Below are 57,671 nucleotides of genomic sequence, written 5' to 3'. Positions count from 1 at the left end.
AGCATTTCTGTCACTGCACGAGCGACACCCATGACACTGCTCCAAAGTAATATGGCAGCGATCCCAGCAAGCGTAAATTTGTGTGTTTGAATCATATCGATTTTCTTATATAAAAAAGCCGAGCATCTCGCTCGGCTTTATGGTGTTTCTACGAGCGTTTGTTAGAGGATTTCCCAACTGTGTGTCATTTCCACACCTTGGCCTAACATCAAACAAACTGAGCAGTACTTCTCTAAAGAATCAGCGGCAACTTGTGCAACGACTTCAGGATTTAGGTTATCGCCAGAGACTTCAAAGTGAATGTTAACTTGAGTAAAAATACGTGGCGCTGTCTCACGACGCTCAGTTGTTAGTTTGGCCGTACAAGCTGTCACCGCTTGACCCGCTTCTTTCAATCCATCGACTACGTCCACGGAGCTACAACCACCTGCAGCCATCAGAACCATTTCCATTGGGCTTGGCGCAGTCGCACCACCGTTACCATCCATTACAACAGAGTGACCTGATTGAGATTGACCTAAAAACTTAAACTCTTCGACCCATTTAACTTCTGCTTGCATCTGATTTCTCTACCTTTCTTGGGTCTATTGACCTAATTCATGTTAAACCTATATCGTGATTAAACTGCAACCACCACTCGAATAGCAAGCAGTATTAACACCACACCGGAAAGTTGGTCAATCAATTGAGCTCTCGAGCGTATTTTATCTATGATTTTTGGGCTAGAAAGTAAAAAGGTAATTAAGGTATACCATAAACCGTCCACAATCAGTGGGGTCGCAACAATCAATGCCTTGGCTGAATGACTATCACCGACGGCAACAAACTGACTGAACAAAGCGATAAAAAACAGCGCTATTTTCGGGCTAAGTAATGAAATCAACAGCCCCTCTTTTGCCGATTGAAACAGAGAGGTCTGCTCACCTGACTCTAACTTCGCTGCAACACCGCCTTTTGAGCGAATGGCGTTATAACCCAAATAAGCAAGATAAGCGGCACCTGCGTAACTAATGGCTTTAAACAGAAATGGCGATTGCTGCAGAACAACGGCCAAGCCAATCAGCGTAACAAAGGCATAAACCCCAATACCAAAAGCATGAGCCCAAGCGGTGACCAAACCATTTAAACGCCCGCCCGCCAAACTATGTTTAGCCACAATCGCCAAACTTGGACCCGGTGACATGGCACCTAGTAAGCAGATGGTAAAAAGCGAGAACCACACCGTGATAGTCATTGTGTATTCCAATTCAAGAAATTATGAGGAAAGAGTAAAACAGCCCAAGCATGATTAGAAATCGAAGTTAATGATAGCGACTATGATTCTAAATCATACCTATTGAATAACGACTGGTTTTCATCACTGAGAGTAGATTTTCTCGCATCCATTGATGCGCTTTATCCAAATCGTATTTGGGGTGCCACATCAACCAGTAGAGGTGAGATTGAACTTCAAAAGGTAAATTCTGATAAGTCAGGTTGAAATCACTCGATAAGTTTCTCGCGATGTGTTCAGGCACAATCATCAAATAATCGCTAGACTGTAGCGCGTTTATTGCCGCAGAGAAGAACGGGACTTTAAGTGCAATCCTACGTTGAAAGCCTAGCTGGCGAAGCGCAATATCAGCATGACTGTCTTTATCTCCCCCGCCTGTAACTTTAAGGTGCGGGTATTTCACTAAGCTCTCACAACTCAAAAAGCTCTTAGAAGCCAACGGGTGCTGCTGGCGCATTAAGCAAACGGGTTTGTCCTCACCGATTTTAACACTACTAAGGTGTTTCGGCGGCTCAGGTAACATACTCGACGCCAAATGAATTCCCAGTTCATTGATCTGAGGTAGAAAATTTGGCTGCCAAAGTCGAAACGCAATATCGACTTTAGGCGCTTGATCCACCGTTTTGGACACCACTTCAGGCAAGATGTATTGCGCGACATAATCACTTGACGCAATAACAAACTCTTGTTGCCAAGTTTTTGGGTCAAACGGCTTATCACTTAACAAAGCATCAAACTCACCCAACAATTCAGTTAACTTACTTTGCATCGACAAGGCTTTAGGTGTTGGCAACAGCTGATTACCATCACGCACCAATAGCGGGTCTGCACATAACTCTCGAAGTTGAGCTAACTGACGACTCACCGCCGACTGAGTTAAATGCAATCGCTCCGCCGCCCGGCTTACATGGCATTCATCTAACAAGACATGTAATGAGCGAAGCAGGTTTAAGTTAATGTTTTCCAGTGCCATAGTTTTATTTATCGTATCAGTAGCTCGTGTTGAAAAACTCTGTAAGCACGGTATGAGTCATCAGATGCCTCAGCTCAGGAATGGTTTGTAGCTCATCCCGAATTTGATTCAGCTTTTGCATGCTTGGCGCTTCTACAAACAACATCATGTCTGTTTCTCCACTGATCGCATGACACCACTTAACACCATCAATTTTATAGATGCGCTGCGCATACGTTTCGCAATACTGAGTGGTTGACGACATATCAAACTTTAAGGCGAGATACGCTTGAACGACCGCCTGGGAATCTTCCTGTGCCACCTGAGCATGGTAGCCAAGAATCACTTTGTCATTCTCCAGCTTTTGTATTCGGGCAGTCACTGCCGAGCGTGACAAATTGACATGACGGGCGATATCACTGACTGATGCTCTTGCGTTTTGCTTAAGTATTTCTACGATTTGAAGGTCAAATTTATCCATATTCCTATTTTTCATCACCCAACTTATCCTGTTGATTACAGGTAATGTGACACAAATAGGTTCCTCATTAAAGTTATCAATTTGACTATTTCGTCGAAAAATTCCGTCAAAGTGACGTTTATCTACGACGAATTGATGGCTGCCTCATCGAGCGCAATTCATTAAGCTGTAATGGTTGTCTAAGGGAGGAGAAGTCATGAGCGAGTTAAAAAAAGAAATCACCTTAATATCAGGGATCGGGCAACTGTCCACGACTCTGCTCGGAACAGGCCTATTTATGGTACCCGCAATCGTCGCTGGTATTGCAGGTCATTTTTCACTATGGGCATGGGTGATTTTGTTTATCGCAATTTGTCCTGTTGCTCTCACCTTTGCTCAACTGGGTAAGCGCTACCCAAATGCTGGAGGAACGGCTTACTTTGTTCGTAAAGCTTTCGATAAGCGTTTGGAAAAGAGCGTTGCATGGTTATTTGTTAGCGTCATTCCTGTAGGCGTTCCCGCTGCGGTTGCTTTAGCGGCGGGCTTTTTACAACAACTATTACCAGAGTCTCTTAATTCGTCAATGCTCGCACAAATATTGACAGTTGGGCTGCTGGTCATGGTAAACCTTGCCGGCACAAAATCTTCTGGTCGGCTACAAACTGTCATCGCTCTCAGCATCTTTTCCCTCGTGGCCGCATTTTGGTGGCAAGGTGATGTGCAAAGCAATGATATCCACATGCCAGCAGTCACCTCAGAGTCCATCTGGAGTATCGGCGCTGCATTAGGGGTGATGTTCTGGTGCTTTGTCGGTATTGAAGCCTTTGCTCACATGGGCGAAGAGTTTAAAAACCCTCAGCGCGATTTCCCAATAGCCATCTTGATCGGCTGTTTTATTGCAGGTGCAACCTACTGGGCTTGCTCTGTCGTTATCCTGAAGTTCGAAGCCTATGGCGCACCGAGTTTTGACAGTGCTTCTATTCCTTGGTTGTCAGAACAACTGTTCGGCAGTCAATTCAAACTTCTCATTAGCGGCTTGGGTTTTGCCGCCTGTTTCGCGAGCGTTAACTTATACACTCAGAGCCTGTCACGTATGGTTTGGGCTCAAGCGAGAGAATATCGCCCGAACAGCGCACTAGCTCGAGTTTCCATTAAAGGCGTGCCTGCCAACGCGACAATTGCTGTAGGGTTGGTGCTGCTTGTCTCTTGCATTGGCGGCGAGTTATCTGGCCTCGATCTCGAGTTCTTTTTGAAGCTGGCTAATGGCATATTTGTTCTGGTCTATTTACTGGCGATGTTAGCGGCTTATAAACTCTTGATTGGGTTTGGCAAACATTTGGCCGCCGTATCTCTAATTTTGTGTACCGCAGTATTCGTCTGTCTCGGCTGGTCTATGCTTTATGCAGTCACCGTCTTTGCCTTGCTCAGCTTTCCGTGGGAAAAGTTTCGTGGCATAAAGCAGCCAAGCCCTGAATAAAACTTACACCTCATTGAGACATTAACGAGTCAAATATCTCAGCGATCTTGCAGATATTTGGCTCGATCTTTTCCAGTTCCACGTTTCCAAAGCCCAATACGACACTTCCCCATCCACGCTGATTTTGAGACTCATAAGTCTCTGGGTTATTTTCGTAGTAATTCATTGCACGCATTACGATACCACTTTGCAGGGCCTTTTCGACCCACTGGTCTTCATCCACACGCCCTTGCCACTTAAGCGTAATGTGCAGACCCGCTGGTTGGCTGATCACTTCGACCCTATCAGCAAAATGCTCACATATTGCCTCCGTCATCCGCTGGTGCTTTTGCTTATAGAGACGGCGCATTTTTCTAATGTGGCGTAATAAATCCCCCTCACGAATAAAGTCGGTCAAAGCTTCTTGCGTGTGCGTTGGCGAATCTCCACTGGTCGCGTCCTTAATGGCCAAACAAGACTCAAGCAAAGTTTCTGGTACCACCAAATACCCCAAGCGTAGGCCGTTGAACATCACTTTACTGAAAGAGCCTACGTAGATAACTTGCTGATCAAAGCCAATCTCATTCGCCAGTCCTTGTAAGCTGGTATACGGTCGATGTGCAAACTGAAATTCACTGTCATAATCATCTTCAATAATCCAACGCTTGTTCTCTGCTGCCCACTCGATTAAGTTCAATCGTTGCTCAGTCGTCAGCGTAGTCCCCATTGGATATTGGTTACTTGGTGTTATATACATCGCCTTAGCATTGCTGTTCATCGCCTGCTGAAGATCAATACCAAACTTTTCTCTCACAGTTAAAGGAGCGAACTTAAATCCTTGTAGATTGATGATTTTGCTCATTTGCGCATAACCAGGCTGCTCCATCAAGACAGTGTCATCACGAGTCAAGATAGCATTCAATGCAATAAACAAGGCTTGCTGCGCACCTGAAGTAATGATGATCCGCTGTGGTGAACAGCTTACGCTCCTGCTTGATGCTAGATACCCCGCCAAAGCACTTCTTAATGCCATACTTCCCTGGACATTTTGGTTCCCCAGTAGCGATGTCCGCCCCATATGCCTAAGTAACATGCGCTGCCACTTTTCCATAGGAAATTGAGCAAGATCTGGCACTCCGGGAGCAAAACTCTTATTTAGATGAAATGCAGAGGTTTCAACTGGGTCAGAGTCGAAACGGTCTTCTAAGGTAAGATTAGACGAGCTTAGATAATGCTCGGGAAGCTCCACCGAAACATAGAAACCAGAACCTTGTCGACTTTCTAAGTACCCTTCAGTAACGAGCTGTTCATAGGCCCCAATAACGGTGTTGCGGCTAAGTGACAGTTCACTCGCCAACTTTCTTGTCGAGGGCAACTTACCACCCAGCGGCCATAAACCGGCGACGATTTTCCCTCGAATAGCATGAAAGAGTTGCTCTTGAAGCGTACCTTTATTGTTGCTCAAAGATAAATCGCCTATATCTATCGGCGTCATAACTGGATCCATCCATGGTTTAAAACTGGCTCTAAATAAAGTACCAGTTTGAGGTTAGATTGTAATCACACGCAATGACAAGAATGGAAGCTGATTCATGCTATCAACGACAAAAAGAACCCAAGTAAAAAAAGCAGCGCACAAAGCGGTGATTGAGCAAGAAAAACTGCATCAGATCATCGATGAAAGCCTGATTGCCCACATCGCCATTAGTAGCGACAGTGGCCCGACTGTTATTCCGATGTTGGCATGGCGAGTCGACAATGATGTGTTTATCCATGGTGCGAACAATAGCCGATTAATGAGAAGCCTAAAGCAAGGGAAACAAACTTGTCTCACTTTCACACTGTTTGACGGATGGGTTCTTGCGAGAAGTGCATTTCACCATAGCGCCCATTATCGTTCTGCAGTCGTATTTGGACGTTTTGAGGCGGTAGAAGACAACACCGAGAAAGACCAATTGCTCAATCATTTTATTGAGCAAATCGCTCCGGGGCGCACAGATCATATCCGCTTGAGTAATCAAAAAGAACTCAGTGCCACCATGTTATTGAAAATGCCGTTAACAGAAGCGTCCGTGAAAATCAGTAATTTTGGCGTCAATGATGACCAAGCGGATCTAGATCTTCCGGTTTGGGCTGGCGTTCTTCCTTATCGAACCGTTGTGGGGCCACTTGAACCCGTCGAAGCTTCAACGCACTTGGCTGAACCCGACTATACCTCTGCCTACGGAGAACGATGGCATAACCGCTAACTACCCACCATATCAAAAAGCATCTTGAAAATGGTGGACATACTGTTTTGGTGTCAACCCCCGATGCTTTTTGAACATTCGATTAAAACTGGCGCAGTTCTGATACCCTAGCCGCTGCGCCACCTCTTCTACGGATACACCTTTACTAAAAAGGTTCGCCGCCGAGTTGGTCAACACATAACCCATGACAGTAGTAAAGTTCATGCCAAACGCGTGTAACTTGCGTTGAAATTGCTGTGTCGACAACCCCAATAAACCTGATACCCGCTCTAAAGTTGGTAGCCCATAATGGCAGCTATAGTTGATCACTTCATAGATCACTTTCACTTCATCATCCGGTTCAGGCATATTTAAAAAGTCATCTAAGTCGGAGAAATTCATGGCTAATCGGTGCTGAGTAAACCGATTTTTTTGATGGGTGGCAAGTCGAAGTTGAGAATGAAACCACACCTCTGTTTTCGAGTGACTCCACTCAACTTCACAGCCAAAATACGCTTCATATTTCGCTACGTTTTTTCGCGAACCAGACAGCATGACACGTAATGGGACAAATTCTTCACCAAGATAAGTCCGCAGTACTTTAGTCATAAAGATCGCTATGCGAGCACTATCATGCACTTTGCACTGAGCTTCAATAAAAGGGTTGTGATAGATCCACTTCAATATCGAACCACTTTGAGCCCCAGATAAATACGCACCTGACTGTAACGCACTTAAGCCATGGTTGATTCGGCGAAAGGTAGAGGCAAGATCGTAACCAGAAAACAGCCATCGAGATATGGCGCCCAACTTATCCAGTTCGATCTCTTTGCAAATATCTAAGATGACGTCGGGGTTACCTGACTGCGATTCCAGAGTTTCATACCATCGGTTGATCTCAGATAATGGCAGCAGAGTCATTGGGTGCTCTAATGCGCTCTCGGGAATATGCAGTGCATTGTCGGCAATCTGATATCGACGTTTGGCCAAATTATGAACCTGTCGAATCCCTAGCGCTCGCATAAATCTCACGTCACTCATACCAATCACATCAAAATCAAAATAAATTCGATTCAATCTGTCACAAAAGAATGAATTATTCAAATCTTGATCACAATCAGCGCTCTTACCCAGTTTGGAGAGCTAAATGAGCCTACTAAGTGTACCTTTTGTTGGTACTGGCGCTGATACCGCCTTACATGTCGTTGCTGCCGTCGTTTTGATTGCGACCGTTGGCGCCGCCGTTTACGGTTTTTGGAAATTCCACGAATTACCGATCAACAAAGCACACAGCAAAGATCATCATCAAATTGGGCTCATTACCGCGCTGACATGGATAGGCTTCATCTGGCATTGGGTTTGGGTGCTCGCGGTTATCCTAGCTTTCGTAGACATGGAAAAAGCCATTATCAATTTACGCGACACGTGGCGACATGCACCAAAGCACAATGACCAAGCGGAGGATGCATAATGTTAGAAGGATTGGCTGTCTGGGCGCTGTTCATTTACCTGCTTCGCTTAGTGGGAATGCCCTGGAATAAGTTTACTCAAGGTTTTGCTTACTTAGGTGGTACATCTTGGCTGTTATTTGTTTGGGTTGGACTGATCAACTTTACGCCGATGGATCTATCAGGAGGCTCGGTTGTTCAATCACCCCATATCCAGTTGCGTCCTGATTCAGCTAACGTGACGGGAAAAGTGGACGCAATATACATTGAACCGAATCAAGAATTAACGAAAGGTCAGCTGGTCTACGAAATAGATCCGACTCAGTATCAAATCGCATACAACCAAGCAAAAGTCGCTGAAGAAGCCGCTCAAATCGCGATGGATGTGGCGAAAGAAGATATTGCTATCGCAAAAGCGACCTATGAATCCATGACGCAAGATCTTAAAACTACTGAAAGCCAACTGGCGATGGCAAAAGTAGATTTCGATCTACAAGTCAAAATGTTAAAGCGCTATAAAGAACAAAATCGAGTCGTCAAAAACACCATTACTGATAGCGACATCGACAAACAAGAAACCGCCGTTGCGAAAGCCAAACACAACATCACTACGATTGAGTCGCAACTTAAAACCAAGCAGGTCAATACTGATAAAGCGAAACTGGCGATCAGCAAGTCGACATTAGCGATGAAAAGTAAACTCGCAGAATGGAAGACATCTCAAGAGCAGTTAGCGAAAGCGCAATGGGATCTTGATAGCACTAAAGTCTACGCGCCAACAGATGGTTTCGTGACCAATTTTATTCTGCGTGAAGGCCAACGCGTTTCGGTGATGCCAAGATTGCAGATGTACACAGAAGAAAAGTACGTATTAATGCGAGTGAATCACCAAGCCATTCGAAATGTAAAACCGGGCCAAGCCGCTGAGTTTGCTTCTTCTGTGTATCCGGGAAAAATCTTCACGGCAGAAGTCGAGGGTATTGTAGAGGCGACAGGGGAATCTCAAAGCAACTTACTTGGCCTTGATCAATCAGTTCGTCAAACCACTGGGCAAAACTTGAACAATAAACACCACTTCGTGCGATTAAAGATTGATGAGCCTGAAGGTTACGATATTCCTGTTGGCTCCGTTGGATTGGCGTGGGTAAGCGGAGAAAAACCAATCAGCTTTATGGCCTTTTTGGACGTGATTCGAGGCATTATCATTCGTATGAAGTCACAGTTATACTTTTTCTATTCTATCTAATCCCCTAAGAGCCCAGTTTTACTGGGCTTTTTGCACGTTTTTTACCTTCTCGCTCTGCGGCTTTCTGCTAATATAACGCTCTTAAGGAATTAAAACCGTACCACTACGGAGCATTTAGATGAGCGAATTTCAAGACTTATCGCATCAGATTGAAAAAATCGCCCAAGCCGAAGATGAGCAGCAAAACTCGATCCTAAACGAGCAAATCGAAGAGGGCCTAGAACCAGGCTCTATTGCTTTGATTCTCGAAGCCTTCCCAATTGATGAACGTGTCAAACTCTGGCGAGGTTTACCTCTTGAGCTTCATATTGATGTGTTAACGGAAGCTCGTTCGGAAGTTCGTCACTCGATCATCAATGAGCTATCAGAAACAGAGTTAAAACTCACGCTAGCCAAACTTGATAACCTTTCTCTGATTGAATGGGCAGACTCCCTGCCTGAAGAGATCATCAATGAAGCTCTTCAACTCATAGAGAAAGATGAGCTGGAACTTTATGATCAAGCGAAAGAGTACGAAGATGACGAACTCGGCCGTTGGGCTGAACGTAAAGTGATTACCCTGCCGTTTAATATCTCGGTAGAAAAAGCCAAGATTCTAATGGAGCGCTACAGCTACGACGCGCCCCAACAGATTTATTTGATCAACAAGCGCAAACAGTTTCGCGGCATCGTCAGTTATATTGACTTGCTCCGCTCTGTACCAAAAGAACGCTTAAAAAATCTCGCCATTGAAAACGTTGTCACCCTCAATTCAAAACTGAGCTTGGCAGAAAGCATCGAAGCGCTAGAACACTCCTCCCTCTCTGCTTTACCTGTTACGGATGAAGACGACATGTTAGTAGGTGAGGTCGATTGGCAATTCGCTCTTAGCAACCAGCGTGAAATCTACGAAACTCGACTCATGGCCGGTACCGGTATGGACGAAGGTGATGATCTATTTGCACCTATTGTCAAAAGCTCGCAGAAGCGCGGCGTTTGGCTTGGTATCAACTTGATGACAGCCATCCTTGCCTCTGTAACGATTGGTATGTTTGAAGATGTTATCGCTCAAGTGGTGGCATTGGCGGTTTTGATGCCGATCGTCGCCTCGATGGGGGGGATTGCGGGTAGCCAAACATTAACACTAATGATCCGTGCAATGGCACTCAACCAAATTACCCCAGGTAACCGCTGGGCATTATTGAAAAACGAAATCGGCATCGGTTCCATTAATGGTTTGCTCTGGGCATTGATCATTGGTGTGCTTGCAGGGTTATGGTTTCAATCGACCATTTTGGGTGCGACCATTGCTCTGGCGATCATCGTCAATATTGTCACTGCGGCGCTTTTTGGGGTGATTATCCCAATTATGCTCGATAAGCTTAAACTCGATCCTGCACTTGCTGGTTCAGTAATTTTAACCACGGTAACCGATGTGGTTGGTTTTTTTGCCTTTTTAGGCACCGCAAGTTTAGTCATGCTGTGATGATTTGTTTTTAAATATATCATTAGCAAATGTATGGAGATTTGCGTTTTGCATTTTCATTTTGCAAAAATCAGAGAGCAACGAAGCGGATTTCCACCATTTATAAGGCAATCAGGCGCTATAAAAGTTGGCACATATACTGCAATACTTAAAGTGACCCTTCTTAAGCCGAGGGTCACCTAGCCAACTGACGTTGTTAGTGAACCATTTTGTTCACACTTATATCGGCCAACCTCCTACTTGAGGTTGGCTTTTTCTTTTTCTTGCCTACCTCTCATTCTCATCCTTAGATACTACTCTTTACCTGTAGAATTAGCGTCCAACTTATTGCATAAATCCACACAATAAACCCTGAATTATCTACGCTTAACTCTAAAAAGAAACCTAACCCATCAAAAATACAAGTTATCTAGCTTAGGCTCATAACTCAAATAGCCCTTAATAAGCACCTTTCCACAAGGTAACGTTTGCCTAATAAAATAGGCCTATTCGAACACGGCTCATTTTTACAGTATGGAATTAATGAGATGGTATTTAGCCTAGCGAGTTATCAAGGGCAAAAAATCAAGCTTTTCGCCAATATATGAGTGAATAACAAAAACAAACCTTAACAGGGTTAAAACACAAGCCATTGAAATATATTAATATTAATCACAATCATTTTTGTAAAACGTTTAAATAACAACTTTATCATTGACACCGTGATTTAGATCACCATAATACCGGCCGTTTACCCGAAATTCACTCACAATTTGTATTGGCAATCTATTTGCGGAGGTTATATATGGCTGCGGACAATAACTACAGTCTGGGACCCGTGCCGACAACGGCAAGGAAAGGCGTCGCTTCATTAACGATGGTTATGTTAGGGCTCACTTTCTTCTCTGCAAGTATGTGGACTGGCGGCTCCCTTGGTACTGGTCTCTCATTCAATGATTTCCTCTTCGCTGTTCTTATTGGTAACCTCATCCTCGGTATCTACACCTCCTTCCTCGGTTACATTGGCGCTTCTACTGGTCTCTCTACTCACCTTCTTGCTCGTTTCTCTTTTGGTACTAAAGGCTCTTGGCTTCCCTCTGCTTTATTAGGTGGAACTCAGGTAGGTTGGTTTGGTGTTGGCGTCGCAATGTTCGCCATCCCAGTCCAGAAAGCGACAGGTATTGATACCAACACACTTATTATCGTTTCTGGCCTGCTAATGACTGCAACGGTTTACTTCGGCATCAAAGCGTTAATGATTCTTTCTGCAATTGCAGTTCCCGCGATTGCCATTCTCGGTAGTTATTCGGTATCGATGGCAGTTGACAGTATTGGCGGCTTCGAGCAACTACAACTCATTAAGCCAGAAACGCCAATGGACTTCTCAGTTGCACTCGCAATGGTAGTAGGTTCGTTTGTCAGTGCCGGTACACTCACGGCTGACTTTGTTCGCTTTGGTAAGAAACCAGCAAGCGCCGTATTGGTGACGATGGTGGCGTTCTTTATTGGCAACTCTTTAATGTTTATCTTTGGCGCAGCAGGCGCTGCGGCAACGGGCCACGCAGATATCTCTGACGTAATGATTGCACAAGGTCTTCTACTCCCTGCTATCATCGTGCTTGGCTTGAATATCTGGACAACCAACGAAAACGCGCTTTACGCATCTGGCCTTGGCTTCTCTAACATCACGGGTCGCTCAAGCACCGCAATGTCTATCGTGAACGGTATTATCGGTACCATCTTCGCACTATGGCTATACAATAACTTCGTCGGCTGGCTAACTTTCCTTTCTACGGCGATTCCACCCATTGGCGGAGTTATCATTGCAGACTTTTTACTAAATCGTAAACGCTACCAAAGCTTTGAAAAAGCTGAATTCCAAACGGTTAATTGGGCAGGTATCATTGCCGTCGCCATTGGTGTTGCTGCTGGTAAATTCATCCCAGGTGTTGTACCTCTAAACGCGGTACTAGGCGGCGCACTAAGCTATGTTGTACTTAACTCACTACTAAACAAACAAGCGCTGAAGTCACAAGCAGCGTAAGGAAGCATCATGACAACGCTATTGATCAAAAACGCGACACTTCGCAATCAAGAAGGATTAAAACAAATCTTGATTGAAGACGGTCAATTTAAGCAAATTCTCGACAACGATGCGGATGTTACTTACCAAGGTAACATTCTTGATGCAGAGGGTGGCCTTGCGGTTGCGCCTTTCTGCGAGCCTCATATCCACTTAGATACAACTCAAACGGCCGGAGAACCAAACTGGAACATCTCAGGTACATTATTTGAAGGTATTGAGCGTTGGGCTGAGCGCAAAGAGATGCTTTCTATCGAGGATGTAAAAACTCGCGCTAAACAAACTCTAAAATGGCAAATCGCAAACGGCATCCAGCACGTTCGTACTCACGTTGATGTTTCTGATCCGACACTGATCGCACTTAAAGCAATGATCGAAGTGCGCGAAGAGATGAAAGAGTGGGTCGATATCCAGATCGTCGCATTCCCTCAAGAAGGCATCCTTTCTTACCCGAACGGTAAAGAATTGCTAGAAGAAGCAGCGAAGCTTGGCGCAGATGTTATCGGTGCAATCCCTCACTTTGAATTCACTCGTGAATACGGTGTGGAATCTCTGCATTATGTGTTCGAACTCGCACGTAAATACGATCGCCTCATCGATGTTCACTGTGATGAAATCGATGATGAGCAATCTCGCTTTGTTGAAACATTGGCGGCACTCGCGCACAAGTACGAAATGGGCCATAAGGTAACGGCTAGCCACACGACAGCAATGGGGTCTTACAACGGAGCATACGCATCTCGCTTATTCCGTCTATTAAGAATGTCCGGCATTAACTTTGTGGCAAACCCACTGGTGAACATCCACCTACAGGGCCGTTTTGACGACTACCCGAAACGTCGTGGTATGACACGCGTTAAAGAGATGCTTAACGCGGGTATCAATGTTTGTTTTGGTCACGATGACGTTTTCGACCCTTGGTACCCACTAGGCACGGCAAACATGTTGCAAGTTCTTCACATGGGTCTACATGTAAGCCAAGTGATGGGTTATGACCAGATCAACAACGGTCTAGACCTAATCAGTGATAACTCAGCGCGTACACTGAATATTCAAGAGAAGCACGGTATTGAAGAAGGTAAACCTGGCAGCTTGCTAATTTTACCTGCAGATAATGGGTTCGATGCACTGCGTCGCCAAGTACCTGTACGTTACTCTATTCGTCACGGTAAGGTAATTGCAGAAACTCACCCGGCTACCACACAGATCCACTTAGGTGAGCAAGAAGAAGTAACGTTTAAGCGTTAATCGACGCGTCGTAAACAAACTCAAAGGGAAGCATCAGCTTCCCTTTTTTTATTTTCGTAATATTTTCTTTAGGCAAAAGAAAACCCCACTAAGCTTTCGCCTAGTGGGGTATAGTCTTACTCGCAGCAATCCGGCTACTAATAGGTGCTCCCTGCATCTATTCCTTGATAGTACGCTGAATCCTTCAGCACTTTCCGTATCATCGCCATCCTAGCGGTGTCCTTGACTCTATCATCCTGATAGCAATTGCCTTAATCCATTAAGCGTCCATTGTCTTTCCTTGTGTAACCATCCTAGTTACTAGCGTCCAGCCAATGTCCTTCGCTTTCCTTGCCAATTATTCATCCTGAATAATCGAATCTTCATCCTGAAGATGACCTATCCTTGGGTCTTTCCTGTTCCGTGTCTGCTTCCTGCTGACAACTTAAGATTATGCGATTGGTGATTTTCCACAACGCTATTTTAAGTTATTTTCGCAAAAACAAAACGAACAAAAATCACTCAAGCACTTAATAATCAACAAGATAAGATAAGGAAAGACAAATTTCTTAGCCTATTTCCCTCTGTAAGCTCACGCCCTTGTGAGAGATCTCGCACAAGGTCAGTAGCATTTGTTCCCTTTGCCAATAATGAGGTGGGAAAATCAAGGTGATCTAGATCACTTAAAATAGTGACTCCTCAAGTAAATACTCGTCGGAACAGCGGTTTTTACTGGACTAACAGCACTTAAATTAGGATATTATGAGTAGATCTCTATCACATTTAACTTGCTAACTGCCTAGAGGCGGTTTTTGGCTCTCAGAGGAAACAATCGATGATATCTAAATGGGCGCAACGCTTTTACCAAATGGCTGAACTTGTTGGCTCTTGGAGTAAAGATCCTTCCACACAAGTTGGTGCCGTCATCACCAAACAAAACAGAATTGTTTCTGTAGGATTTAACGGCTATCCACACGGTATATCCGACAGTGCGATGACCGATGATAGAGAGATGAAGTACCTAAAAACCCTACACGCTGAAGAAAATGCCATTCTATTTGCAAAACGAGATCTCGACTCGTGTGAAATATGGGTAACGCATTTTCCTTGCCCAAACTGTGCAGCAAAGATTATTCAAACAGGGATTTCTGCGGTTCACTGTCCTGAGCAAACCGAAGATTTTCTCTCTCGCTGGGGCGATAAAATAAAAGTAAGCCAAGACATGTTTCTTCAAGCTGGAGTCAAAGTAAACTGGCTACCACTAGAAGACCTAAAAAGCGACGTGTAAACGTTCAAAAATATCAAATAGCTGCTTTGACTTATATGGTTTTGGGAGATACGCGTCCATACCTACATCGAAGCAGCTTTGAATCTCTTCGGGTAACACACTTGCCGTTAACGCAATAATCGGCATTGGTGTATTTCCGTTTTTCTCTTCCCATTCACGTATCCGTTTTGTTGCCGTCAAACCGTCCATAATTGGCATCATACAATCCATCAATATTGCGCTATACACCTCTCCACTTTCAATTAAATTCACGGCCTCCAGTCCATTACTAGCAATCGTAAAATCTATACCGACTTTGCTAAGAAAAAAACTCGCTATTTTTTGGTTCATCAAGTTATCTTCGACGATAAGAACACGGTTCACAGACCCAACGTCTACTTTAGGTTCACTATTCTCACGGTGCGCTATCTTAAATCGTGAACCTTGCTGGCACTGACTAAGTACACTTTCAAAGCGCTTTCCTAATATCGGCAAAGTCACTTGAGATGTCAGCAGAGCATCTAATTCTGAAACGATATACAAATGGTGTTGCATACCAATAATGTCAGCAGACGGGAATTTCGCTCTGATTTGAGATAGATCCTGCCTAGAACTCGCGTCTCGCTCCAAGCAATAGATAATCAGTTCGTACTCATCATTTAAATCTGCGGCTTGAGCGCAATTATCTCGACACGTCACATTCAAGCCGAGACGCTCACATTCATTTTGTGCGAGAGTGGCATGCACAGCGCGATTAGAAATGAACAGCGTCTTAAGTGTAAATTGTTTAACAACGGGTTGGTCACTTGGGGTTTCTAAGGGAATCACGACCGTGAATACACTACCTTGTCCAACTCTCGAATCCACATCGATTCTGCCATTCATCAAGTCAACTAGCTGGCTACAAATTGTTAACCCTAAGCCTGTGCCACCAAAACGCCTCGTGATGGTGCCATCTTCTTGAGTAAAAGGTTTGAAAATATCCACTAACTTATCTTGTGCAATCCCAACGCCTGTGTCTCTTACCTCAAAGCAGATAGAGCCTTCAGAGAGTATAAGCACTCGAAGCGTAACAACACCCTGCTGACTGAATTTGATAGCATTACTCAATAAATTCATTAAGACCTGCTTTAAACGAAATTCGTCAGCTTCAATGAAAACAGGGACCACGTCAGAAAACTCAATCTGAAGGGTTACTTCTTGTTTTAATGCCTGTGCATTCACCATATTCATGGTATCGAATATCACTTCCCGCAAATTGGTTGTGTGTTTTGACAATGCCAAGTTGCCTGACTCAATCTTCGATAGATCAAGAATATCGTTAATTAAGACCAACAATGCATGAGAAGAAGCATCGACATCATTCAGAATCTCTTTTTGACTTGAGCTCAGATGGCTATCCGACAATATCTCAGTCATCCCTATAATGCCATTAAGTGGCGTACGAATTTCATGTGACATATTGGCCAAAAATATACTCTTCGCTTGGTTAGCGGCTTCCGCGTTATCTTTCGCTTCAACGAGCTTTTGTTCATACGCCTTTTGCTTTTTAATCGTAAAATTCAATTCATGCGCAAATGCCGCAAATTCATCACGCCCGTCAATAGGGATTTGCTCTACTTGATGGGTATCGCGCATATTCGACATCACATTAAGAATCCGCGATAATTTGGTGTTAATTCGAAATAGCGTGCTCGCTCCCCAAGCAAACATAACAATGAGAACAGTCACACCAGTTGCACCGATTAACCAAATAGAACGTTGGTCTGCTTCCATTTCTTCTGCCAGCTCTAGTTGAAGCTGCTGAGAGAAAGTGAGTAACTGCTTCTCGACTAATTGGTTTCTAAGTTCAACGACACTAACAGACTGTTTTAGCTCTTCTGGAGTAAAACGGTTGTATAAGATCTGCTCTTTGACGTACGAACCTTTTTGAAAATTGCGACTCGTAAAAATCGCCAACAACTTTTCAACTTGCGTAGTATCTGCGCCTAAGCTGATGAACTTGTCTAAATAGTACTGCTGCCTTTCGCTAACCCGAAAGTACTCGGCCGCATATTCTTTATACGGCCACCCCTCAACTTGAATCTCCTGCACTAACCAAGCTTCTCGCTCCATCCAGAAATGAAGCCAACTTAAATCACTAATGATTAAGTCCAGCCTATGCACATCATCACTTGTGGCTTGGGATTCAAGAGAAATGACATCAGCATATAAATCGTAAAGAACGGTATAAAAAAGTCGCCCGAGCTCAATGGTCTCTTGAGGGCTCGATGGTTTCAATTCAGGAAGAAGCTGAGCCAATTCCTCCAAATAACTGGCGGTTGAGTCTGGTAGTCGGTGAGGTGCTTGTTTCTGCTCTTGAGCCTGATTACTGTGCATTGCACTAAGTATGCTTCGAGATAGCGCAGCAGAGGTTTTGCTGTCTTGACCATTCAGTTGCTTGCTTAGCGCCTGGTAACTATGTTGAGAAAACTCAGTCATTAAATTAATGAATTTGTTTTTTTCACCAATAAGTACGTAGCTGTGAAGTCTGCCCTGAATCTGGCTTACTAAGTTGGCACTTAATAAAATGATGACTAAGGTTGGTATTAAACACAGTATCAATAGGCGACTTTTTATCGACATTCTTGTCAAAAGCATTTGATCTCAATCCTTGAATCAAATTTTAGTTCTAAAAGATTAAGTGTAGATGATTATTAAAAACAGACCATAAATAACAAATCGAAATATCAACGTCTCAAGTTAGAACTATAAGGAAATGGCTTCTAGTGAGTTTGCAAGGTAAACAAAAAAATGTAAATCCAGTCACTCATTACATCAATAAGAATTACAGTAATGAGAAATAGCCACATCTCGTTGCGGGATTTTATCTGCACGAAAGCACTACTGGTTTCAATCACAATTGTGTTGCTTTGCTACGCAAATAGAAGCTATGCGGATGAGTTCATGGTGATTACGTTCAATAATCAGCTTGAAACATTACGTACCCACCAAGTGAAAATGCTCTATAGAGGCAGGTTATCTCACATTAATGGGACTCCAACCCGTCTTATGGACTTACCAAAAACCTCACATTACAGAGATGATTTTTACAGAACTTTACTGAATAAGAGCCCAAGCCAAATGAGTGCTATATGGGCCAAACAGTCTTTTTCTGGTAAAGCACTTGCTCCATTTGAAATTGAAAACGAGAGCGAGAAAGCGATCATCCATTGGCTTAAACACAATAAGAATGGTGTGGCCTATGTGCCAAGCCATCTCGTTCCAGAGGATGCTTATGTCATCTATCATATTCAAGAATAGTCAGCTATATAGTCTCATTCTCGTACTGTTTTTTGTTTCAGTACCTCAGATGAGTGCCGCACAAATCCAGCTAACTGACGACTTACGGCTAAGTGGTTTTGGGACGTTTAGTGCTACGAAGAGTGATAACTCAACACCCATTCTATTTAACCGAGAAATCGACGATGAATGGTGCTTTGATTGTGATACGACGCTCGGCGTTCAGCTCGACTGGCAAATGAGTACCAACTTTAGGGGGGCCGTTCAAGTTCTCAAACGTCCACAAGATACGTTTTCTAGCCCAGAAGTGGAGCGCGCATATTTAGAGTATTCCTATGAGAATCTACGTTTAAAAGCGGGACGCCTAAGGGTGCCGCTTTATATCATGTCTGAGTATTACTATGTATCCAGCGCTTACCCTTGGCTGCGCTTGCCTCCAGAGATTTACAGTAACAACTTAGGTATTACCCATTACGATGGAGTCACTGTAGATTGGGATGTGTTAATCAATGACAGTGTTCAGTTGACGGTTTCACCATATATTACTATTCCCGAAGAAGAAGAATTCGAACTGTATGGCGCCGAATTCAGCTTAGACACTGACTACGCTTTTGGTATATCCAGTGAGCTCTATTTCGACGATAACTTGTTGCACTTTGCTTACTCTAAAGTAAAAACTGTGCAAAAGGGGCTCCCTATGGGAAACATTACTTACGATTTGAATTTGTTCTCCGCGGGCATGAGCTACTACCTCTGGCAAAGTCTACGCGTTCAAGCGGAGGCTTTGTTGGAGAAAAGTATCTACGCGAATTGGTACGCAGGTCTAGATTATCAGATTGGTCAATTCACCCCTTATATTCAATACGGCCAAGCGCGCAAAACGAAAGATAGTCAAAGTTATCTAGTTGGAGTTAGATGTGATCTAACCCGCCAAGTCAATGTATCGCTGGAGTGGCAACGCTTCACTGGTGATAAAAAAATAATAAGTGGTCAGTTCACAGAGCTGCAAAATCCACTTAACGGCTTTAGTTCTAAAGTCGACCTGATCTCTGTTGGTTTGTCGTATACGTTTTAAGTTGAATTACATATGTAAATCACATTCTAATACGTTTAGGTGATCATCACTTACATAAATTATGTAGCACGAGTATTTTTACTCGCGAATTAACTGAGCTTTTTATTTTTTGTCAATAGACATTACCGACGACTTAAATCAACAACTCGCCCTATAAAAGCACCCATTCCCAGCCATTATTGCTGCAATTATTTTTACTAGCAGAATAAGATGTTAGGCATTACAATCCTGCCGCATAAAAATTACAAAAATAATACATTGCTAATTTCTCTCTACCTGCTCCCCCTACAAGCAAAGTAGAGTCAGTCCCCAAAACGTGAAAGGTCCAAACGAAACATGAGTCCAGAGAAACATCTATTAGATTGGCAAATCAGCCAAACGATTGCGGAATCAATTTCTCCTCTACTAGGTCAGCTTTACCGTGAAAAAGGCGTAGAAGTCCTACTTTTTGGTAAAACTCTAGTTAACGCGGCAACCATTGATATCATAAAGACTCATCGTCTTGCTCGCCGTTATACCGGCACTCCTCTCACCCCTGAACAAACTCTTCCTCTAATCAAAGCTTTGTCAGACATGGAGTTGTCCCCATGTCGCGTTGACATCGGTCAACTGGCTCACCAATTCTGGCAAGGCCGCGATGATTCACACGGCGTAAAAGACTTCCTTCACACTTCTTTGATGGGTGCGATGGATGGAAAAAGCGTTACTGAACCTCGTGACGTCGTTTTGTATGGCTTCGGTCGTATCGGTCGCCTACTTACACGCCTATTGATTGAGAAAAATGGCCCAGGTTACCCACTACGTTTACGCGCTGTTGTCGTCCGAGGTGGTAAAAAAGGTGATCTAGAGAAACGCGCGAGTCTGCTTCGCCGCGACTCAGTTCATGGCCAATTCAACGGCAGTATCATCGTTGATGAAGAGCGTAAAGCCATCATTGCAAACGGTAACTACATTCAGTTTATTTACGCTAATAAGCCTGAAGAAGTGGATTACACTTCTTTTGGAATTAACAATGCGTTGGTCGTTGATAACACTGGCGTATGGCGTGATGCAGAAGGTCTGAGCCAACACCTAGACTGTAAAGGTGCGGAGAAAGTGTTGCTTACTGCCCCGGGCAAAGGTGACATCAAAAATGTGGTGTTCGGGGTTAACGACAACGTTATTTTACCTGAAGATCAGATCGTTTCTGCGGCAAGCTGTACAACCAATGCGATTACGCCAGTACTGAAAGCAATGAACGATAAGTACGGTATCACCTCTGGTCATATCGAGACTGTTCACTCTTTCACTAACGACCAAAACTTGATTGATAACTTCCACTCAGGTGAACGTCGTGGCCGTAGTGCTTCACTAAACATGGTACTAACCGAAACAGGAGCAGCGAAAGCCGTTGCGAAAGCGCTACCTGAACTTGCTGGTAAGCTAACAGGCAACGCTATTCGAGTTCCGACACCAAACGTGTCTATGGCGGTTGCGAACCTTAACCTTGAGAAAGGCACTGACAAGGAAGAGCTTAACGCTTACCTACGTGAGATGGCGCTAACCTCAGAACTATCTGGCCAAATTGACTACACCGAATCAACAGAAATCGTATCGACTGACCTCGTTGGCTCTCGCTTCGCAGGTGTTGTAGATGGCGCAGCTACGATTGCTCAAGACAGTCGCTGTGTTCTTTACATCTGGTACGACAACGAGTTTGGCTACAGCTGCCAAGTAGTTCACTGTATGGAACAGATGATGGGCGTTCGCTACAAAACCTACCCAGTAAAATAACCTAGCCAACATCGACTAGATATCGCTCTCAGTGTTCGCTGGGAGCAAATCTCCACAACACTATAACGAATAATAATCCCCCGTATTTGCCACTCTCATTGGATGAGAGTGGCTTTTTTGATCCTTGTTCATGTTTCATTCATTTACCTTGCAGTATTGTGAACCTATCAATTAAGAGGTAAGCATTATGAATAGAGTTGTTTCTGGTATCTTGGCGCTGTTTATTGGTTTCTTTACCCTAATATTTAGTCTTATTGTGGCAGTTCCACTAATGATTGTGGCACTGATCACTGGTAAGAAAATTGAAAAAGCGATCAAAATGAATCGCAATGCCTTTACTCAAGCAAACCAAAAATCTGTGCTTGAAGGGGAATATGAAGAAATCTCTAAATAGTCAGGAATCCATCGTATATATGAAGCGAAAAACCGTCGCATTCGTTTTTTACATAGCTGCAGCAACTACCGCAGCACTGGTTGGGTGTTCATCTTCAGAGACAGACCCGGCTTATGATAAAGCTCAAGCATTGCCTAACTATACACAGCAAAGCTTTGATGCCTATGTCAATGAAACAAAACAATGGCTAACTGAAAATCGATTATTTATCACAGACGACAAATCATCAGAGCTTGCGCAGATTCTACCGAGAGAATACCGCCCCACAACACCGAATGGCCAAGGCGTATTGCTTGTTCACGGCCTAGGGGACTCACCTTACTCATTTTCGGATATCGCCCAGCACTTAGCTGACAACGGCTATTTAGTACGGACGATTCTATTACCTGGCCATGCGAGCAAAGTTGGGGATCTACAATTACCAGAACTTTCTGATTGGCAAGGTGTTGTTAAGCATCATATTGCCCTATTGAAACAAGACTCGCAGTCCGTTTGGCTAGGTGGATATTCGACAGGTGCAAACTTAGTGACATCAGAAGCTATCAATGACCCATCAATCGAAGGGCTTCTTCTGTTTTCCCCAGCACTTCAGCCGGGTTCTAGCACGGTTCAATTCGCTGAACTCGCCAGCCACTTTATCACTTGGGCCGATCAAGACCCTGAAGATAACCCACTGCGTTACAACTCTTTGCCTATGAGTGCTGCAGCGGTTTACTATCAAACGTCTTCGGTCGTCAGGGAACAACTTGAAGCCGCTAACTACAGTAAACCTGTCTTTATGTTGTTAAGTGAAGGCGACAAAGTCATCAACACGCAGTTTGCAATAGACACGTTCAGCCAAAAAATGTCGAACCCCAATAGCCATATAGTTTGGCAGGGAGAGCGTGATCTCCTAGAGCCTCGCTCAACACGTTTTAGCATGGACATTCCAGAGCAACGAATATCAAACGGTTCACACATGGGGCTTCTTTTTTCACCAACTAACCCAAATTACGGTATTGGTGGCGACAATTTAATTTGTAGCAACGGCCAGCCTAATGAAGAAGCCGGCGCATGTGAAGCTGGCAAAGAAATTTGGTATTCGGCGTGGGGGTACGTAGAACCGGGAAAGGTTCATGCTCGATTAACTTACAATCCCTACTTCGAACAAAGCATGACGATTATGGACCAAGTTATGGCCTCCAAAGCCGGTTCTTAGCATCTACCTCATACAAACTACAACGCTCCTTATTGAGCGTTTATTATTTCTTAACTCCCCTACTCACTCGCCAAGCCGTCATTCTAGACCTCACTCAAATAACTTTTTCGGTCTAAACTCGAATAGATGTTGCAGATAATTAACAGCTTTGTTATTTAAGATAATAAGCAATAACTATAATTGCCTCTAACACGAAAGGACTGACAGATGAGTAATGGTAAACGCGACACTACCCTGCGTTTTTTAGCTGAGCCCGGAGATGTAAACTTTGGGGGGAAAGTTCACGGTGGTGCCGTGATGAAATGGATCGATTTAGCGGCCTATGCCAATGCCGCAGCATGGAGTGGTAAGTACTGTATTACCGCTTATGCAGGTGGTATACGTTTTGTTCAACCAATTCATGTTGGCAATTTGGTTGAAGTTAGTGCCAAGGTTATCTACACAGGTCGAAGCTCAATGCATATAGCAATAGACGTACAAGCAAGTGACCCTAAAGAGCTTAAAAACCGCTTAACGACTCACTGTATTGTCATCATGGTTGCGGTAGATGAGCATGGCAAGCCCACCAGCGTCCCTGAATGGATTCCAGAAACAGCAGAAGACATTGAACTACGTGATTCTGCGATTCGCTTAATGAATATGCGCAAACAAATTGGCGAAGAGATGGAAGCGCACGTTAAGTACCTCAAGTAAACAGCTTCTCAGCCTAGAGGTATCCGCCTCTAGGTGTTCCCCCCTCTCAACTAGCACGCCTTTAGCCTGATATTCACACTTTTTGGTCAGCTTTCAGTTAAGCCTCACTATTGTCATTTTTCCTTAATCTTTGTTTGCTTAAATTCGCTAGCGAATGATTAGCTTCAAAGGACTCTGTGAGTGTGAGCCAAGTAACTCTTAATGCAAATACATTAACCAATACTAAAGCTGTTGAGTATCAATGGGTCAGGACGCTGTATGTGGAAGGTTATCAAGACCAAGAGATCAATAACTATATTCAAGCGTGTTTTGGTGGTGATGCAACGTTTGCTGACCTATTCCGAAAGGTAGCTCTGTCACAGGAGAGTGTTTACGTGTTACTGCGCTACGCAGGGTGCGCTCCATCCAATCGAGAGTTTTAGCAGGCACCGCAGACAACGAGCAAGTTTGGCAATGTAACAAGGATTTTGTTGCATATACATTTCTATACTGCATCGCATCCCGTCAGCAAGCAGATATCTTTCCGTGTCTTAATTCTTATACTTGCAACGGTTTCTTAGGCATAAAAAAACCCGGGACAAACCGGGTTTTGGTTACAAAAACTGTTAGTAGTTTTTAGTAAGGAATCTAGCTAACAGCCAGCTATGCGTAACGCCAGAGTTGCACTCTTCTTAACTGTCGGCGGCCAAACCAATAATGTTAAGTTGAGAAACAAAATGGGCGACCATGCGGTCGCCCTTATCGTTCTTATTAACCTTTCACCCCGCCAGATGTCAATCCTCCGACTAACCAGCGCTGTGCAAGCAAGAATACGATGGTAATTGGTAGTGCAGACAAAACTGCTGCTGCTGCAAAATCACCCCAAAGATAATTCTGAGGGTATAGATACTGCTGCATACCAACCGCTAATGTATATGAGTTTACATCAGAAAGTAGTAAAGATGCTACTGGAACTTCACCCACGACACCAATGAACGAAAGAATGAATACCACTGCAAGGATAGGCACTGATAATGGTAGCAGTACTAATCTGAACGCTTGCCAAGGTGTTGCGCCATCCAACGCCGCCGCTTCTTCAAGCGAATTATCAATGGTTTCAAAGTAGCCTTTAATCGTCCAAACGTGCAGCGCGATACCACCTAAGTAAGAGAAGATCAGGCCACCGTGAGTGTTCAAACCAAGGAATGGAATGTACTGACCTAACTTATCAAACAAGGCATATAGTGCTACTAGCGCTAATACTGCTGGGAACATTTGGAAAATCATCATCGCTTTCAGGATGGTGTCTTTGCCTCTAAAGCGCATACGAGCAAACGCATAAGCAGAGGTTGTCGATAGCGCCACGATAAGAATCGAGGTAATACCCGCCACTTTCACTGAGTTCCACAGCCAAGTCAGCACTGGGAATGGTGGTGGTGTAACAGAACCATCTGCATTCGTCACCGAAAAGCCTAATGCTAGCTTCCAGTGCTCCAATGATGGATTTTCAGGAATTAGACTACCTGTTGCGAAGTTACCTTCACGGAACGAAATCGCCACAATCATCAGAAGTGGGAAGATAATCGCTGACAAAAAGATCCACAGCGCAACGTGTGTCGCCCATACACGGTATTTAAGTGATTTACCTTGTACCATTGCCATAGTCGGTACTCCTTAATCCTGAGACAGCTTAGTGAAACGTAGGTTTAGTAGAGCTAAGCCACCAACCAATAGGAAGATAAGTGTTGCGATTGCACTTGCAAGACCAAAGTCTTGACCGCCGCCACCTTCAAACGCGATACGGTAGGTATAGCTTACAAGTAAGTCTGTGTAACCTGCCGGCTCTGATGTACCAATCATGTTTGGACCACCTTGAGTCAATAACTGAATCAGTACAAAGTTGTTGAAGTTGAAGGCAAAGCTCGCAATCAATAGCGGTGTTAGCGGCTTAATCATCAACGGAAGTGTGATGTTACGGAAGTTGTCTAAGAAGTTCGCACCATCAATCGCTGAAGCCTCATATAGATCATCTGGAATCGCTTTCAGCAGACCCATACAGAGAATCATCATGTAAGGGAAGCCTAACCAAGTGTTCACGAACACAATCATCACTTTCGCCATGATTGGATCAGAGAACCAAGATGGGCTGAGACCAAACAGCGCTTCAAGCACCATGTTGATTTCACCAAAGCTTTGGTTGAAGAGACCTTTAAAAATCAGAATCGAGATAAACGCAGGTACAGCGTATGGAAGAATAAGTAGTACACGATAAACAGCACGACCTTTAATCGCTTCCCACTGAACTACGCTCGCAAGCACTAAACCGATAATCACAGTTAAGCCGACTGTGAGACCAGAGAATAGAATTGTCCAAAAGAAGATGCTTACAAACGGTTCTTTGATGCCGTCATCTTTCCAGACTCGTTCAAAGTTTTTACCGCCAATACCAACCACAAAGCCTGGAGAAACCGTAGAACCCGTAAACTGCCCATGCTCATCAACAGGTTGGTAGAAACCTACTTCCATATTTGGCTTTAGAGTTTCGCCAGTACGGTTGTTGTAAATCGATTCACCATCATCTTGCAGCGTGTAAAGTGGCACCACTGCCGCAAATTTACGTAAGCCGCTCATGCGAATATCTTCACCTGTTGGTAGGTGTAGATCGACAGCGCCTAAGCTCACTTTATTTTTGATGATGGTTTTGATCTTCTCTTTCTCACCCGCAACAGAATCTACCACTGAAAGGTCCATATCTGCTGATGGTGTCGCCAAGTTGAAGTTATCAGTGGCAAGCAACACATCACCTTTTTTTACTACGATACGGTGACCGTTTTCTGTTTTGTACAAGGTGAACGGGTAGCTGTCGCCGCTTTGGAATGTTCTATCAAGCAGAACCGATTGTGCTCGGTCGTAAGAAAGCTGGTTTTTCGCACTGTAGTTAGTGAAGGCGAGGTTGACCGTATATGCAAGAGGGAACAGGATGAACAGGATCATACCTGCGATACCTGGATAGATATAACGGTGCGCGTAAGTCTTTTTACTACCAAAGATGTACAACGCCAGTGCGGTTAGGATAAGGGTAAGCAGCGCAAACGCTGTTTCACCACGGGAATACATTAGGACGGTTGCGTAGCCATTAACGATACCGACAGACGCCAGAATTGCCCATTTAATAAAAACGCTTTTACTAGATGGCAAGCTCGTTGTTGAAGATGCCATCGCATCTGTACCTTGAACTGACTGCATAAGAGAACCTGCTAGCGATATTAAAACTTAGAAATGGAGGAGAGGTTACCCCCTCCTCAAAAGGTGTAATTTAATTATTTAGTCATTTGCTTTTCTGCATCTGCAAGTGCTGCATCTACAGTTTGACGACCATCTACAACGTTTACGATAGCGTTTTTAGCCGCGCCCCAGAATGCACTCATCTGTGGGATGTTTGGCATGATTTCGCCGTTCATTGCGTTGTCCATTGTTGCTGCGATACGCTTATCTGCATCTAGCTCACGTTGGAAAGAGTTAAGCGCAACAGCACCTAGTGGCTTGTCGTTGTTCACTTTACGTAGGCCATCGTTAGTCAGTAGGTAGTTTTCAATAAACTCTACTGCAAGGTCTTTGTTTGGTGATGCCGTGCTGATACCAGCTGTTAGTACGCCAACGAACGGTTTAGAAGAGTGACCGTTAAACTTAGGCAGTGTTGTTACACCGTAGTTGATACCAGACTTCTCGATGTTACCCCAAGCCCATGGGCCGTTGATTGTCATCGCTGCAGTACCTTGGTTAAACGCAGACTCAGACACAGAGTAGTCCATATCAGAAGAGATAACGCCCTTCTCTACTAGACCTTTCACGAAGCTCATTGCATCTTTCACGCCATCTTTTGCAATACCTGCATCTTTGATGTCATAGCCTTCAGCGCCGTATTTGAACGCGTAACCGCCATCAGCTGCCATAAGCGGCCAAGTGAAGTACGGTTCTTTAAGGTTCCACATGATTGCAGACTTGCCATCTTTCTTAAGCTTCGCGTCTAGCGCTTCAACTTCTTCCCAGCTCTTAGGTGGGTTAGGAACAAGATCTTTGTTGTAGATAAGAGACAGTGACTCAACCGCCACTGGGTAGCCGATTAGCTTGCCATCGTATTTCACCGCGTCCCACGCGAAATCTACAATGCCTTCTTTAATTTCTTTAGATGGTTTTACTTCAGCCAGTAGACCAGACTCAGCGTAGCCACCAAAACGGTCGTGCGCCCAGAATACGATATCAGGACCATCGCCGGTTGCTGCTGTTTGCGGGAACTTGTCTTGAAGTGCGTCTGGGTGAGCCACCGTTACTTTAATACCAGTGTCTTCTTCGAATTGTTTACCTACTTCAGCAAGTCCGTTGTAACCTTTATCGCCATTAATCCAAATGGTTAATTGACCTTCTTCGATAGCAGCATTTGCACCAAATGAGCCAAGAGCAACTAGAGTTCCTAGTGCCACTGTGCTTAGGGCATTTTTCATGTTCATATCCTTTTTATATTTTATGTTGTAGGGGTCAACCGAGAGGCTTCACCGTATTTCGACATATATTGTCAGCCAAACTGAACATTAGCTCATCCTCCTACTCCCTACGCCCTCAGTATTATGGACTATTTTCGTGATCCCAATCGTTCAAGCTTGGAGAGCGGAATCACAAAAACCACACTTTATGTGATCGAATTCAACGTTATTACGAGAAATTTTTTGAACTTGATCTAACTCCACCCTATCCGACCCTATCCCCCTCCTCCTTATCTACTACCCCTACAAAAAAAAGGCTCAGGAGGATGTAATCAAGCATAGATAAAGAGAAACTGCAGACATCCAAGAGTGGATAGTAAGAACCCTTAACAGTTTGTTCTCAGGTGAAGACCAACAGGATACGCTGATTTGCAATGCCGCAGGGGTTTGCTGTTATCGCTCAGCGTTCGTAATGGTTAAGGTCGAAAGGTCAAACAAATCACGGGGGAGACGCTGATGCTATACAGGGGAAGCAAACTCTTTATTGGCTTTGGTGGGTGATGTGAGTGATCCATCACCCAAATTTTCTTACAGTATGAAAGAAACCACTCCATACCGAATTCCTACTGTTACTGCTCGCACGATAACTCATATAATGATGGGCAGTAAAAATAAAAATATTGATCGAGGACGAGCTAGATGGCGAGTGTCACGTTAAAAAATGTATGTAAAGCTTACGGTGACGTTTTAATTTCAAAGAACGTTGATTTAGAAATCCAAGAAGGCGAATTCGTTGTTTTCGTTGGTCCATCAGGCTGTGGTAAATCAACACTACTTCGTTGTATTGCAGGTCTTGAAGACATCACTTCTGGTGAGCTATACATTGGCGATGAGTACATGAATGACGTAGAACCATCAAAACGCGGTGTGGGTATGGTTTTCCAATCTTACGCCCTTTACCCTCACTTGAATCTCTACGACAACATGTCTTTTGGCCTTAAATTGGCGAAAGCAGACAAAGGTGAAATCGATAAGCGTGTAGAACATGCTGCAGAAATCCTCCAGCTGAGCCACTTACTAGAGCGCCAACCAAAAGCGCTATCTGGTGGTCAACGTCAACGTGTGGCTATCGGCCGTACTTTGGTGTCTCAGCCGAATGTATTCCTGCTTGATGAGCCTCTATCTAACCTTGATGCAGCACTTCGTGTTCAGATGCGTTCTGAAATCACTAAACTGCAACGCAAACTTGGTTGTACCATGATCTACGTAACACACGATCAGGTCGAAGCGATGACCATGGCCGATAAAATCGTTGTTTTGGACGCAGGTTTTGTCTCTCAAGTTGGTAAACCGCTTGAGCTATACCACTACCCTCAAAACCGCTTCGTGGCTGGCTTTATTGGTTCACCAAAGATGAACTTCATGAGCGTATTTATCGAAGCTGTAGAGAAAGATCGTGTCATGGTTCAGCTAGCAAATGGGACCACTTTCTGGATTCCTGTTGATGGTACGACAGTAACGGCAGGCGAACGCATGTCTATGGGAGTTCGCCCTGAGCACCTATTGCCAGCAAGTGAAGGTGATGCGACCATCGAAGGCGAAGTCAACATCGTCGAGAAACTTGGTAACGAAACACAAGTTTATATGCATATCGACGCAGCAGACGCTGACATGATCTATCGTCAGCCAGATACACTGGCCGTCGAACCGGGAGACAAGCTTTCTGTTGGCATTCCAGCACACCGCTGTCACCTATTCCACAGCGATGGCAAAGCTTGTCGTCGCCTGTTCCAAGAATCAGGTGTAGAACGCCCAGAAGTATAATTCTTCCTCTACAAATACAAAGCCCGAGCCATGAACTCGGGCTTTATTGTGTCAACTCTCGCGCCTTTTATTCTTCCAAGCTTTAACTCAAATCACACTCCCAATAAATAAGCAATAAAATTCATATGGAAATTCTACACTTAAAGTAGTCCCAGAATATGAGTACAAGCTTTGAGCAGGCAAGACACACACTTCAACAAAAAAGCCCTACCTTGGGTTATCTGCGTGTCCACGTTATTAAACGTGCTTTTTGTCGTGTATCTCACTATTCAAGCCAACGCCATAAATCGTTTGGAATCGGTCGTATTGGAGCAGGCCCCTATCACCTTTGAAATGACGCAAAAGCTCGCCGATATAGAAAGAACAATAGGCTATGTTGGTTTCATCCATCACTTTAAAAATTACATCATTCGCCGCGATAAACAGTATTACGACCGTGCACTGGCGAGTTACGACGATGCGGTTAGAAAAATCATCGAGTTTGAATCATTGACTGATAAAGGGGATTTAATACATGAGATTGAACACCTTAGGATCACATTAGAGGAGTATCACAACCAACTCGTTGCGTCGAAGCGTATATCTAGTGATACGAGCGCTCTAGCTCTGGATAAGATAGTGAGAGTCGATGATACGCAAGCTGACGCCTCCTTACATACATTACAGCGCTATCTATTACCCAAATTTGAAAGTATCTATGACCAAACAGCGGCAGAACTGTCTAAGCTCAGCCAGATGACCTTAATATTTAACCTTATCGTGGCTCCAATCATCATCGGCGTTAGCTACTACTTTCTCCAAATCATCAATAACGCAAACAAACTATCCAATCAACTCTCGTCCATACTCGATATTTCTCCTGATGGTATTCTCTACATTTCCGAACAAGGGAAAATCCTACAAGCCAACAACAAAGCATGTAACTTACTTGAGTATTCTGAAGCCGAATTAACTCAAATCCCTCTAGAGCAATTGGCAGCACCTGAATATCAACAATACTGCTCCTACTATAGAGAACAAGTATTCAGTAACAGCAATACTTCATCAAAAGTCGGTAAGCCTAAAAAAATGCAGGCGATGACCAAGTCCAATAAAAGGATTGAGCTAGAGCTAACCATTGCATCTGGATTCGTCGGAAAAGAAAACCGAAGTGTATGCATCATTCGTGATATGACGTACCACAATCAGCTCAAAGTAAAAGCGGAGAAGGATAGCCTTACTCACCTTTTAAACCGTTGGATACTTGATGAACTCCTACAAAAAGAGCTTGATCGTTGCCAGCGGTCAAACTCACCTCTTTCATTACTATTAATTGATATTGATAACTTTAAGTCAGTTAACGATAACTATGGCCACGATACGGGTGACCTGATCTTGCGAGATACCGCTGACTACCTTCAAAAAAGCACCCGATCTTACGATCATATTGGCCGTTGGGGAGGTGACGAGTTCATTCTAATTTGTCCAAACCTTGGTGAGAAAGACGCAACACGTTATGCACAAAGACTAATTAGTCAGTACCACCAAGTTGACTCAATTGCTGGTAAGAAAGTGTCACTGAGTATTGGTATTGCGTCACTTTCCGACGCAGTCAAAACTAAGGAAACCCTATTTAAAAACGCTGATATTGCACTCTACCATGCCAAAGAAAACGGCAAAGATTGCCTATCCCATTTCAATACACACGATTATCAACACGACAAATTGACAAACTATATGTCCTAATCCCAAACATATACGGACATGATTTTTGATTCTTTGGCTCTTCTCATAATTGATCATTGTAATCATGTGAATTTAATTCACGCACTGAAGTGTCTTTTTTACAAGTCAATGACAAAGAAAACCATTTTGTGACAATGTTAATATTTTCTAATTAACACCAAAAATATAAATTTAAACATAATATGCGAATAATAATTAAAAAATCGCTCATAATTCATATCAGACAAATAAAAATTCAAACCTAGGTTATTTAATTCAAAAGCTAGATTAAATAGTGAATATTATTCAAAGCCGCCCAATTATTCACCATCACACATTTGATTTTTGACTATTTTTTGATCAACTGTTGTTTTGTATAAGTATCGTGAATTCACCTTCAAGGATGCTGTCATGAAACAATTGAGATCAACATTTAATCCCGTTCTAATAGCACTGATCGCTGCGACAACTATCGTGGGTTGCTCCGATGAGGAAACCACGATTATTCAGCCGCCAACGCAGGACCAGTCTGCACTTATGCGTCAAGTATTTGCAGACTACCAATCGGCAATGGCCACATTGGATAGTAGTGAATTTGGCCAGGTTACCGACCAGATGGCGAACTCAATGCAATCTGTCGATAGGCTTTATTTGGATAAGTTAGACGCCATCGATCGAACTAAACTTTCTGATGAAGATAAAATATATTACGACACATTTATGTTTGACAGAAATATATCTTTGCGCGGTGCCAGTTTACCAAATACACGTTTTGGTAATTTTGATGTCCCTATTACCCACTTCTATAACTATATTGAGTGGAATGCCGAATGGGCGGGGTGGAACAAGGATACATTAGAAGGTTATGAAGAACATATTCAAATTGTCAGAGAATTTACTTCTTGGGTAAATAATCTAAAATCGCTCTACTCTCTTGGGATTATTGATGGTTCTCAACTGCCTAAAGTTCTGGTTACTCGATTTATTGATTCGACTAAAAATACCGTTGCTTTAAATGATTATGCGATGATGAAAAAAGGCCTAAATCATTTGAAGACACTAGGTGATGCTGAATTAGCTGCGGAATATGAGACTGCCGTTGATGTATCTATTGAAGCACTCAAGGATCTCATTCTCTTCTTAGAAGGTGACTACTACACCGCTGCGCGTGGGACAGATAGCATTAACGATGCAAATATTGGCTGGGGCGATTTACCCAACGGACAAGCTTGGTATCAGTGGCAGCTCGATAGAAACAGTACCACCGGAAAGTCCGCAATGGAGTTAAGTCAGCTTGGAGAAGAATTAGTTGCTGATGCCAAAGCAGAAATGATACGGGTTGCCGAACTTATTGTTGAGAAAAGAGGCAAAACAATTACCGCCGATTGGCATGATGGCAACAGCGTTGTTTCAAGAACCTTTACCCTTGAAAATGGCAACGGTGACATTGACCTCAATGAGTTCTTTGACTATCTCAATAGCGAACAATTCTTCTACGGCCGTGACGGACGAAATATTGCTGATACCGAATACAAGGATTTGTGCACTGTAGCCTCGAGCCCTAGTGCGTGTGAAGCCGCCTTAACGGACTATAACATCTTCAAAACCGACGCAAATGATGTCGTCGCTGGCTACTTTAAACCTATTAAAGCTGACTACACCATCAAACCTGAACCTGCAGCACGTGAACCGTACGCGGGCGTTGCCTCTTATGGCAGCAATGTATTTAACTTAAATACGCACCCTAACTACAGTCTGCAAAAATGGAATGTCTCTACCTTGTTGCTTCATGAAGCAGCGCCAGGGCACCATTTCCAAAACGCTTACGCAACGGAATACCCACCGGCTGATAAGCCTGACTACATCAAAGATGTCTGGTACACCGCTTATGGTGAAGGCTGGGCACTGTATACCGAGTGGCTCGGCATGGAAATGGGTATTTACGGAGCACTAAATGCAGACGGTAAACCGACATTTGCCGAAGCAACAGGTATGTGTAAACCAGACCTAGATTACACTCAGTTCCAAGGTGGAATCTACACAGATGCAGAAGAGTGTAACGCCCTACAGTATTTTGGCAGCCTAAACGAAGCGCAGCTAAGAAACATGCGTTTAGCGGTTGATACGGGGATTCATGCCAAAGGTTGGAGCATTCAAGAAGCTCGTGACTACATGTCTGCGAACTCAGCACTAGGGGTGGGCGATATTGAATCAGAAACCTTCCGCTACGCCGCCTATGTTGGCCAAGCTGTTTCCTATAAGTCAGGCTTCTTAGTCATCAAAGCACTGCTCGACAAAGCTCAAGATGAACTGGGTAACAAATTCGACTGGGCCTCTTTCCATGATCAATTGCTTAAATACGGTGATCAGCCGTTGGAAGTCGTCGAAACTAGCATCAACAACTGGATTAAGACCCAGCAATAACTCCTAAAACAGAGAGCCAGGCAATATAGCCTGGCTCTTTTAAATCATTTAACTGGAGTGTAGCCGTATTCAGCAATCAATGTTTTCGCTTCACGGCCCTTTAAATAACGTATAAATTCAGATGAGTCTTTGTCGAGTTGGCCCGTTTTATATAACACTAAGAAAGGGCGTGAAAGCTCATAGCGTCCAGAAGAAATATTTTTCTGACTCGCGTCTACACCTTCAAACTGAATCGCCTTGATTGAACGATCCACCGAACCCGTAGAAATAAAACCAATTGCCTGTTTGTTATGGTTTACGATTGTCTTAACCATGCTATTACTATTAACGACTAAGTTATCGGGGTTGATATCAGACACCAATCGGCCATTAACAACCTTAGTCAGTCCAAGCAAGCTTTCAAAGCTGTAACGTGAGCCCGAAGACGTCTCACGCGTTACTACAGCGATCTTCTGATCAGCGCCTCCCAACTGCTTCCAGTTAGTGATTTTACCTTTGTAAATGTCGAACAGCTGTTCTCTAGTCACGTTTTGAACTGGGTTTGATTGGTTTACGACTACAGCTAAACCATCAAAAGCAATTGGTGTCACGGTCAACGCTTCCCCTTGCTCTCGCTCGGTCAAATAGCGTGAACTCATGCCAATATCCGCCACCCCTTTATTGATCAAAGTAATGCCCGCTGTTGAGCCAACGCCCTGTACCGCTATATAAGTTTCTGGGTGTGTTTCGTTATATTTTTCAGCCAGCACATCCATGACACGCGCAACGGAAGTAGAACCAGAAACGTTCACTTCTTCTGCTAACGCATTGGGAATAACAAACGAAAAAGACACAAGTGCAGTCAGCACAGCACGAACCATAATTTCTTCCTTTTTGATCTTTCAATATGACGTAATTGGCAGCCATCTTATTGCGATTACATGACATTTTTGTGAAAAACCAAACAGACAGCGAAATAACCATTCAATACTATGCTTAGGGTTGAAGAAGGGAAATGATATGGCCGTTGTGAGTTTGTTACAGAAACAAGTCGAAAGCCGTGCGCAGCTAATATGCAGGCAGCGCAATCAAAGCATGCCCGCAGAACTCGGAAAAGCAAGCTACGAAACCATTGGCAATGGTGTTGTGTTTATTAAGCAGCACTTCCTTCTAGACTCAAGTCACTGTGATTACATGATGCCAGTCGCCAAAGTTGAATGGGATGCCAATACCAATAGCTGGCAATTATTTATGCCTGACGATGCAGTACTAGAAAATTGGTTGCCTTATCCTTTTCTTGCTTGCAGTAGCGATTTAACAGCAATTATGCGCGAGATCGATAAAGATCCAAAAGCAATGTTTTGGGAAGATTAAACGTCTTTTTACACGCTGGTTTAAGACGATCAAAAAAGGGTGCCGAGGCACCCTTTTCTATTCACAATTCAAGCTTACTCTGCCGCAGGCGCTACTTCCTCAGCTGTTTTTACATCAGCAAAAACTCGAGTCGGCTTAGCAACAAGGTTGCGATTTTCTAGGTTTACTTCCGCAAGCACAACTTCCAGAACATCGCCTAAACGGTATTCAATTTCTTTATCAACAGAAACCGTGCCGTTTTCGCCGTTACATTCGAGGCGTTCTTTGTTTGCTAGAATTAGTGAACCCGGGATAAACGCCGCTGCACCATTTTCAATCAAACGGACACGCATACCAGCGCGGTTGATATCAAAGATTTCACCGTTAAACTTGGTCTCTTTTGCTGGCTCTTCAATCAGTGTGCGAGCGTATAACCAATCGCCCACATTTCGTTCTGCCATTTTATGATGCTTACGATGTAGCGCTAGCTCTTCACCGACACTTTCGTCAGCCGTCTGCACTGGCTCTTTGCCTAATATGTGCGCTTTTAGCATGCGATGGTTGATCATATCACCGTACTTACGAATTGGTGATGTCCATGTCGCGTATAGCTCCAAGCCCATCGCATAGTGAGGCAATGGTTGGTTACCAATTTCACTGTAAGCTTGCGATTTACGAATGCGGTTGTCCAAGTATGATGTATCTTGTGTTGCCAACCAGCGACGAAGAGCAGCAAAGCCTTCAAGTGTTACCACAGAATCTGCTGTAAATGGCAGCTCACCTTCTGGGTTAACTAGCGCAACGACATCTTCAACTTTTTCTGGTTTAAAACCAGCATGGGTATTAAACACACCTGAATCAAAGCTCGCTTGAAGCGTTTTACCTGCACAAATGTTCGCGGTAATCATTGCCTCTTCGACCAAACGGTTAGCACTACGACGCATATCAGCATGAATAGCCACAACATCGTTGTCTTCACTCAGCTCAAAACGGTAGTCTGGGCGGTCAGGGAAAACCACAGCGTGGGTTTCGCGCCAATCAGCGCGAGCCAACGAAAACTCATACAGATCGCGAACGATAGTTGCGATCTCTTCACTTGGTTGCCAAGCATCCGAGCTGCCACTTTCAATCCAATCTGAAACATGGTCATACACAAGGCGAGCATGTGATTTAATATTGGCTGAGAAGAACTTGATATCTTCACCAATCACACCGTCTTTGCTGATAGTAACGCTGCAACAAAGAGCTGGACGAACTTCGTTTTCAATCAAAGAACACAGTTCATCAGCTAGGTCGCGCGGCAGCATTGGAATGTTACGCCCAGGAAGATAGATGGTAAATCCGCGCTCACGAGCCACTTTATCCATTTCGCTATCTGGCGTGATGTAAGCAGTCGGATCCGCAATCGCGATAGTCAGTTCAAAATCACCCGACTCCGTCTTCTTCGCATACAAAGCGTCATCCATATCTTTTGTTGACTCACCATCAATGGTCACAAAAGGAATGTGCGTCATATCGATGCGTTCTAAATCCGCATCATCTTTGATTTCCCAGTTGTCGATACCCGCTGGCTCGCTATTTGGTAGATCATTTTGCGCCAAAGTCACCCACCAAGGTGCAATCTTGTCATCGGCATCGGTGATCTTTTCAGAGATCTCAACAAAGAAGCCGTTATCACCTTTTAATGGGTGACGAATCAGGTGAGCAACGACCCAGTCGCCTTCTTTAAAATCATCACTTTTCAGGCCTTTTTTAACCTTCGCTTTCAGTGACATTTTCTTCAACTGCGGGTGATCAGGCGTCACATTGAGCTTGCCTTTAAATAGTTTTACTCGACCGATGAATCGCGTTAGAGATTGTTCCAATAGCTCTTCTGGTTCTGCGACTTCACGCTCTTTCTCAGTACGAATGATCGCTTTCACTTTATCGCCATGAATACATTTTTTCATGTACGGTGGCGGAATGAAAAAGCTGGTTTTGCTGTCTACTTCGAGGAAACCAAAGCCTTTATCAGTCGCTTTGATGGTGCCTTCCTTTTTAGGTAAGGTTTCTTGAATTTGCTGCTTAAGTTGAGCCAGTAGCGGGTTATCTTGGAACATCTCTACATTTCTTACAGGAAAAATTGCGTTCACTATATCATCGGCGCTATAGCCAGGCTACCTTGAGCATATGACTATTGAGTGAATTATCGTGAACAAATGGAGATTGTGTCTAAATAACCGTCATACATGACGATAATGTGGCCGATTTTATCTTTACTGAGAAAAATATGTGATGTATTTCAATTTTTTCTAGCTTTTTTTATGCATTTAAGGAATAATCCGCCCCCTTATTTACGTCCCTAGTGGCTTGATGCGATTTACGACTTTTCCGCATCTGAACGGAATCAGCTCTTTTCTGGATTGGTATTGGAATTGGTAGAGCTCGTGGGACCTTTTGTTGACATAATATAGTAGGATCCCAATGACAGATTCTGTAATTCAGTTTAGCGACTTAGCGCTGAACGACTCTATCCTTTCAGCTCTTGACGGTATGGGTTTTGTTTCACCAACTCCAATTCAGGCTGCAGCTATCCCGCACCTAATGGAAGGTTCAGACGCACTAGGTAAAGCTCAAACTGGTACGGGTAAAACAGCGGCATTCTCTCTGCCTCTGCTAAACAAAATCGACCTGTCTCAACGTAAGCCTCAAGCTATTGTACTAGCACCAACTCGCGAGCTAGCAATCCAAGTTGCTGCTGAAATGAAGAACCTTGGCCAAAACATTGCTGGCCTTAAAGTTCTAGAGATCTACGGTGGTACATCTATCGTTGATCAAATGCGTGCACTTAAAAACGGCGCTCACATCATCGTGGGTACACCAGGCCGTGTTCAAGACCTTATCAACCGTGACCGCCTACACCTAGACGAAGTACACACATTCGTTCTAGATGAAGCTGACGAAATGCTAAACATGGGCTTCGTTGACGACGTAACAGCGATCATGGAGCACGCTCCATCTTCAGCTCAACGCGTTCTATTCTCTGCGACTATGCCTCCGATGCTGAAAAACATCGTTGAGCGCTTCCTACGTGACCCAATCACTGTAGACGTTGCTGGTAAGAACCACACTGTAGACAAAGTAGAACAGCAGTTCTGGGTTGTTAAAGGCGTTGAGAAAGACGAAGCAATGTCTCGTCTTCTTGAAACTGAAGAGACTGATGCATCTATCGTATTCGTACGTACTCGCCAGGATACTGAGCGTCTAGCTGATTGGCTATGTGCACGTGGCTTCAAAGCATCTGCACTACACGGTGACATTCCTCAGTCTCTACGTGAGCGTACTGTTGATCACATCAAACAAGGTGTTATCGATATCCTAGTTGCAACTGACGTTGTTGCACGTGGTCTTGACGTTCCACGTATCACGCACGTATTTAACTACGATATTCCATTCGATGTTGAGTCTTACATCCACCGTATCGGCCGTACAGGTCGTGCTGGACGTAAAGGTAAAGCGATCCTTCTAGTTCGCACAAACCAACTTCGCATGCTTCGTACTATCGAGCGCGTAACTAAGTCATCTATGGAAGAAATCCAACTTCCGCACCGTGACAAAGTAGCAGAAGCTCGTCTAGCTAAGCTTGGCGCTGAGCTAGAAACTGAAAAAGAACACAAAGCACTAGAGAAGTTCTCTGAGCTAGTTGAAAAACTACAAGAATCTCTAGAGCTAGACGCTGCAACACTTGCTGCAATCTTGCTAAAACGTCAACAAGGTAAACGCCCACTGTTCTACATCGGCGAAGACCCAATGATCGAAGCAATCGAGCGTGACAAGCAACGTCGTAAAGAACGTCGCGAGCGCGATGGTGGCCGTGACGGCGGTCGTCGTGAAGGTGGTCGCAGCTTCAATACTCAAGACTGGGATACTTACCAATTCCAAGTAGGTCGTGAGCAAGGCGTTCAAGTTAAAGACATCGTTGGCGCTCTAGCGAACGAGCTAGGCCTAACTAAAGGCTCTATCGGTGCAATCAAACTTGCACAAGGCGAGACTTACGTTCAGCTTCCAAAAGCAATGTCTTCAGACACAGCCGGTAAACTAAGCAAGCTACGTATCCGTCAGAAGCAAGTTGACGCTGTAGTATGTGACTTCAACGATTTCCGCGAGCCACGTGGTCGCCGTGAAGGCGGTCGTGATGGTGGTCGTCGTGATGGCGGTTTCCGTGGTAACCGTGACGGCAACCGTGGTGGTCGTGATGGTAACCGTGGCGGTCGTGATGGCGGTGGTTACCGTGGCAACCGTGAAGGCGGTCGTGATGGTGGCGGTTACCGTGGCAACCGTGAAGGTGGTCGTGACGGCGAACGTCGCTTTGACCGCAACCGTGGTGGCGACAACCGTGGCAACTACCGTGGTGAACGTGGTCACGGCCGTGATCGTAACAGCAGCGAAGGTTAATTCTTCTTAAGCGAGTTGATCAAAAAAGGATACGCATTGCGTATCCTTTTTTTATATCTGAAGTTTAAAAACTGAAACGTTTTAACTTCTAGAAAAAAGCATATTAATCGTTTTTCGCGAAAACATACTTGTCCATCAAAGTAACCATACGGCCGATCTCTGGTTTCGTAATGGTATCATTTGCGCCTAAAGCCAGTGCTTTCGCGCGGTTATCTTCACTCATCAAAGAAGAGAACATCACGATAGGAATCGAGCTGTACGCGTCTGTATCACGTAGTCGCTTAACTAAGTGCATACCATCCATGCGAGGCATTTCTACGTCTGTCACCACGCCATCAATCAATTCACTGACTGGAATGTTCTCTTGTTTCGCTACTTCAATCAAATTCATCAATTTATCGTGTGCTTCACCACCATCTTTACATGCGATGATGTTGTAACCCGATGAACTGAGCGTGTCTTGAATCATTGAACGAATAAACGCAGAATCATCCACTACCATAATGGTCTTCGCATTACGCTTAGCAATCATTCGCTGATTCAAATCAACATTCTTATCTAACTTCACATCGTATTTTTCCATACTCAGTTCAGGGTTGATATCCGCAATGATTTTTTCGAAATCTAGAATCATGATCAAGTTGCCATCTTTACGTACAACCGCGACCACACAATCTTGTTCACCCGCTTCAAGGAATTGGCTTGGTGACTCAACATCATTCCATGAAATGCGATGAATGCGGCTAATAGAATCAATCAAGAAACCATTCGTCATGTTATTAAAGTCAGTAACAATGACAAACTTACGAGTAAGATCTTTCGATGTCGGCACCCCTAGCCAACCAGCAAGATCAACTAAAGGCGTCAGAATATCTCGTGAAGAGAACACTCCAACCATATGTGGTTGCGCATTGGGATAATCTGTCGTTTCTGGAACTTGAATTACTTCACGAACCTTGGCGACGTTAATACCGTAGTAACAAGTTTTAGTCGTCCCATCTGGCATTTGCTTTACCAAATGAAACTCGATAATTTCTAACTCGTTGGTACCACTTTCCGTTAGTATCGTACTGCTAGATACACTCATATTTCTAATTGCCTACTTTCAACTTTAGGGGTAGATGCGTTTGTAACTGTTATTAAGTCATTTGTCTATTTCATTTGCAAGCCCAGAGACTACGGTAATCCGCCCTATCTCTCATTTAGCTAATCAATTGATTGCCAATGACTCGGAGGCGTTAACCCCCACTTTTCCATCGCACCTTTCGAATATATCGCTTTACCTTGATTACCAATCTGAATCGGAATCGTTTTTGCGGATTCACCACTGACTATTTTATTGACTAACGAGCCTGCAGCAATGCCCTGACTCTCGCCAAATAGAACTACACCACCCGCTGCTTTATCTTGCGCGACAGCAAAATCCCAAAAGGCAAATACTGGCAGTTTCGATTGTTGGTTCGTCCATTTTATGATGTTATCGGCAGGGACGCTCCCACCTTTACTATCAACTAGGGTTTGATATAAACCAACGATCACCACCGAAAAACCTTCCTCTGGTGCTCGTTCGATGTAGCCATGCCACTCAGACTCTGTTGAGACAGATACAATCTCCACTTCAACGCCGAGATTATTCTTTATCAATTGGTATTGCCTCTGAATGTAGTCACGAGCAATTTCAGAGGTTACGCCTGAATCAAACATGACGCGCACTTTCATATCTTCACTCGGGATAAAACGTTTAAGCTCTCCCAACGTTTTCACGAAAAGAGGTCTCTCTAGCACTCCTGTTATTTGAGCCTGACCTTGATAGTTTCTAAGTACTTGCCTTGGGTTGGCATTAATGCCCAAAAAGACGACAGAAATTGGGTCATCATATATCTTAGGCCAAAGATACTTGAGCGCATTGTCATCACCTAAAACGACAACTTCAGGTTTGACTTCAAGGTACTTTAGAAAGGCCAGTTCTGCCATTTTGTCGTATTCAGATGGAGGTATTCGTTTGGTGTCCATTTGAAAGGTAATCAGCTCGATGTCAGATTGAAGCGTCTCGCTCAACCCACGAATATAGCTTTGATCCCATGCGTACTCAGAATGATAACTTTCAATGAGGAGTACTTTTGCTGCCATCGCCTGACTAGAGCACAAGATCAATAAAATAATCCATCGCATGATGAGAGCCTCATTAAAAACAATACTTTTAGTTTAGTCAGCAAAAATCTAATTACCCAACCAATTTATTATTAAGATAAATAGAGAAGCTATACTCTAAGAAATGTCAGTAGCATAGAGACTATTTATGAGTCGAACTAAACAGTTTGAGGAGAGTATCGATAATCCTTTTTCTAGCCGTATTGGCCGTAGGATCATCCTAATCATGGTACTCCTTAGTGCCACTGTCACATTGTTCACAACGCTTCTACAGCTATTTTGGGATTATAAGGAACAGTTCAACTCCATCGAACAAAGGCAGTTAGAGATCAGGGATGTGCATGCTCCTTTGCTCGCAGAATCTCTTTGGTCATTCGACTTAACCTCTTTACAGCAGAGACTCGACGGATTGGTCAATTTGCCTAGAGTCGCTTATCTACGCGTTAACTCAGATGACTATGTTTTCCAAGCTGGAGACGAAGTCACCGAAAGTATGATCGCCTCAAGTTACCCCCTACTACATAAAAGCCCGCAGACAAGTGTATTCGAGCGAGTGGGGACTATTTATGTCGAATCAAATGCCCAAGATGTTTATGACTATCTCATTCGCCAGTTTATTTACACGCTGCTTCTCAACATGTTTCGTACTTTGGTGGTTTGCTCCATTGTTTTGATGATCTTCCACAAAAGCATTAATCAACGCCTTTTCACCATTGCGCAGTACTTACGTAAATATAACCCTCGGCATCCAGCAAAAGCATTGCAACTTCCGCGATATCAGTGGATTTCAGAAAATGAAGATGAGCTGGATTGGTTGGGAGACGAAACAAATAAAATTACCAGTAGTGTCTCTTTGCTCTACCAAAATATTCGTCAAGAGCAATTGCGACTGAATGATTTCGCTTTAATTTCATCCGATTGGCTATGGGAAACCGACGAAAATGGTTACCTTATTTATTGCTCTGAAAGCATGCAATCCGCACTTGAACTAAATCCTGATAGCAAGCCCCACTTCCTTCAAGTGGAAGCGTTGAAAGATTGCCACACCTTACATGGTTTCCTAAAGAGACAAGGTTCTTTCTCCAAATGTGAAGAGCAATTAACCCTTCACTGCATCAATTACTATTTAATGTTCCAAGCCCATGCCCGTTTTGAACAAGATAACTTCCTCGGTTTTCGCGGCACAGCAATCAACATTACAGAGTTGAAAATAGCTCAACTTGAACTAGAAGAATTAAACCAAAACTTGGAACATACGGTTGCAGTCCGAACAATGGATCTAAAACAGAGCATGAAGCAATTACAAAAAGCGCAGGATCAGTTAGTAGAGCAAGAGAAGCTTGCAGCGTTAGGTGGGCTCGTTGCAGGGGTTGCGCACGAGGTCAATACACCGCTAGGTATTGCCGTAACAGCCACATCTGTTATCCGAGATTCAAACTTCGAACTCAATCATGCATTCAAAAACCAAACATTGACCAGTACTCAATTTGAAACCGTAATGACGCGCATTAATGAAAGCACCTCAATGCTCGAAGGAAACCTCAACCGAGCAGCAAAACTGATTCGAGACTTTAAGCAGACAGCCGTCGATCAAGTTTCTGAAAGTCGATGCCAATTCAACGTGAATCAAGTGCTTGATGCTCTGATTGCGAGCTTACACCCTGAAACACGTAAGGTCCCCGTTGAACCTAAGTTGATAGGAAACGCAGCGCTCCAAATGAATAGCCTACCAGGGGTATTAACTCAGGTGATCTCGAATCTAATCCTAAACAGCGTCAATCATGCATTTGATGACACTCCCAATGCCACGATTAATATTGAATTCATGCAGTCGGATGAAGAGATCATTTTCATCTATCGTGATAACGGAGTAGGAGTAGACTCTTCCTTACACCATAAAATTTTTGAACCGTTTTATACCAGTAAAAGAAACTGTGGAGGCTCTGGCCTAGGGCTGAACCTAGTTTTCAACCTCATCACCCAAAAACTCAAAGGCCAGCTTAAATTTGAATCTACCGTCGGGGAAGGTGTCTGCTTCACTCTAACAGTGCCTCAAAACTTACCTTCCAGTGTCGGTGAGACTGATAGCAGCGAAGCAGAAATATGATTTAATCAGGGAGAGAGTTTCGAATATCAATAAAATCTTGCCAATGATTGATCATAAGATTGACCAACTTAGGCTCAAAGTGTAATCCACTTTGCTTTTGAATCTCTGCAAGTATCTCAGCATCGCTCCACGGCTCTTTATAGCTTCGTTTGGCTCCTAGAGCATCAAACACATCAGCGAGTGCCGCAATTCGTCCAGAGATAGGAATATCAGCGCCTGAGAGACCATTTGGATAACCACTACCGTCCCACTTTTCATGGTGGTGGCCTGCAATCTCTTTAGCAACCACAATCAAGCGACGTTTTGATTTACTGAGGATATCGACTCCGTAGTCGACATGTTTTTTCATGATTTCCCATTCTTGCGCATCCAACTTACCCGGTTTATGCAAAATTGAATCAGGCACCGCGACTTTCCCCACATCATGTAGAGGTGCAGAAAGCTTAATCATTAACGCTTCTTCATCGCTCAACCCATATAAAACTGCCAACCTCTCACAAATTAAGGCAACACGCTGAACATGCGCCCCTGTCTCTTTACTGCGGGCTTCCACTGCATTGGCAAGGTTATAGACTAACTCTTTGGACGTCTCTTTTATATCTATCAACAAACTAAGGTTTTCAAACGTCAATCCAATATTTTGCATATAGATTTCGAGCAATTGAAAGTCCAGTTCATTTAACTCTCGATTGTAATTGACGTAAAGGATGCTATCGACGCCTTGATGGTCACTCGCGAAAAGCACAAAGGCATCACCAAAGTTCTTAGACTGTCGTTCTGCTAATACGTTTAGGCAACGTTCAGAGACCTCTGGTGGTAATTTATCGAACGCACATTCACTATAGCAATCGACATAGGACCCGGATGCAGCCAACGTCATCGAGCGAGATTCCTCACCTTGAGGTCTTGGCTTTACAAGGCAATAGAATGCGGATTCTTCAAGTTGCAATAAAGAGGTTAGCTGCTCAAGAACTGAGCTCGCGTAAGCTTGCAGCGTAGTGGTATTTTGCACTTTGGCAGAAGATTTAATGACTTTTTTAAGCCCTTCCTTTTGCGCCTCGATCAGCTTTAGATCGCGATACGACCTCAGCATAGAATAGAGCAAAGTCTTAAGCTTTTGGGTTGTCAGCTCCGTTTTCTCTTTGTAGTCATCAATCTCATACTCTCGAATTACCGTATCTTCAGGCGCTTGCCCTGCTTGTCCGGTTCGAAGTACCAAGCGAATGACTCGATTTTGTAGCTCTTCACGAATAAATTTTACTAACCCTAGCCCCGCATGATCAGATTCCATAACGACGTCGACTAACGCCAAAGCAAAATCCGGCTCTTGCTGGCACTTACTTTGCGCTTCAAGGGCTGAGTAAGCAGATACTAACTCTAAACCTCGTCCATCAAACTCGAACCCAGACAGTGCCAGGCGAGTGATTTGATGCATTTGTTCATCATCATCGACTAGCAATACCTTCCACGGATGAAGAGGAGCCTCATCAACGGGTGATAAAGAAGAGTCGAGTGTGTCTTCCTGACGATGATCGGCAAATAGATCCATGAACGGCCATCCCTCAACTTTTGTTGTACCTAAGTTAGGTTTAGCACACGGCCATCAAATCTGCTCAATTGAAACTCTGTACTTGCTTGTCTAATGTGACGCAGTGATTAATATAAACAATTATTCGCTAGGCTGTTCACTAAACGGCTTTCACAGTTTTTCGTTCAACTAGCGCAGGTTCCAATTGAACAACCTGTGGCTCTGTTTCACTGCCGTCTAACTTTCGTAGCAACGCTTCTACCGCGGCTTTGCCCAAGCGGTATTTCGGTTGATGTATCGTTGTGAGTGCAGGCGTCATGAACTTAGAGATGTGGATATCATCGTAACCTATGATAGAGAGGTCGTCTGGGATCTTTACGCCTTTCTCATTCGCAGCGTTGATGACGCCCATCGCCATCATGTCGTTGCAGACAAACAGAGCACTTGGTAATTGGCCTTTTTCAAACATTCGCATGAACGCCTGATAGCCACCTTCACACTCAAAGTCTGACTCTATAATCCAGTTTGAATTAAAATCGAGATGAGCTTCATTTAAGGCGCGCTTATACCCTTCATATCGCATTTGAGCCTGGTGTTTTACTAGTGGGCCAGTAATACAACCAATCGCTGTATGCCCCGCCTCGATAAGATGCTTCGCCGCCATGTAGCCGCCTCTTAGCGAGTTATCTTGGATCTTGTCACTAGTAAACAGCATTGGCCCCCAATCCATCACAACTACGGGGATATCAGGATACTTCTCAAACACATCAATGCGCTCTCCTTCTAATGAAGAGCACATAAGAATCAAACCATCGACTCGCTTTTGCAGCAGAGTATTGATCGACTCTCTCATTCGCTCGTTATCACCCTCGGTATTGCAAAGGATCAAGTTGTAGCCTTGCTGGTAACAGCTACGTTCTACTCCTTTTACCACTTCGCCAAAAAATGGATTGGTTGAAGTGGTTACCAACATACCGATGGTCTTGGTGCGATTGATTTTGAGGCTACGCGCGAGCGCTGAAGGGGCGTAGTTAAGATCCTGAGCGGCTTTGTTCACTCGCTCAGAAATCTCTTCACTAACATAGCGTGATTTGTTGATTACATGGCTCACTGTCGATGTGGAAACACCTGCAAGTTTGGCAATGTCTTTCATCGTAGCCATGTATGATTCTCCTACTATGCTGACTAAATACGACTAACTACGCTCAGCAAGAAAGGCATCCACTTCTTTACGAGTTGGGATAGAGGTTTGCGCTCCAAATCGAGTAACCGAAATGGCAGCAGCGGCATGAGCGAACTTAATCGCTGATTCTAGAGGTAATTCTTCCAATAAACCAGTGACCAATGCCCCATTAAAAGTATCTCCGGCAGCGGTCGTGTCAGTTGCATCAACTCTGAAACCTGCAATTAATTCTCCGCGTCCATTTTGGCTAAGCCAAACGCCTTTTGCGCCGAGAGTGATCATTACAATTTCAATGCCTTTACTGTGTAAAGCATTGGCTGCCTCCTGAGCACTGTCATTATCCGTTACGGTAATACCGGTCAACACTTCCGCTTCTGTCTCATTCGGTGTGATCACATCAACACATGCAAGCAGTTCGTCCGACAGTTCGCGCGCGGGTGCTGGATTAAGAATGACATTAGTTTTCGCATCCTTGGCGACCTGCGCTGCTTTAACGATGCCGCACATCGGCGTTTCCAATTGCATCAATAAATATTTAGCATCTCGAATTCGCGCGAGATCAGACTCAATCGCCTCAGCCGTTAATTTGGCATTCGCTTCTGCAGAGATACAAATACTGTTTTCGCCGCTGTCAGAAACCTGAATCATCGCAATGCCTGTAGGACAATTTGGCTGCATTTTTACGCCAGCGATGTTGATATTGTCCATTTTAAAATTTTCACGAATATTGATACCAAACGCATCATCACCCACACAGGCGATAAACCCAGTGTCTGCGTTTAGACGAGCTGCGGCAACCGCTTGATTTGCTCCCTTGCCACCGGGAATTACTTGATAATTACGGCCATGCAAAGTCTCGCCAGGGCGAGGAAAGGAAGGCACCTGAAGAACATGGTCAGCGTTAACACTACCTAAAACCACTAACTTATTCATACGTTTATCCTCGGTTCTTTAGAACCTCTATACTATTTTGAACAGGAATCATACGTTTGTATTCTGACGAGAAAACACAAATGTATGTGACCCGATGCCTCCCGACAACACGAATGCTGTCGAAAGACATCGAACACTCATTACTTAGTGATCACTTTGAGAGGGACAGGAATGTACGCCTCAACAGAACTGCCTTTAAGAACTTTGTCTGCCGTTTCAATGCCAAGTGCACCAATCAAATCAGGCTGCTGAGCGACCGTTGCTGCTAGCTTGCCACGATTAACCGCAGCAATGCCGTCATCAGTACCATCAAAGCCCACGATCATCACATCTTTACCTGACGCTTGAACTGCACGAAGTGCGCCTAAAGCCATTTCATCGTTCTGAGCGAAGACCGCTTGAACATTTGGGTTTGCCGCCAACAAGTTCTCCATAACGTTAAGACCTTTGGTACGGTCAAAGTCCGCAGGTTGGCTTGCTAAGAGATCCATTTCGCTTCCCTTCACAGCGTTCATGAAACCTTCTCCACGTTCACGTGCTGCTGAAGTTCCAGCGATGCCTTCAAGTTGGATTACTTTTGCTTTCTGACCGACTTTTTCCATGATGTAGTGACCTGCCATTTCACCACCGACTACGTTATCAGAGGCAATGTGGCTCACTACGTCACCACGGCTTGCACCGCGATCAAGTGTCAATACAGGAATGTTAGAACGGTTTGCCATACGAATCGCATTAGAAACCGCGTCAGAGTCCGTTGGGTTAATCAGAATCGCTTTCACACCACGCACCGTCAAATCTTCAATATTTGACAGCTCTTTACTAGGGTCATTTTGCGAGTCCAATACAATCAGGTCGTAACCCAGTTCTTGCGCTTTCGCTTCAGCACCATCTTTCATTGTCACAAAAAATGGGTTGTTCAACGTCGACAATACGATAGCCATCGTATCTTGTGCCTGCGCTGAAACAGAAACGGTTGACGAAAGAAGTGCGGCAGAGATAAGCGTTGCTAATTTTTTCATTGTGTTTAGTCCTTGTGTAGGGGGAGTTCGGAGTACTTTCCTCCGAACCTGTTATAGATTGGGTTAAGGGTTACTTGTTTTTGTTGTCCACCAGCACCGCAAGTAGAATCACCACCGCTTTTGCGATCATTTGGTAGTAAGAGGAAACATCCAGTAAGTTAAGAGCGTTGTTCAAGAAGCCGATGATCAGCGCACCAATTAAGGTACCCATGATGCGACCTTTACCGCCCATTAGACTGGTACCGCCCAACACCACTGCGGCAATGGCGTCTAGTTCATAGCCCATACCAGCGGTTGGTTGAGCAGAAGAAAGACGAGAAGTGATAATGATGCCAGCAAGAGCCGCAAGCAGACCACAAATTGCGTAAACACCAATCTTAACGCGATCTACGTTGATACCAGATAAGCGAGCAGCCGATTCATTACCGCCTAGAGCATAAACATAACGGCCGAAGCGAGTGTGGTTAAGTAAGTACCAAACAGCAGCAAATACAAACACCATCAGCCATACCGGTACCGGGATACCCAGCGCGTAGCCAGTACCGAACCAAGCAAACGCATCAGCAGTATCAGTGAAGCCTGTAGAGATAGGACGACCGTCAGTGTAGACCATAGTGACACCACGGAGTAACGTCATTGTGACTAGCGTAGCGATAAACGCTTGAACTTTACCTTTGGCGATAATAATGCCGCTGATCGCTCCGAGTGCTGCGCCCGCAACTAAAGCGGTTGGGATCGCAATCAAAACTGGCACTTCCATCGCAATCAAGCTCGCGGCAAACGCGCCACATAACGCCAAGACGGAACCTACACTCAAATCGATGCCAGCGGTTAAGATAACCAACGTCATGCCCACTGCAATGATTGCGTTCACCGAGGTTTGACGCAAGATGTTGAGAATGTTATCGACGGTAAAAAAGTTAGGGTTTAGAAAAGAGACGACGACAATCAAAAACAGCAGGGCAATCAGTGATTTTTGTTCAATTAACCACTCTTTGCTAAACAGCTTCTTGCCGTGATTTTCAGTTGGTTTGCTCATGGTATTGGTACTCATGCTGCTTCCTCATTAATTTTTTTGCCAACGGCACATGCGAGTAGTTTTTCTTGGTCTGCGTCTTTGGCATCAAATTCGCCGCTGATCCGGCCTTCGTGCATGACTAAAATGCGATCGCTCATACCGAGTACTTCTGGCATTTCAGAAGAGACTAAGATGATACTCATGCCATCCGCTTTAAATTTGTTGATCAGTTGGTAGATCTCTTTCTTGGCGCCCACATCGACACCGCGTGTTGGCTCATCAAGAATCAAGACTTTTGGCTTGGTCATTAAGCCTTTAGCTATCGCCACTTTTTGTTGATTACCACCAGACAAATTGCCAATAATTTGGTCTCTTGTTGGCGTTTTAATATTGAATAGCTTGATGAAATCCTCGACGGCTATCACTTCCTCGCCATGTTGAATTCGTCCACCTTTAGTCAGCTTATCGAGCGAGCACAACGACATGTTCTCTTTCACCGATAAACCAAGCACTAAACCATCGCCTTTCCTATCTTCCGAGATATACGCAATGCCATTGGCCAAACCATCTTGTGGGCTAACCGGATTCACCGTTTTATTGTTGAGATTAATCACACCACGCTCACTAGGTAGCGCACCGTAAATCACCTTCATAAGTTCTGTACGCCCTGCTCCCATCAGACCAGAGACACCCAAAATTTCACCACGTTTAAGAGTAAAGCTGACATCCTGAACACCCGAACCAGTCAGCCCAATCACTTCAAGGTACGTATCGCCATGTTGCACGGCAATGCGCGGGTATTGCTCGTCTAATTTTCGGCCTACCATCATTTCGATTAGACCGTCTTCATCTGTGTCAGCGACTTCACATTGACCAATGAACTTGCCATCACGAAGCACAGTAATGTCATCACAAATTTCAAAAATCTCTTTCAAGCGATGTGAGATATAAACAATGCCGCAGTTTTGTTCACGCAGCTCATTAATTACCTTAAATAAAGATTCTGTTTCGGTATCAGTAAGTGCATCCGTGGGTTCATCCATGATGATGACTTTAGATTCAAACGACAGCGCCTTTGCAATCTCCACCATCTGCTGTTCACCTAAACTCAATTCACCTAAAAGTGTTTTTGAACTGTGTTTTACATTCAAACGTGCAAGCAGTTTATCCGCTTCAGCATAGGTCTTATCCCACTGAATACGCCCTAGCGGACTGGTAAACTCACGACCTAAGAAAATGTTTTCGGCAATAGTGAGCTCTGGGATGAGGTTAAGCTCTTGGTGAATAATACTAATACCCGCCTCTTGAGAGTCTCTTGGCCCCTTAAAAGCTGCAGTTTGCCCTTGATAATGAATTGAGCCGGCATCTTTACTGTAAATACCCGTCAACACTTTCATTAATGTTGACTTACCGGCTCCGTTTTCTCCCATTAGCGCCATCACGCGTCCTGGATAAACATTAAGGCTTGCTTTATCTAATGCCTTAACACCCGGGAATGCTTTCTCGATATCACTAAGTTGTAAAATGGCTTGAGTCATAATCTGTCCTCAATCGCTTAGGGCTTAAAAAACCACGCCGGCTTGGAAAATAACATTCGCATAAGGTGTGCATTCACCGGTGCGAACCACGGCGCGACTCTGGTGAGTACGAGCCTTAAACGCTTCATGGGTTATCGACGTCACTGTGATCGCTTTACCCGTCACTTCCATTTCCATCTCTAGCTCTTTAATCAAGGCTTGATAGTGCGCTGGGTTTACCTCTGCAAACTCATTTGCGATGATCACACCTTCTATTTGCGATTCGCTAAGAATGACTCGCACTGTTTCTAAAAAGCTTGGTACGCCGTGAGTTAATGCTAAATCAATGCGTTTTACGTGATCAGGAATAGGCAAGCCAGCATCGCAAATTGTCAACTCATCTGTATGACCAAGCGTCGCAACGACGTAAGACAATTCAGAATTTATTAAGGTACTTTTTTTCATCTCATAGACCTATTGAATACATGTTCAAACCACATCGAATTTATATTGATAAAAAACTCATCGAAACGTTTCGATGAGATAATAATTGCTCGCTGATATTTTGCGAGCCACTGCTTAATAGAGTGTGAATTTGATCTTTATAAATCTCAATGTTTGCTAAAACTCAGTGACTCAGCTCACCTTATCGAAACGTTTCGATGGTAAGAAATTTCTGATTTTCTCTTCATATAAACACACAGGGATTGCATTTTTGGGTATAGTAGCGCCAAACGAAATTCAGGAAACAACCATGAAAAAAGTAACACTCGCACTTTTCACTTTACTTGTGCTTTCCGCTTGTAAAGATGAAGTTGGTACACAAAGTTGGTGTGACCATAAAACCGAAGCTCCTAAGAGTGAATGGAGTGCACAAGACGCGCTAGATTATGCGAAACACTGTGTACTACTTGATGCCGTTGGCAGTGAATCATGGTGTGAAGAACTCGGTGATAAGCCAAAAGGCGACTGGAGTGCGAACGAAGTAAAAAATTACGCAAAACACTGTATTATTTAAAGATTAGTCGTTGACCTTCTTGCTCAAATACCCGTAATCTAGCGTTAACAGTATCCATCAACAAGGACGTAATGATGAAAAAACTAGCCGCATTCTTCATTTTGGCAATGACATTGACTGCATGTACAGAGGTTGGTAGCGAAGCGTGGTGTGAAGATTTGAAAGAGAAGCCGAAAGGTGACTGGTCAGCAAACGAAGCTGCTGATTTTGCTAAGCACTGTATTCTTTAGCCAAAAGCGTTAACAAAAAAAGCTGCATTAACTGCAGCTTTTTTATTTCCATGAACAACCAATTATGCGCGCTCTTCTAAAGCAATATTGTTGTTTGCCCAAAGCAGCGCTTGAAGACGATTCTTGGCATTGATTTTCTTAAAGATATTATGCAAATGCGTTTTGACCGTGTTCTCACTCACAAACAGCTCATCAGCAATTTGCAAGTTCGATGCACCGTGTCCTAGCAGGCGCATGATCTCTTTCTCACGTTTCGTCAAATTAGCATACGCTTGAGAAGTCGTAACTGTATTCGCACATCGGAAATACTCAATGTAATCTTGCGCAACTTTACGCGATAACCACATTTCATCATTCATGATTTTCTCCATACCTTTAAGTAATAGAGAAAGATCATCTTCAATATAGAAAACACCCACTAGGTTTCGCCATTTGAAGAGTTGCGTTGATGTCGCTTCCTGAGGACAATTGATCACAATTTCTTTGATCGATTTGTCACTCGCAGCTTTTATCTGGCTGTACTCGTTGAATCTTTCATCATCGAGATACTGGAAGTCAAATAGAACGAAATCACCCAATAAATTACCTTCGCCGTCATAAGAATGTAAATCATCAACTGATACAATATTAACTGTCAGCTGAAGACCTCTCTCCAATGAATCTTTGAATAAGTTGGATTGCATACTCACATCAGACAAAAGGGTGATCTGATAAGTTTTACTATCTGTCATTGGGGGAATCTCCAGCTCCGCTCATTGAATAACTTAAAACTATCGTTTAGCTAGGATTAGTCAACATCCCTCGTCTTAGTTTCGTGACAACCACTTGTTTCAATTTGTTATTTTTCAAATAGATAGGGCTAAATTCTCATTTGTAAGAATGGTGCTTTATACTTAGATTTGATAGTAATACGGTGTGATATGGCACGAACTAGACCAAGTAAAAGTAGTGTAATCATTAAATATAATGAGAAAGAACCAGCTCTATTCGACTCGTTAGATTCTACGACAATCTCTGCTTGGCTACTTCCATGATCGTTGTTGACCAACACTCGTCTACCCTCTTCTTCAACAACATAAGCCTTAGGTTCGACCTCACCATTTAACACTTGGTTTATCCACGCTTGATAATCATAGATATCCGTAAATACGGAGGTAACGCTATAACGTACATCACCACATACAGAAGGGCCAAAACTGGTAATCCCTACCTGGATATATTCAACACCATCGTAAAAATAAACTGGCCCACCTGAATCTCCTGAACAAGTGGAGTTTTGATAGCCACCCTGCTCAGCACCACCAAAACAGAGTTGCTTGCTCGTCAATTGCCCCCCAAACTCAGCCTGACAAGCCGATAAAGAAATATACTCTAAATCTGTTTCAAGCAATTGCGTTCCACCAGGCACATTCCCTTCGATGTAACCGTGGCCTACCGCCTTAAAATCATCAGTATTCGGAAAGCTGTTGTTGTATCGATTATTAAGTAAGTACTGATAGTCACCGGTGGATAGCGGCGACTCTAATTTAAGGATAGCGATGTCATCACGCCAAAGAGTGGCTGACGAATCAGAATAAGTATCAGGGTAATAAAACTCACTAACACGCCCCTGCATGCTGGATAAGAATTGATTTTCATCTTCGAGTTGTGGGGCGACCACTGTGTGCAACATAGTTTGATCTTGCCCATAAATACAGTGGGCAGCAGTGAGCACGTACTCACTATTGACCATGGTTGCACCACAAAAACTGTTGGTGCTATAAAGCGTATTGCTACGATAAAAAAGACTAGCAAATGAAGGAAATTCGGAAATATTGGCGTTAGAGCCATTAACAATATATGGCTGGATATCAAAGGAATGAGCAGCAACACTATACAGAATTGCTGCTGTACCGATCATCTGTCTAAGCATAGTGTCCCCCGCCAATCCATTTCGCTCATGCTTAAGTTTAGCTTACGAAGTGGCTGGGGGAAGGATCGTTCTCGATCTTATAAAAATCGTCTTCTCAAAGTGAGGAAGCCAAGCGCGAATATGGATAGTAAACCGAGTGAGCCGCCGCCAGAACTTCCACCATCAACATGCTTGCTTGAAGCTTTAACTTGTGACGTTGCATTCTCAACCAACTGACGGGTAGTTCCTGACGTCACAACATGATATTTAGGTACTTCGTCACCATTGATCACACTGTTGATCCAAGTTTCGTAATGATATACATCCGTAAATGCAGAGGTTGCAAGAGCACTCACATCACCACAGTTTTCCGGGCCAAAGCTGGTGATACCGACTTGGACATAGCCAGCACCAAAATCTCTATAGACGGGACCTCCAGAGTCTCCGTTACAGGTTGAGTTTTTGTGACTACCGACTCGAACGCCATCAAAACACAACTGCCCGTCTTCAGTATCATCACAATTTGCATCATCCGTAAATATCAGGCTTGTTTGAAGTAAGATTCCATCTGAATCCACGTTACCATTAACCAGTCCGTGCCCTATAGCGACGTAACCATCAATTTTAGGTAAATCACCTTTTTCAACACTGGCATTCAGTAGGTTTCGATAGTCAGGAGAGCCTGACAAAGAACGAGAAACTTTGATAATAGCAATATCATTTGGCCATTTTTCAGTCGAAGAATCTATATAGCCATCATGATAATAAAACTCTTCAGCTCTAACACTTTCATACTGACCATTCAGGTAGCCTGCTTCATCAGTGACTTGTGGTACAACCCAAGTGTTAAGCATTGAGTCGTAATCACCATAAATACAATGAGCTGCCGTCAAAATATAATCTTGGTTAATGACAGTCGAACCACAGTAGTTGCCGTAGAATCTACCATTGTCGTAGTAAAGGCTTGAAAACGATGGATAATCGCTAATATTAGCGGGCGTACCATTAATAATATACGGTGTCGGTTCAAATGCATACACAGCAGATGACGCTAGAACAGGCAAAAATAATGTAAGCCTTTTCATATCAATATCCTTTATAAAATTCTTGCGGACATCATACATACAAAAAAACCTCTCAGTCGAGAGGTTTCATTGTTTAAATCGATAATGCTTACATTTGCTTAACCACGGTAATAACGCTGTGGCACGAATGGCATTTTCTCAACGGTCATTGGTAGTTTTTTACCGCGTACTTCTGCGAACAGCTCAGTACCTACCGCCATTAAATCTGCGCGAACATAAGCCATTGAGACAGGCTTACCTGCATTAGGGCCGGCAGTACCACTGGTTACAACACCGATTTTATTATCATCCGCATCAAACAGCTCAGTCCCTTCACGGACTGGCGCTTTAGTTTGACCAACTAAACCTACACGCTTGCGAGTCACATCTTTCGTTTCAATTTGCTTGAGGATGATGTCCGCACCCGGGAATCCGCCTTCACGCTCACCACCCGTACGACGAATCTTTTGAATTCCCCAAAGCAGGCTTGCTTCGACTGGCGTAGTAGTCGTATCAAGATCGTGACCATATAGACATAAGCCACACTCAAGACGCAGTGAGTCACGAGCTCCAAGACCAATCCATTCTACTTCGGTTTCTGCGGTTAACTTTTGTGCAAGTTCTTCAGCGTGAGTGTTCGGCACTGAAATCTCATAGCCATCTTCGCCAGTGTAACCACTACGGCTCACGATACACTCAACGCCAAGAATGTTCAGTTTCTTCACATCCATGAACACCATGTCTGCAACTTGGGAATTAAAACGTGCAAGTACATCTACCGCTTTAGGGCCTTGCAGTGCAAGTAGAGCGCGATCGTCAATGATCTCTAGCTCTACGCCTGATGGTAAGTGTGCTTCAAGGTGGTTGATATCTTGCTCTTTACATGCAGCATTCACAACAACAAACAGATGGTCACCTAGGTTGGCCACCATCAAATCATCCATGATGCCGCCTTCTTCATTAGTAAAGAATGCATAACGCTGATTGCCTTGAGGCAAGTCAATAATATCGACAGGAACCAATGACTCTAAGAATGCCGCCGCGCCTTCACCATGTAGACGAAGTTGCCCCATGTGGGAAACATCAAACAGACCCGCAGCATCGCGAGTATGTAAATGCTCTTTCTTTACGCCCAGTTTGTATTGAACTGGCATATCGTAGCCTGCGAACGGAACCATTTTCGCACCAGCTTCAACATGAAGCGCGTGAAGGGGTGTTTTAAGTAGATCTTGAGTCATTGTTGTCTCCATTTAATCAGGTTCGTTTTCCACTCAAGGAAACCTTGTTTCCAATAATAAACACGAGTGAAGAATTTTTGCACCATTAACAAGTCGAGAACAGTTCAAAATGTGACATTTAACATTAAATTCACATCAAGAGAGAGGAAAGAGAAGCGCCACCTTGAGTGATATTGGCTCAAGGTGGCGCTATTGTACTTATCTAAATCGCAAAAGCAAACGTTTGCTTTCACTATAAGAAAACTAAGACCACTTAACGTTATTTAGCGGTCACCCACAAAATGTGTGCGTCTTCATCGCTAGTTGAGATAAGCATATGACCCATATTCGCATCGTAATAAACACTATCGCCTTCGGTCATTTCTACGGGTTCATAAAACTCGGAATAAAACATTACTGAGCCTGAAAGAATAAGCAAAAACTCTTCGCCATCATGACGTACCCAGTCACTGTATTCATCAAAACTGCGAGCGTGAACTTGGCTTTTAAATGGCATCATCTTTTTATTAGACAATTGAGTAGCCAAAAGCTCATGCTCATAAGTCGGCGTTGGGTGAGGTTTTCCCTGGCCTTCTCGAGTCAAGTCTCTACGCCCAGTCGCCACCTTTTTTCTAGGTGGTTCAAATAGTTGTGGCATATCTATCTGCAAGCCAATCGCCAATTTTTGCATCGCCTGAAAGGTCGGAGAAATCTGCTCATTCTCTATTTTGCTTAACGTAGAACGAGCTAAACCTGTACGCTGACTTGCCTCTTCTAAAGTGATACCAAGTTTAGCGCGAATGTCTTTTATTTTTTCGCCAAGCTTAAGCGGCTCAATGTTTTGGTCGGCTGACTCTTTGGCTAAGGTCAACGATGGGTACTCATCATAGATGTCTTCGGGCATGCTTCCCTCTGCTTATTTACTGCGACTTCCTGTTTCATTTTCATTGTGCCCGAAGCGGATCAGAGAAAAAAGATTAGAACAGGAAATAAACCGTGCTCTCGCTAACAAAAACAGAAACCTTGTTTCCAATAGGAAATTTTTGGTTGATTGTTCTTTCGACAACCGCTATGTTACCAGCTTGTTAGTTGTAGAGATGCTATTTCCAAATTGGTTG

General features: G+C 43.9%; 50 protein-coding genes (1 of these 50 running past the window's edge). 23 read left to right on the top strand and 27 right to left on the bottom strand.

Annotation, left to right across the window (positions count from 1 at the left end; genetic code table 11):
* From yddG to GVO60_RS04295, 5 genes are all read right to left on the bottom strand, one after another.
* A protein-coding gene (yddG, locus tag GVO60_RS04315; RefSeq protein ID WP_159651350.1) for an aromatic amino acid DMT transporter YddG crosses the window boundary here: on the bottom strand, nucleotides 1–95 show its start. It extends 790 nt beyond the left edge of the window; 95 of the gene's 885 nt are visible here — the first part of the coding sequence; its start codon is at nucleotides 93–95; the stop codon falls past the left edge of the window.
* Between the two features lie 66 nt (nucleotides 96–161).
* On the bottom strand, nucleotides 162–560 hold the full coding sequence (locus tag GVO60_RS04310) for an OsmC family protein (protein ID WP_159651349.1): 399 nt from the start codon (nucleotides 558–560) through the stop codon (nucleotides 162–164).
* A 59-nt stretch (nucleotides 561–619) separates the two neighbouring features.
* Nucleotides 620–1,234 carry a LysE family translocator gene (locus tag GVO60_RS04305; protein WP_159651348.1) on the bottom strand — a complete coding sequence of 205 codons (615 nt, stop codon included), beginning with the start codon at nucleotides 1,232–1,234 and terminating at the stop codon, nucleotides 620–622.
* Between the two features lie 88 nt (nucleotides 1,235–1,322).
* Complete coding sequence (locus tag GVO60_RS04300; protein WP_159651347.1) at nucleotides 1,323–2,246, bottom strand: LysR family transcriptional regulator; 924 nt, start codon at nucleotides 2,244–2,246, stop codon at nucleotides 1,323–1,325.
* Nucleotides 2,247–2,262: 16 nt separating this feature from the next.
* Nucleotides 2,263–2,706: an Lrp/AsnC family transcriptional regulator gene (locus tag GVO60_RS04295; protein ID WP_159651444.1), complete on the bottom strand. Its 444-nt coding sequence runs from the start codon at nucleotides 2,704–2,706 to the stop codon at nucleotides 2,263–2,265.
* A 196-nt stretch (nucleotides 2,707–2,902) separates the two neighbouring features.
* On the opposite strand from GVO60_RS04295, the gene yjeH reads away from it, so the two are divergent.
* Nucleotides 2,903–4,162, top strand: a complete 1,260-nt coding sequence (gene yjeH / locus GVO60_RS04290) for an L-methionine/branched-chain amino acid transporter (RefSeq protein WP_159651346.1) — start codon at nucleotides 2,903–2,905, stop codon at nucleotides 4,160–4,162.
* 10 nt (nucleotides 4,163–4,172) lie between these two features.
* On the opposite strand, the gene pdxR is transcribed toward yjeH, so the two are convergent.
* Nucleotides 4,173–5,636 carry a MocR-like pyridoxine biosynthesis transcription factor PdxR gene (pdxR, locus tag GVO60_RS04285; RefSeq protein WP_159651345.1) on the bottom strand — a complete coding sequence of 488 codons (1,464 nt, stop codon included), beginning with the start codon at nucleotides 5,634–5,636 and terminating at the stop codon, nucleotides 4,173–4,175.
* Nucleotides 5,637–5,733: 97 nt separating this feature from the next.
* Between pdxR and GVO60_RS04280 the strand changes: the two genes are divergently transcribed.
* Complete coding sequence (locus GVO60_RS04280) at nucleotides 5,734–6,390, top strand: pyridoxamine 5'-phosphate oxidase family protein (RefSeq protein ID WP_159651344.1); 657 nt, start codon at nucleotides 5,734–5,736, stop codon at nucleotides 6,388–6,390.
* Nucleotides 6,391–6,402: 12 nt separating this feature from the next.
* Here GVO60_RS04280 and GVO60_RS04275 read toward each other — a convergent pair whose 3' ends face one another.
* Complete coding sequence (locus GVO60_RS04275; RefSeq protein ID WP_174855862.1) at nucleotides 6,403–7,410, bottom strand: AraC family transcriptional regulator ligand-binding domain-containing protein; 1,008 nt, start codon at nucleotides 7,408–7,410, stop codon at nucleotides 6,403–6,405.
* Nucleotides 7,411–7,516: 106 nt separating this feature from the next.
* Between GVO60_RS04275 and GVO60_RS04270 the strand changes: the two genes are divergently transcribed.
* The 6 genes from GVO60_RS04270 (at nucleotide 7,517) to GVO60_RS04245 (ending at nucleotide 15,105) form a co-directional block, all read left to right on the top strand.
* Complete coding sequence (locus tag GVO60_RS04270) at nucleotides 7,517–7,840, top strand: MFS transporter (RefSeq protein WP_159651343.1); 324 nt, start codon at nucleotides 7,517–7,519, stop codon at nucleotides 7,838–7,840.
* A complete protein-coding gene (locus tag GVO60_RS04265) occupies nucleotides 7,840–9,063 on the top strand; it encodes an HlyD family secretion protein (protein WP_159651342.1) in 1,224 nt (407 codons plus the stop codon). Before GVO60_RS04270 ends, GVO60_RS04265 begins: the two co-directional genes overlap by 1 nt.
* Before the next feature lie 118 nt (nucleotides 9,064–9,181).
* Entirely contained in the window at nucleotides 9,182–10,528 is a 1,347-nt protein-coding gene (locus GVO60_RS04260; protein ID WP_159651341.1) for a magnesium transporter, read from the top strand.
* 784 nt (nucleotides 10,529–11,312) lie between these two features.
* Entirely contained in the window at nucleotides 11,313–12,551 is a 1,239-nt protein-coding gene (gene codB, locus GVO60_RS04255) for a cytosine permease (protein ID WP_159651340.1), read from the top strand.
* Between the two features lie 9 nt (nucleotides 12,552–12,560).
* Nucleotides 12,561–13,838 carry a cytosine deaminase gene (locus tag GVO60_RS04250; protein WP_159651339.1) on the top strand — a complete coding sequence of 426 codons (1,278 nt, stop codon included), beginning with the start codon at nucleotides 12,561–12,563 and terminating at the stop codon, nucleotides 13,836–13,838.
* Nucleotides 13,839–14,652: 814 nt separating this feature from the next.
* Nucleotides 14,653–15,105 (top strand): dCMP deaminase family protein, encoded by a 453-nt coding sequence (locus GVO60_RS04245; RefSeq protein WP_159651338.1) that lies wholly within the window; start codon nucleotides 14,653–14,655, stop codon nucleotides 15,103–15,105.
* On the opposite strand, the gene GVO60_RS04240 is transcribed toward GVO60_RS04245, so the two are convergent.
* The gene (locus GVO60_RS04240) at nucleotides 15,088–17,724 is read right to left on the bottom strand and encodes a hybrid sensor histidine kinase/response regulator (protein WP_159651337.1); all 2,637 of its coding nucleotides are present in this window, start codon (nucleotides 17,722–17,724) and stop codon (nucleotides 15,088–15,090) included. The genes GVO60_RS04245 and GVO60_RS04240 overlap by 18 nt on opposite strands.
* A 195-nt stretch (nucleotides 17,725–17,919) precedes the next feature.
* On the opposite strand from GVO60_RS04240, the gene GVO60_RS04235 reads away from it, so the two are divergent.
* From GVO60_RS04235 to GVO60_RS04205, 7 genes are all read left to right on the top strand, one after another.
* Nucleotides 17,920–18,387, top strand: a complete 468-nt coding sequence (locus GVO60_RS04235; protein ID WP_159651336.1) for a hypothetical protein — start codon at nucleotides 17,920–17,922, stop codon at nucleotides 18,385–18,387.
* Nucleotides 18,362–19,441 (top strand): putative outer membrane beta-barrel protein, encoded by a 1,080-nt coding sequence (locus GVO60_RS04230; RefSeq protein ID WP_174855861.1) that lies wholly within the window; start codon nucleotides 18,362–18,364, stop codon nucleotides 19,439–19,441. The genes GVO60_RS04235 and GVO60_RS04230 overlap by 26 nt, the downstream gene beginning before the upstream one ends.
* A gap of 336 nt (nucleotides 19,442–19,777) precedes the next feature.
* Complete coding sequence (locus GVO60_RS04225; protein ID WP_159651335.1) at nucleotides 19,778–21,214, top strand: glyceraldehyde-3-phosphate dehydrogenase; 1,437 nt, start codon at nucleotides 19,778–19,780, stop codon at nucleotides 21,212–21,214.
* A gap of 187 nt (nucleotides 21,215–21,401) precedes the next feature.
* The gene (locus GVO60_RS04220) at nucleotides 21,402–21,608 is read left to right on the top strand and encodes a hypothetical protein (RefSeq protein WP_159651334.1); all 207 of its coding nucleotides are present in this window, start codon (nucleotides 21,402–21,404) and stop codon (nucleotides 21,606–21,608) included.
* Nucleotides 21,609–21,627: 19 nt separating this feature from the next.
* Entirely contained in the window at nucleotides 21,628–22,806 is a 1,179-nt protein-coding gene (locus tag GVO60_RS04215; protein WP_159651441.1) for an alpha/beta hydrolase, read from the top strand.
* A gap of 207 nt (nucleotides 22,807–23,013) precedes the next feature.
* The gene (locus GVO60_RS04210; RefSeq protein ID WP_159651333.1) at nucleotides 23,014–23,499 is read left to right on the top strand and encodes an acyl-CoA thioesterase; all 486 of its coding nucleotides are present in this window, start codon (nucleotides 23,014–23,016) and stop codon (nucleotides 23,497–23,499) included.
* A 176-nt stretch (nucleotides 23,500–23,675) separates the two neighbouring features.
* A complete protein-coding gene (locus tag GVO60_RS04205; protein WP_159651332.1) occupies nucleotides 23,676–23,921 on the top strand; it encodes a hypothetical protein in 246 nt (81 codons plus the stop codon).
* A gap of 328 nt (nucleotides 23,922–24,249) precedes the next feature.
* Here the strand turns inward: GVO60_RS04205 and malG are convergent, their stop codons facing one another.
* The 3 genes from malG to malE all read right to left on the bottom strand — a co-directional run bounded on the left by malG (nucleotide 24,250) and on the right by malE (nucleotide 27,980).
* Nucleotides 24,250–25,140 (bottom strand): maltose ABC transporter permease MalG, encoded by an 891-nt coding sequence (gene malG / locus GVO60_RS04200; protein ID WP_159651331.1) that lies wholly within the window; start codon nucleotides 25,138–25,140, stop codon nucleotides 24,250–24,252.
* A 12-nt stretch (nucleotides 25,141–25,152) separates the two neighbouring features.
* Nucleotides 25,153–26,724 carry a maltose ABC transporter permease MalF gene (gene malF, locus GVO60_RS04195; protein WP_159651330.1) on the bottom strand — a complete coding sequence of 524 codons (1,572 nt, stop codon included), beginning with the start codon at nucleotides 26,722–26,724 and terminating at the stop codon, nucleotides 25,153–25,155.
* Between the two features lie 74 nt (nucleotides 26,725–26,798).
* On the bottom strand, nucleotides 26,799–27,980 hold the full coding sequence (malE, locus tag GVO60_RS04190) for a maltose/maltodextrin ABC transporter substrate-binding protein MalE (protein ID WP_159651329.1): 1,182 nt from the start codon (nucleotides 27,978–27,980) through the stop codon (nucleotides 26,799–26,801).
* Nucleotides 27,981–28,658: 678 nt separating this feature from the next.
* On the opposite strand from malE, the gene malK reads away from it, so the two are divergent.
* The 3 genes from malK (at nucleotide 28,659) to GVO60_RS04175 (ending at nucleotide 33,911) form a co-directional block, all read left to right on the top strand.
* Complete coding sequence (gene malK, locus GVO60_RS04185) at nucleotides 28,659–29,783, top strand: maltose/maltodextrin ABC transporter ATP-binding protein MalK (RefSeq protein WP_159651328.1); 1,125 nt, start codon at nucleotides 28,659–28,661, stop codon at nucleotides 29,781–29,783.
* A 225-nt stretch (nucleotides 29,784–30,008) separates the two neighbouring features.
* Complete coding sequence (locus GVO60_RS04180) at nucleotides 30,009–31,508, top strand: sensor domain-containing diguanylate cyclase (RefSeq protein ID WP_159651327.1); 1,500 nt, start codon at nucleotides 30,009–30,011, stop codon at nucleotides 31,506–31,508.
* 390 nt (nucleotides 31,509–31,898) lie between these two features.
* Nucleotides 31,899–33,911, top strand: a complete 2,013-nt coding sequence (locus GVO60_RS04175) for a DUF885 domain-containing protein (protein ID WP_159651326.1) — start codon at nucleotides 31,899–31,901, stop codon at nucleotides 33,909–33,911.
* A 44-nt stretch (nucleotides 33,912–33,955) separates the two neighbouring features.
* On the opposite strand, the gene GVO60_RS04170 is transcribed toward GVO60_RS04175, so the two are convergent.
* Nucleotides 33,956–34,771 (bottom strand): phosphate ABC transporter substrate-binding protein, encoded by an 816-nt coding sequence (locus GVO60_RS04170; RefSeq protein ID WP_159651325.1) that lies wholly within the window; start codon nucleotides 34,769–34,771, stop codon nucleotides 33,956–33,958.
* A gap of 139 nt (nucleotides 34,772–34,910) precedes the next feature.
* Here GVO60_RS04170 and GVO60_RS04165 point away from each other — a divergent pair, with 139 nt between their 5' ends.
* Nucleotides 34,911–35,264 (top strand): DUF3024 domain-containing protein, encoded by a 354-nt coding sequence (locus GVO60_RS04165; RefSeq protein ID WP_159651324.1) that lies wholly within the window; start codon nucleotides 34,911–34,913, stop codon nucleotides 35,262–35,264.
* 74 nt (nucleotides 35,265–35,338) lie between these two features.
* Here GVO60_RS04165 and rnb read toward each other — a convergent pair whose 3' ends face one another.
* The gene (gene rnb, locus GVO60_RS04160; protein ID WP_159651323.1) at nucleotides 35,339–37,342 is read right to left on the bottom strand and encodes an exoribonuclease II; all 2,004 of its coding nucleotides are present in this window, start codon (nucleotides 37,340–37,342) and stop codon (nucleotides 35,339–35,341) included.
* Between the two features lie 364 nt (nucleotides 37,343–37,706).
* Between rnb and GVO60_RS04155 the strand changes: the two genes are divergently transcribed.
* Nucleotides 37,707–39,677, top strand: a complete 1,971-nt coding sequence (locus GVO60_RS04155) for a DEAD/DEAH box helicase (RefSeq protein WP_159651322.1) — start codon at nucleotides 37,707–37,709, stop codon at nucleotides 39,675–39,677.
* Between the two features lie 103 nt (nucleotides 39,678–39,780).
* Here the strand turns inward: GVO60_RS04155 and GVO60_RS04150 are convergent, their stop codons facing one another.
* Complete coding sequence (locus tag GVO60_RS04150; protein ID WP_159651321.1) at nucleotides 39,781–40,764, bottom strand: chemotaxis protein; 984 nt, start codon at nucleotides 40,762–40,764, stop codon at nucleotides 39,781–39,783.
* Between the two features lie 119 nt (nucleotides 40,765–40,883).
* Entirely contained in the window at nucleotides 40,884–41,849 is a 966-nt protein-coding gene (locus GVO60_RS04145) for an ABC transporter substrate-binding protein (RefSeq protein WP_159651320.1), read from the bottom strand.
* Nucleotides 41,850–41,976: 127 nt separating this feature from the next.
* Here GVO60_RS04145 and GVO60_RS04140 point away from each other — a divergent pair, with 127 nt between their 5' ends.
* Complete coding sequence (locus tag GVO60_RS04140; RefSeq protein ID WP_159651319.1) at nucleotides 41,977–43,935, top strand: PAS domain-containing sensor histidine kinase; 1,959 nt, start codon at nucleotides 41,977–41,979, stop codon at nucleotides 43,933–43,935.
* A gap of 1 nt (nucleotide 43,936) precedes the next feature.
* Here GVO60_RS04140 and GVO60_RS04135 read toward each other — a convergent pair whose 3' ends face one another.
* From GVO60_RS04135 to rbsD, 7 genes are all read right to left on the bottom strand, one after another.
* Entirely contained in the window at nucleotides 43,937–45,484 is a 1,548-nt protein-coding gene (locus GVO60_RS04135; RefSeq protein WP_159651318.1) for a response regulator, read from the bottom strand.
* A gap of 139 nt (nucleotides 45,485–45,623) precedes the next feature.
* The gene (locus tag GVO60_RS04130) at nucleotides 45,624–46,625 is read right to left on the bottom strand and encodes a substrate-binding domain-containing protein (RefSeq protein ID WP_159651317.1); all 1,002 of its coding nucleotides are present in this window, start codon (nucleotides 46,623–46,625) and stop codon (nucleotides 45,624–45,626) included.
* 33 nt (nucleotides 46,626–46,658) lie between these two features.
* The gene (gene rbsK, locus GVO60_RS04125; protein WP_159651316.1) at nucleotides 46,659–47,579 is read right to left on the bottom strand and encodes a ribokinase; all 921 of its coding nucleotides are present in this window, start codon (nucleotides 47,577–47,579) and stop codon (nucleotides 46,659–46,661) included.
* A gap of 140 nt (nucleotides 47,580–47,719) precedes the next feature.
* Nucleotides 47,720–48,598 (bottom strand): ribose ABC transporter substrate-binding protein RbsB, encoded by an 879-nt coding sequence (gene rbsB / locus GVO60_RS04120; protein WP_159651315.1) that lies wholly within the window; start codon nucleotides 48,596–48,598, stop codon nucleotides 47,720–47,722.
* 70 nt (nucleotides 48,599–48,668) lie between these two features.
* The gene (gene rbsC / locus GVO60_RS04115) at nucleotides 48,669–49,652 is read right to left on the bottom strand and encodes a ribose ABC transporter permease (RefSeq protein ID WP_159651314.1); all 984 of its coding nucleotides are present in this window, start codon (nucleotides 49,650–49,652) and stop codon (nucleotides 48,669–48,671) included.
* Nucleotides 49,649–51,154 (bottom strand): ribose ABC transporter ATP-binding protein RbsA, encoded by a 1,506-nt coding sequence (gene rbsA / locus GVO60_RS04110; RefSeq protein WP_159651313.1) that lies wholly within the window; start codon nucleotides 51,152–51,154, stop codon nucleotides 49,649–49,651. The genes rbsC and rbsA overlap by 4 nt, the downstream gene beginning before the upstream one ends.
* Before the next feature lie 24 nt (nucleotides 51,155–51,178).
* Nucleotides 51,179–51,598: a D-ribose pyranase gene (gene rbsD, locus GVO60_RS04105; RefSeq protein ID WP_159651312.1), complete on the bottom strand. Its 420-nt coding sequence runs from the start codon at nucleotides 51,596–51,598 to the stop codon at nucleotides 51,179–51,181.
* 289 nt (nucleotides 51,599–51,887) lie between these two features.
* Between rbsD and GVO60_RS04100 the strand changes: the two genes are divergently transcribed.
* The gene (locus GVO60_RS04100) at nucleotides 51,888–52,151 is read left to right on the top strand and encodes a DUF3012 domain-containing protein (RefSeq protein ID WP_159651311.1); all 264 of its coding nucleotides are present in this window, start codon (nucleotides 51,888–51,890) and stop codon (nucleotides 52,149–52,151) included.
* 74 nt (nucleotides 52,152–52,225) lie between these two features.
* Nucleotides 52,226–52,381 (top strand): DUF3012 domain-containing protein, encoded by a 156-nt coding sequence (locus tag GVO60_RS04095; RefSeq protein WP_159651440.1) that lies wholly within the window; start codon nucleotides 52,226–52,228, stop codon nucleotides 52,379–52,381.
* Nucleotides 52,382–52,443: 62 nt separating this feature from the next.
* Here the strand turns inward: GVO60_RS04095 and GVO60_RS04090 are convergent, their stop codons facing one another.
* The 5 genes from GVO60_RS04090 to GVO60_RS04070 all read right to left on the bottom strand — a co-directional run bounded on the left by GVO60_RS04090 (nucleotide 52,444) and on the right by GVO60_RS04070 (nucleotide 57,457).
* On the bottom strand, nucleotides 52,444–53,112 hold the full coding sequence (locus GVO60_RS04090; RefSeq protein ID WP_159651310.1) for a LuxR C-terminal-related transcriptional regulator: 669 nt from the start codon (nucleotides 53,110–53,112) through the stop codon (nucleotides 52,444–52,446).
* Between the two features lie 128 nt (nucleotides 53,113–53,240).
* A complete protein-coding gene (locus tag GVO60_RS04085) occupies nucleotides 53,241–54,293 on the bottom strand; it encodes a S1 family peptidase (RefSeq protein WP_159651309.1) in 1,053 nt (350 codons plus the stop codon).
* Between the two features lie 77 nt (nucleotides 54,294–54,370).
* Nucleotides 54,371–55,357, bottom strand: a complete 987-nt coding sequence (locus GVO60_RS04080; protein WP_159651308.1) for a S1 family peptidase — start codon at nucleotides 55,355–55,357, stop codon at nucleotides 54,371–54,373.
* A 98-nt stretch (nucleotides 55,358–55,455) separates the two neighbouring features.
* Nucleotides 55,456–56,574, bottom strand: a complete 1,119-nt coding sequence (gene gcvT / locus GVO60_RS04075) for a glycine cleavage system aminomethyltransferase GcvT (RefSeq protein ID WP_159651307.1) — start codon at nucleotides 56,572–56,574, stop codon at nucleotides 55,456–55,458.
* Between the two features lie 259 nt (nucleotides 56,575–56,833).
* Nucleotides 56,834–57,457: a helix-turn-helix domain-containing protein gene (locus GVO60_RS04070; protein ID WP_159651306.1), complete on the bottom strand. Its 624-nt coding sequence runs from the start codon at nucleotides 57,455–57,457 to the stop codon at nucleotides 56,834–56,836.
* Nucleotides 57,458–57,671 lie beyond the last annotated feature (214 nt).

The sequence above is a fragment of the Vibrio atypicus genome, assembly GCF_009811315.1.
GTDB lineage: Bacteria > Pseudomonadota > Gammaproteobacteria > Enterobacterales > Vibrionaceae > Vibrio > Vibrio atypicus.
This window is presented reverse-complemented; position numbering and strand designations above follow the sequence as displayed.

Excerpts from the sequence above, each read along its gene's own strand:
- GVO60_RS04310 (WP_159651349.1), bottom strand. The coding sequence starts at position 560 with ATGCAAGCAGAAGTTAAATGGGTCGAAGAGTTTAAGTTTTTAGGTCAA.
- GVO60_RS04305 (WP_159651348.1), bottom strand. The coding sequence starts at position 1,234 with ATGACTATCACGGTGTGGTTCTCGCTTTTTACCATCTGCTTACTAGGT.
- GVO60_RS04300 (WP_159651347.1), bottom strand. The coding sequence starts at position 2,246 with ATGGCACTGGAAAACATTAACTTAAACCTGCTTCGCTCATTACATGTC.
- GVO60_RS04295 (WP_159651444.1), bottom strand. The coding sequence starts at position 2,706 with ATGGATAAATTTGACCTTCAAATCGTAGAAATACTTAAGCAAAACGCA.
- yjeH (WP_159651346.1), top strand. The coding sequence starts at position 2,903 with ATGAGCGAGTTAAAAAAAGAAATCACCTTAATATCAGGGATCGGGCAA.
- pdxR (WP_159651345.1), bottom strand. The coding sequence starts at position 5,636 with ATGACGCCGATAGATATAGGCGATTTATCTTTGAGCAACAATAAAGGT.
- GVO60_RS04280 (WP_159651344.1), top strand. The coding sequence starts at position 5,734 with ATGCTATCAACGACAAAAAGAACCCAAGTAAAAAAAGCAGCGCACAAA.
- GVO60_RS04275 (WP_174855862.1), bottom strand. The coding sequence starts at position 7,410 with ATGAGTGACGTGAGATTTATGCGAGCGCTAGGGATTCGACAGGTTCAT.
- GVO60_RS04270 (WP_159651343.1), top strand. The coding sequence starts at position 7,517 with ATGAGCCTACTAAGTGTACCTTTTGTTGGTACTGGCGCTGATACCGCC.
- GVO60_RS04265 (WP_159651342.1), top strand. The coding sequence starts at position 7,840 with ATGTTAGAAGGATTGGCTGTCTGGGCGCTGTTCATTTACCTGCTTCGC.
- GVO60_RS04260 (WP_159651341.1), top strand. The coding sequence starts at position 9,182 with ATGAGCGAATTTCAAGACTTATCGCATCAGATTGAAAAAATCGCCCAA.
- codB (WP_159651340.1), top strand. The coding sequence starts at position 11,313 with ATGGCTGCGGACAATAACTACAGTCTGGGACCCGTGCCGACAACGGCA.
- GVO60_RS04250 (WP_159651339.1), top strand. The coding sequence starts at position 12,561 with ATGACAACGCTATTGATCAAAAACGCGACACTTCGCAATCAAGAAGGA.
- GVO60_RS04245 (WP_159651338.1), top strand. The coding sequence starts at position 14,653 with ATGATATCTAAATGGGCGCAACGCTTTTACCAAATGGCTGAACTTGTT.
- GVO60_RS04240 (WP_159651337.1), bottom strand. The coding sequence starts at position 17,724 with ATGCTTTTGACAAGAATGTCGATAAAAAGTCGCCTATTGATACTGTGT.
- GVO60_RS04235 (WP_159651336.1), top strand. The coding sequence starts at position 17,920 with ATGAGAAATAGCCACATCTCGTTGCGGGATTTTATCTGCACGAAAGCA.
- GVO60_RS04230 (WP_174855861.1), top strand. The coding sequence starts at position 18,362 with ATGTCATCTATCATATTCAAGAATAGTCAGCTATATAGTCTCATTCTC.
- GVO60_RS04225 (WP_159651335.1), top strand. The coding sequence starts at position 19,778 with ATGAGTCCAGAGAAACATCTATTAGATTGGCAAATCAGCCAAACGATT.
- GVO60_RS04220 (WP_159651334.1), top strand. The coding sequence starts at position 21,402 with ATGAATAGAGTTGTTTCTGGTATCTTGGCGCTGTTTATTGGTTTCTTT.
- GVO60_RS04215 (WP_159651441.1), top strand. The coding sequence starts at position 21,628 with ATGAAGCGAAAAACCGTCGCATTCGTTTTTTACATAGCTGCAGCAACT.
- GVO60_RS04210 (WP_159651333.1), top strand. The coding sequence starts at position 23,014 with ATGAGTAATGGTAAACGCGACACTACCCTGCGTTTTTTAGCTGAGCCC.
- malG (WP_159651331.1), bottom strand. The coding sequence starts at position 25,140 with ATGGCAATGGTACAAGGTAAATCACTTAAATACCGTGTATGGGCGACA.
- malF (WP_159651330.1), bottom strand. The coding sequence starts at position 26,724 with ATGCAGTCAGTTCAAGGTACAGATGCGATGGCATCTTCAACAACGAGC.
- malE (WP_159651329.1), bottom strand. The coding sequence starts at position 27,980 with ATGAAAAATGCCCTAAGCACAGTGGCACTAGGAACTCTAGTTGCTCTT.
- malK (WP_159651328.1), top strand. The coding sequence starts at position 28,659 with ATGGCGAGTGTCACGTTAAAAAATGTATGTAAAGCTTACGGTGACGTT.
- GVO60_RS04175 (WP_159651326.1), top strand. The coding sequence starts at position 31,899 with ATGAAACAATTGAGATCAACATTTAATCCCGTTCTAATAGCACTGATC.
- GVO60_RS04170 (WP_159651325.1), bottom strand. The coding sequence starts at position 34,771 with ATGGTTCGTGCTGTGCTGACTGCACTTGTGTCTTTTTCGTTTGTTATT.
- GVO60_RS04165 (WP_159651324.1), top strand. The coding sequence starts at position 34,911 with ATGGCCGTTGTGAGTTTGTTACAGAAACAAGTCGAAAGCCGTGCGCAG.
- rnb (WP_159651323.1), bottom strand. The coding sequence starts at position 37,342 with ATGTTCCAAGATAACCCGCTACTGGCTCAACTTAAGCAGCAAATTCAA.
- GVO60_RS04155 (WP_159651322.1), top strand. The coding sequence starts at position 37,707 with ATGACAGATTCTGTAATTCAGTTTAGCGACTTAGCGCTGAACGACTCT.
- GVO60_RS04150 (WP_159651321.1), bottom strand. The coding sequence starts at position 40,764 with ATGAGTGTATCTAGCAGTACGATACTAACGGAAAGTGGTACCAACGAG.
- GVO60_RS04145 (WP_159651320.1), bottom strand. The coding sequence starts at position 41,849 with ATGCGATGGATTATTTTATTGATCTTGTGCTCTAGTCAGGCGATGGCA.
- GVO60_RS04140 (WP_159651319.1), top strand. The coding sequence starts at position 41,977 with ATGAGTCGAACTAAACAGTTTGAGGAGAGTATCGATAATCCTTTTTCT.
- GVO60_RS04135 (WP_159651318.1), bottom strand. The coding sequence starts at position 45,484 with ATGGATCTATTTGCCGATCATCGTCAGGAAGACACACTCGACTCTTCT.
- GVO60_RS04130 (WP_159651317.1), bottom strand. The coding sequence starts at position 46,625 with ATGGCTACGATGAAAGACATTGCCAAACTTGCAGGTGTTTCCACATCG.
- rbsK (WP_159651316.1), bottom strand. The coding sequence starts at position 47,579 with ATGAATAAGTTAGTGGTTTTAGGTAGTGTTAACGCTGACCATGTTCTT.
- rbsB (WP_159651315.1), bottom strand. The coding sequence starts at position 48,598 with ATGAAAAAATTAGCAACGCTTATCTCTGCCGCACTTCTTTCGTCAACC.
- rbsC (WP_159651314.1), bottom strand. The coding sequence starts at position 49,652 with ATGAGTACCAATACCATGAGCAAACCAACTGAAAATCACGGCAAGAAG.
- rbsA (WP_159651313.1), bottom strand. The coding sequence starts at position 51,154 with ATGACTCAAGCCATTTTACAACTTAGTGATATCGAGAAAGCATTCCCG.
- rbsD (WP_159651312.1), bottom strand. The coding sequence starts at position 51,598 with ATGAAAAAAAGTACCTTAATAAATTCTGAATTGTCTTACGTCGTTGCG.
- GVO60_RS04100 (WP_159651311.1), top strand. The coding sequence starts at position 51,888 with ATGAAAAAAGTAACACTCGCACTTTTCACTTTACTTGTGCTTTCCGCT.
- GVO60_RS04095 (WP_159651440.1), top strand. The coding sequence starts at position 52,226 with ATGAAAAAACTAGCCGCATTCTTCATTTTGGCAATGACATTGACTGCA.
- GVO60_RS04090 (WP_159651310.1), bottom strand. The coding sequence starts at position 53,112 with ATGACAGATAGTAAAACTTATCAGATCACCCTTTTGTCTGATGTGAGT.
- GVO60_RS04085 (WP_159651309.1), bottom strand. The coding sequence starts at position 54,293 with ATGCTTAGACAGATGATCGGTACAGCAGCAATTCTGTATAGTGTTGCT.
- GVO60_RS04080 (WP_159651308.1), bottom strand. The coding sequence starts at position 55,357 with ATGAAAAGGCTTACATTATTTTTGCCTGTTCTAGCGTCATCTGCTGTG.
- gcvT (WP_159651307.1), bottom strand. The coding sequence starts at position 56,574 with ATGACTCAAGATCTACTTAAAACACCCCTTCACGCGCTTCATGTTGAA.
- GVO60_RS04070 (WP_159651306.1), bottom strand. The coding sequence starts at position 57,457 with ATGCCCGAAGACATCTATGATGAGTACCCATCGTTGACCTTAGCCAAA.